At 66.8% G+C, this 56,120-nt stretch carries 57 protein-coding genes and 1 pseudogene (2 of these 58 only partly in view); 39 read left to right on the top strand and 19 right to left on the bottom strand.

Annotation, left to right across the window (positions count from 1 at the left end):
- The 17 genes from DMB37_RS17150 to DMB37_RS17075 all read left to right on the top strand — a co-directional run.
- On the top strand, nt 1–212 hold the 3' portion of the coding sequence (locus tag DMB37_RS17150) for an ABC transporter permease (protein ID WP_107659493.1). 583 nt of this gene lie to the left of the window's left edge; only the last 212 of its 795 coding nucleotides appear in the window; its start codon lies off the left edge, out of view; its stop codon occupies nt 210–212.
- Between the two features lie 105 nt (nt 213–317).
- Nucleotides 318–1,082 carry an ABC transporter permease gene (locus DMB37_RS17145; protein WP_226887528.1) on the top strand — a complete coding sequence of 255 codons (765 nt, stop codon included), beginning with the start codon at nt 318–320 and terminating at the stop codon, nt 1,080–1,082.
- The gene (locus DMB37_RS17140) at nt 1,079–2,434 is read left to right on the top strand and encodes an MCE family protein (RefSeq protein WP_107660975.1); all 1,356 of its coding nucleotides are present in this window, start codon (nt 1,079–1,081) and stop codon (nt 2,432–2,434) included. Before DMB37_RS17145 ends, DMB37_RS17140 begins: the two co-directional genes overlap by 4 nt.
- A complete protein-coding gene (locus DMB37_RS17135) occupies nt 2,431–3,507 on the top strand; it encodes an MCE family protein (protein WP_135233582.1) in 1,077 nt (358 codons plus the stop codon). The genes DMB37_RS17140 and DMB37_RS17135 overlap by 4 nt, the downstream gene beginning before the upstream one ends.
- The gene (locus tag DMB37_RS17130) at nt 3,507–4,517 is read left to right on the top strand and encodes an MCE family protein (RefSeq protein WP_199856890.1); all 1,011 of its coding nucleotides are present in this window, start codon (nt 3,507–3,509) and stop codon (nt 4,515–4,517) included. Before DMB37_RS17135 ends, DMB37_RS17130 begins: the two co-directional genes overlap by 1 nt.
- A gap of 1 nt (nt 4,518) precedes the next feature.
- The gene (locus tag DMB37_RS17125; protein ID WP_135233581.1) at nt 4,519–5,772 is read left to right on the top strand and encodes an MCE family protein; all 1,254 of its coding nucleotides are present in this window, start codon (nt 4,519–4,521) and stop codon (nt 5,770–5,772) included.
- A gap of 41 nt (nt 5,773–5,813) precedes the next feature.
- Entirely contained in the window at nt 5,814–7,007 is a 1,194-nt protein-coding gene (locus DMB37_RS17120) for an MCE family protein (RefSeq protein ID WP_135237626.1), read from the top strand.
- Entirely contained in the window at nt 7,004–8,245 is a 1,242-nt protein-coding gene (locus tag DMB37_RS17115; protein ID WP_135233580.1) for an MCE family protein, read from the top strand. The genes DMB37_RS17120 and DMB37_RS17115 overlap by 4 nt, the downstream gene beginning before the upstream one ends.
- A 29-nt stretch (nt 8,246–8,274) precedes the next feature.
- A complete protein-coding gene (locus DMB37_RS17110; RefSeq protein ID WP_206055267.1) occupies nt 8,275–8,982 on the top strand; it encodes a hypothetical protein in 708 nt (235 codons plus the stop codon).
- An 11-nt stretch (nt 8,983–8,993) separates the two neighbouring features.
- Complete coding sequence (locus DMB37_RS17105) at nt 8,994–9,713, top strand: hypothetical protein (RefSeq protein WP_135233579.1); 720 nt, start codon at nt 8,994–8,996, stop codon at nt 9,711–9,713.
- 388 nt (nt 9,714–10,101) lie between these two features.
- Entirely contained in the window at nt 10,102–13,608 is a 3,507-nt protein-coding gene (locus DMB37_RS17100; protein WP_135233578.1) for a DNA-directed RNA polymerase subunit beta, read from the top strand.
- Nucleotides 13,609–13,713: 105 nt separating this feature from the next.
- Nucleotides 13,714–17,667, top strand: coding sequence for a DNA-directed RNA polymerase subunit beta' (locus tag DMB37_RS17095; RefSeq protein WP_135233577.1), 3,954 nt, complete (start codon nt 13,714–13,716; stop codon nt 17,665–17,667).
- Between the two features lie 226 nt (nt 17,668–17,893).
- Nucleotides 17,894–18,925: an alpha/beta fold hydrolase gene (locus DMB37_RS17090; protein WP_135233576.1), complete on the top strand. Its 1,032-nt coding sequence runs from the start codon at nt 17,894–17,896 to the stop codon at nt 18,923–18,925.
- Nucleotides 18,926–18,933: 8 nt separating this feature from the next.
- Nucleotides 18,934–19,071, top strand: coding sequence for a hypothetical protein (locus DMB37_RS40570; protein ID WP_167768869.1), 138 nt, complete (start codon nt 18,934–18,936; stop codon nt 19,069–19,071).
- A gap of 58 nt (nt 19,072–19,129) precedes the next feature.
- Complete coding sequence (locus tag DMB37_RS17085; RefSeq protein WP_135233575.1) at nt 19,130–20,101, top strand: zinc-binding dehydrogenase; 972 nt, start codon at nt 19,130–19,132, stop codon at nt 20,099–20,101.
- Nucleotides 20,102–20,161: 60 nt separating this feature from the next.
- Nucleotides 20,162–21,226 (top strand): glycerophosphodiester phosphodiesterase family protein, encoded by a 1,065-nt coding sequence (locus DMB37_RS17080; protein WP_135233574.1) that lies wholly within the window; start codon nt 20,162–20,164, stop codon nt 21,224–21,226.
- Between the two features lie 95 nt (nt 21,227–21,321).
- On the top strand, nt 21,322–21,810 hold the full coding sequence (locus DMB37_RS17075; protein WP_240772423.1) for a PaaI family thioesterase: 489 nt from the start codon (nt 21,322–21,324) through the stop codon (nt 21,808–21,810).
- Nucleotides 21,811–21,878: 68 nt separating this feature from the next.
- On the opposite strand, the gene DMB37_RS17070 is transcribed toward DMB37_RS17075, so the two are convergent.
- Complete coding sequence (locus DMB37_RS17070) at nt 21,879–22,889, bottom strand: aldo/keto reductase (protein ID WP_135233573.1); 1,011 nt, start codon at nt 22,887–22,889, stop codon at nt 21,879–21,881.
- Nucleotides 22,890–22,989: 100 nt separating this feature from the next.
- Here DMB37_RS17070 and DMB37_RS17065 point away from each other — a divergent pair, with 100 nt between their 5' ends.
- Entirely contained in the window at nt 22,990–23,859 is an 870-nt protein-coding gene (locus DMB37_RS17065; protein ID WP_135233572.1) for a helix-turn-helix transcriptional regulator, read from the top strand.
- 5 nt (nt 23,860–23,864) lie between these two features.
- On the opposite strand, the gene DMB37_RS17060 is transcribed toward DMB37_RS17065, so the two are convergent.
- Both DMB37_RS17060 and DMB37_RS17055 read right to left on the bottom strand, forming a co-directional pair.
- Complete coding sequence (locus DMB37_RS17060) at nt 23,865–24,491, bottom strand: hypothetical protein (RefSeq protein WP_135233571.1); 627 nt, start codon at nt 24,489–24,491, stop codon at nt 23,865–23,867.
- Between the two features lie 115 nt (nt 24,492–24,606).
- On the bottom strand, nt 24,607–25,077 hold the full coding sequence (locus DMB37_RS17055) for a MarR family winged helix-turn-helix transcriptional regulator (protein ID WP_135233570.1): 471 nt from the start codon (nt 25,075–25,077) through the stop codon (nt 24,607–24,609).
- 84 nt (nt 25,078–25,161) lie between these two features.
- Between DMB37_RS17055 and DMB37_RS17050 the strand changes: the two genes are divergently transcribed.
- A complete protein-coding gene (locus tag DMB37_RS17050; protein WP_135233569.1) occupies nt 25,162–25,533 on the top strand; it encodes a VOC family protein in 372 nt (123 codons plus the stop codon).
- A gap of 45 nt (nt 25,534–25,578) precedes the next feature.
- Here the strand turns inward: DMB37_RS17050 and DMB37_RS17045 are convergent, their stop codons facing one another.
- The 3 genes and pseudogenes from DMB37_RS17045 to DMB37_RS41960 all read right to left on the bottom strand — a co-directional run.
- Nucleotides 25,579–26,565, bottom strand: coding sequence for a pirin family protein (locus DMB37_RS17045; RefSeq protein ID WP_135233568.1), 987 nt, complete (start codon nt 26,563–26,565; stop codon nt 25,579–25,581).
- Nucleotides 26,566–26,605: 40 nt separating this feature from the next.
- On the bottom strand, nt 26,606–26,917 hold the full coding sequence (locus tag DMB37_RS41965; RefSeq protein WP_370465410.1) for a GNAT family N-acetyltransferase: 312 nt from the start codon (nt 26,915–26,917) through the stop codon (nt 26,606–26,608).
- Between the two features lie 21 nt (nt 26,918–26,938).
- Nucleotides 26,939–27,400 (bottom strand): annotated as a pseudogene (locus DMB37_RS41960) (carboxymuconolactone decarboxylase family protein); the annotation flags it as partial.
- A gap of 173 nt (nt 27,401–27,573) precedes the next feature.
- On the opposite strand from DMB37_RS41960, the gene DMB37_RS40565 reads away from it, so the two are divergent.
- The gene (locus DMB37_RS40565; protein WP_167768868.1) at nt 27,574–27,744 is read left to right on the top strand and encodes a hypothetical protein; all 171 of its coding nucleotides are present in this window, start codon (nt 27,574–27,576) and stop codon (nt 27,742–27,744) included.
- A 68-nt stretch (nt 27,745–27,812) separates the two neighbouring features.
- Here DMB37_RS40565 and DMB37_RS17035 read toward each other — a convergent pair whose 3' ends face one another.
- From DMB37_RS17035 to DMB37_RS17025, 3 genes are read right to left on the bottom strand one after another with little or no spacing between them, the layout of a single operon-like run.
- A complete protein-coding gene (locus tag DMB37_RS17035; protein ID WP_240772422.1) occupies nt 27,813–28,103 on the bottom strand; it encodes a putative quinol monooxygenase in 291 nt (96 codons plus the stop codon).
- Between the two features lie 30 nt (nt 28,104–28,133).
- Nucleotides 28,134–29,141 carry an aldo/keto reductase gene (locus DMB37_RS17030; protein WP_135233566.1) on the bottom strand — a complete coding sequence of 336 codons (1,008 nt, stop codon included), beginning with the start codon at nt 29,139–29,141 and terminating at the stop codon, nt 28,134–28,136.
- Entirely contained in the window at nt 29,138–29,629 is a 492-nt protein-coding gene (locus DMB37_RS17025) for a MerR family transcriptional regulator (protein WP_135233565.1), read from the bottom strand. The genes DMB37_RS17030 and DMB37_RS17025 overlap by 4 nt, the downstream gene beginning before the upstream one ends.
- A gap of 155 nt (nt 29,630–29,784) precedes the next feature.
- Here DMB37_RS17025 and DMB37_RS17020 point away from each other — a divergent pair, with 155 nt between their 5' ends.
- Nucleotides 29,785–30,348 (top strand): Uma2 family endonuclease, encoded by a 564-nt coding sequence (locus tag DMB37_RS17020; RefSeq protein ID WP_135233564.1) that lies wholly within the window; start codon nt 29,785–29,787, stop codon nt 30,346–30,348.
- A gap of 169 nt (nt 30,349–30,517) precedes the next feature.
- A complete protein-coding gene (locus DMB37_RS17015) occupies nt 30,518–31,096 on the top strand; it encodes a Uma2 family endonuclease (protein WP_135233563.1) in 579 nt (192 codons plus the stop codon).
- Nucleotides 31,097–31,167: 71 nt separating this feature from the next.
- Here the strand turns inward: DMB37_RS17015 and DMB37_RS17010 are convergent, their stop codons facing one another.
- On the bottom strand, nt 31,168–31,536 hold the full coding sequence (locus DMB37_RS17010) for a glyoxalase superfamily protein (protein WP_135233562.1): 369 nt from the start codon (nt 31,534–31,536) through the stop codon (nt 31,168–31,170).
- Nucleotides 31,537–31,594: 58 nt separating this feature from the next.
- Between DMB37_RS17010 and DMB37_RS17005 the strand changes: the two genes are divergently transcribed.
- On the top strand, nt 31,595–31,798 hold the full coding sequence (locus tag DMB37_RS17005; RefSeq protein ID WP_135233561.1) for a hypothetical protein: 204 nt from the start codon (nt 31,595–31,597) through the stop codon (nt 31,796–31,798).
- Nucleotides 31,799–31,806: 8 nt separating this feature from the next.
- On the opposite strand, the gene DMB37_RS17000 is transcribed toward DMB37_RS17005, so the two are convergent.
- Nucleotides 31,807–32,298, bottom strand: coding sequence for a histidine phosphatase family protein (locus DMB37_RS17000; RefSeq protein WP_135233560.1), 492 nt, complete (start codon nt 32,296–32,298; stop codon nt 31,807–31,809).
- Between the two features lie 158 nt (nt 32,299–32,456).
- On the opposite strand from DMB37_RS17000, the gene DMB37_RS16995 reads away from it, so the two are divergent.
- The gene (locus DMB37_RS16995; protein WP_135233559.1) at nt 32,457–34,127 is read left to right on the top strand and encodes an FAD-dependent oxidoreductase; all 1,671 of its coding nucleotides are present in this window, start codon (nt 32,457–32,459) and stop codon (nt 34,125–34,127) included.
- A 131-nt stretch (nt 34,128–34,258) separates the two neighbouring features.
- On the opposite strand, the gene DMB37_RS16990 is transcribed toward DMB37_RS16995, so the two are convergent.
- Nucleotides 34,259–35,035: an acyl-[acyl-carrier-protein] thioesterase gene (locus tag DMB37_RS16990; RefSeq protein ID WP_186818791.1), complete on the bottom strand. Its 777-nt coding sequence runs from the start codon at nt 35,033–35,035 to the stop codon at nt 34,259–34,261.
- A gap of 152 nt (nt 35,036–35,187) precedes the next feature.
- On the opposite strand from DMB37_RS16990, the gene DMB37_RS16985 reads away from it, so the two are divergent.
- The 4 genes from DMB37_RS16985 (at nt 35,188) to DMB37_RS16970 (ending at nt 40,465) form a co-directional block, all read left to right on the top strand.
- The gene (locus DMB37_RS16985) at nt 35,188–35,379 is read left to right on the top strand and encodes a hypothetical protein (RefSeq protein ID WP_240772421.1); all 192 of its coding nucleotides are present in this window, start codon (nt 35,188–35,190) and stop codon (nt 35,377–35,379) included.
- 78 nt (nt 35,380–35,457) lie between these two features.
- The gene (locus DMB37_RS16980; RefSeq protein WP_135233557.1) at nt 35,458–37,311 is read left to right on the top strand and encodes a serine/threonine-protein kinase; all 1,854 of its coding nucleotides are present in this window, start codon (nt 35,458–35,460) and stop codon (nt 37,309–37,311) included.
- The gene (locus DMB37_RS16975; RefSeq protein ID WP_206055266.1) at nt 37,311–39,251 is read left to right on the top strand and encodes a serine/threonine-protein kinase; all 1,941 of its coding nucleotides are present in this window, start codon (nt 37,311–37,313) and stop codon (nt 39,249–39,251) included. The genes DMB37_RS16980 and DMB37_RS16975 overlap by 1 nt, the downstream gene beginning before the upstream one ends.
- Nucleotides 39,251–40,465: a hypothetical protein gene (locus DMB37_RS16970; RefSeq protein WP_135233556.1), complete on the top strand. Its 1,215-nt coding sequence runs from the start codon at nt 39,251–39,253 to the stop codon at nt 40,463–40,465. Before DMB37_RS16975 ends, DMB37_RS16970 begins: the two co-directional genes overlap by 1 nt.
- 9 nt (nt 40,466–40,474) lie before the next feature.
- Here DMB37_RS16970 and DMB37_RS16965 read toward each other — a convergent pair whose 3' ends face one another.
- Both DMB37_RS16965 and DMB37_RS16960 read right to left on the bottom strand, forming a co-directional pair.
- Entirely contained in the window at nt 40,475–41,596 is a 1,122-nt protein-coding gene (locus DMB37_RS16965) for a transglycosylase SLT domain-containing protein (protein WP_135233555.1), read from the bottom strand.
- Nucleotides 41,593–41,916, bottom strand: coding sequence for a type VII secretion target (locus DMB37_RS16960; RefSeq protein ID WP_107659465.1), 324 nt, complete (start codon nt 41,914–41,916; stop codon nt 41,593–41,595). The genes DMB37_RS16965 and DMB37_RS16960 overlap by 4 nt, the downstream gene beginning before the upstream one ends.
- A 201-nt stretch (nt 41,917–42,117) precedes the next feature.
- On the opposite strand from DMB37_RS16960, the gene DMB37_RS16955 reads away from it, so the two are divergent.
- Both DMB37_RS16955 and DMB37_RS16950 read left to right on the top strand, forming a co-directional pair.
- A complete protein-coding gene (locus tag DMB37_RS16955; protein ID WP_135233554.1) occupies nt 42,118–43,092 on the top strand; it encodes an NADPH:quinone oxidoreductase family protein in 975 nt (324 codons plus the stop codon).
- Between the two features lie 13 nt (nt 43,093–43,105).
- Nucleotides 43,106–44,218: a winged helix DNA-binding domain-containing protein gene (locus DMB37_RS16950; RefSeq protein WP_135233553.1), complete on the top strand. Its 1,113-nt coding sequence runs from the start codon at nt 43,106–43,108 to the stop codon at nt 44,216–44,218.
- Nucleotides 44,219–44,224: 6 nt separating this feature from the next.
- On the opposite strand, the gene DMB37_RS16945 is transcribed toward DMB37_RS16950, so the two are convergent.
- Nucleotides 44,225–44,749, bottom strand: coding sequence for an Lrp/AsnC family transcriptional regulator (locus DMB37_RS16945; RefSeq protein ID WP_107659462.1), 525 nt, complete (start codon nt 44,747–44,749; stop codon nt 44,225–44,227).
- 187 nt (nt 44,750–44,936) lie between these two features.
- On the opposite strand from DMB37_RS16945, the gene hppD reads away from it, so the two are divergent.
- The 8 genes from hppD (at nt 44,937) to tuf (ending at nt 52,305) form a co-directional block, all read left to right on the top strand.
- The gene (hppD, locus tag DMB37_RS16940; RefSeq protein ID WP_135237622.1) at nt 44,937–46,145 is read left to right on the top strand and encodes a 4-hydroxyphenylpyruvate dioxygenase; all 1,209 of its coding nucleotides are present in this window, start codon (nt 44,937–44,939) and stop codon (nt 46,143–46,145) included.
- A 68-nt stretch (nt 46,146–46,213) separates the two neighbouring features.
- On the top strand, nt 46,214–46,420 hold the full coding sequence (locus DMB37_RS16935; protein WP_135233552.1) for a hypothetical protein: 207 nt from the start codon (nt 46,214–46,216) through the stop codon (nt 46,418–46,420).
- 97 nt (nt 46,421–46,517) lie between these two features.
- A complete protein-coding gene (locus DMB37_RS16930; RefSeq protein WP_107659460.1) occupies nt 46,518–47,045 on the top strand; it encodes a DUF3558 domain-containing protein in 528 nt (175 codons plus the stop codon).
- A 14-nt stretch (nt 47,046–47,059) separates the two neighbouring features.
- The gene (locus tag DMB37_RS16925) at nt 47,060–47,611 is read left to right on the top strand and encodes a DUF3558 domain-containing protein (RefSeq protein WP_135233551.1); all 552 of its coding nucleotides are present in this window, start codon (nt 47,060–47,062) and stop codon (nt 47,609–47,611) included.
- A gap of 269 nt (nt 47,612–47,880) precedes the next feature.
- Nucleotides 47,881–48,255: a 30S ribosomal protein S12 gene (gene rpsL / locus DMB37_RS16920; protein ID WP_019049359.1), complete on the top strand. Its 375-nt coding sequence runs from the start codon at nt 47,881–47,883 to the stop codon at nt 48,253–48,255.
- A gap of 1 nt (nt 48,256) precedes the next feature.
- The gene (gene rpsG / locus DMB37_RS16915) at nt 48,257–48,727 is read left to right on the top strand and encodes a 30S ribosomal protein S7 (RefSeq protein WP_040739280.1); all 471 of its coding nucleotides are present in this window, start codon (nt 48,257–48,259) and stop codon (nt 48,725–48,727) included.
- Between the two features lie 138 nt (nt 48,728–48,865).
- On the top strand, nt 48,866–50,968 hold the full coding sequence (gene fusA / locus DMB37_RS16910; protein ID WP_135233550.1) for an elongation factor G: 2,103 nt from the start codon (nt 48,866–48,868) through the stop codon (nt 50,966–50,968).
- 146 nt (nt 50,969–51,114) lie between these two features.
- A complete protein-coding gene (gene tuf / locus DMB37_RS16905) occupies nt 51,115–52,305 on the top strand; it encodes an elongation factor Tu (RefSeq protein WP_135233549.1) in 1,191 nt (396 codons plus the stop codon).
- 107 nt (nt 52,306–52,412) lie between these two features.
- Here the strand turns inward: tuf and DMB37_RS16900 are convergent, their stop codons facing one another.
- On the bottom strand, nt 52,413–53,078 hold the full coding sequence (locus tag DMB37_RS16900) for a hypothetical protein (protein ID WP_135233548.1): 666 nt from the start codon (nt 53,076–53,078) through the stop codon (nt 52,413–52,415).
- A gap of 147 nt (nt 53,079–53,225) precedes the next feature.
- Between DMB37_RS16900 and DMB37_RS16895 the strand changes: the two genes are divergently transcribed.
- Complete coding sequence (locus DMB37_RS16895) at nt 53,226–54,056, top strand: alpha/beta fold hydrolase (RefSeq protein WP_135233547.1); 831 nt, start codon at nt 53,226–53,228, stop codon at nt 54,054–54,056.
- 79 nt (nt 54,057–54,135) lie between these two features.
- On the opposite strand, the gene DMB37_RS16890 is transcribed toward DMB37_RS16895, so the two are convergent.
- From DMB37_RS16890 to DMB37_RS16880, 3 genes are all read right to left on the bottom strand, one after another.
- Nucleotides 54,136–55,092, bottom strand: coding sequence for a type IV toxin-antitoxin system AbiEi family antitoxin domain-containing protein (locus tag DMB37_RS16890; protein ID WP_135233546.1), 957 nt, complete (start codon nt 55,090–55,092; stop codon nt 54,136–54,138).
- A gap of 87 nt (nt 55,093–55,179) precedes the next feature.
- Nucleotides 55,180–55,845: a TetR/AcrR family transcriptional regulator gene (locus DMB37_RS16885; RefSeq protein WP_135233545.1), complete on the bottom strand. Its 666-nt coding sequence runs from the start codon at nt 55,843–55,845 to the stop codon at nt 55,180–55,182.
- Nucleotides 55,845–56,120: the 3' portion of an SPW repeat protein gene (locus DMB37_RS16880; RefSeq protein ID WP_107659451.1), read on the bottom strand. It continues 84 nt past the right edge of the window; the window shows 276 of its 360 coding nt (coding positions 85–360); the start codon falls outside the window, past its right edge — the gene reads right to left on this strand; the stop codon is at nt 55,845–55,847. Before DMB37_RS16880 ends, DMB37_RS16885 begins: the two co-directional genes overlap by 1 nt.

Below are 56,120 nucleotides of genomic sequence, written 5' to 3'. Positions count from 1 at the left end.
CCGACCTGTGGATCGGTGAGATCAAGGCGCTGGTGTTCGGCCTGATCGCCGGTGTGATCGCCGCGTACAAGGGGCTGCATCCCAAAGGGGGTCCGAAAGGAGTCGGTGAAGCGGTGAACCAATCGGTGGTCATCACCTTCCTGGTGTTGTTCTTCGTGAACCTCATCCTCACCCTGGTGTATCTGCAGGTCGTCCCGGCCAAGGGCGCCTGACCGGTGGCCACCCAGTACCGCAACCCCGTTCTCGCCAAGTCGCTTCGCCGGGCCGGCGACGTCGTGCGCGCACCGCTGAAGGTGATCGACCGGGCCGGCGAGCAGATGTCGTTCTACTCGCGCGCCATCGCCTGGATCCCGCGCACCGCGGTGCATTACCGCAAGGAGGTCATGCGGCTGCTCGCCGAGGTGACCTTCGGCAGCGGCGCGCTCGCGGTGATCGGCGGCACCATCGGCGTCATCGTGTTCATGTCCGGCTCGGTCGGCGTGGTCGTCGGCCTGCAGGGCTTCAAGGCGCTGGACGCGCTCGGCAGCTCCGTGCTCACCGGCTTCCTCACCGCCTACATCAACACCCGCGAAATCGCGCCGCTGGTCGCGGCTTTGGCGCTGTCGGCGACGGTGGGCTGTGGTTTCACCGCGCAGCTCGGCGCGATGCGGATCTCCGAGGAGATCGACGCGCTGGAGGTGATGGCGGTGCCCGGCGTGCCGTTCCTGGTCACCACCCGGGTGATCGCGGGCTTCCTCGCGGTGATCCCGCTCTACATCGTCGGCCTGCTCGGCACGTTCCTGGCCTCGCGGATGATCAGCATCTGGTTCAACGGGCAGTCCAGCGGCTCCTACGACCACTACTTCAGCCTGTTCCTACCACCTGAAGACGTGCTCTATTCGTTCCTCAAGGTGCTGGTCTTCGCGTTCGTGATCATCATGGTGCACTGCTACTACGGCTTCCACGCCACCGGCGGACCGGCCGGTGTCGGCGTCGCGGTCGGTCGCGCGGTGCGAGCCGCCATCGTGCTGGTGAATGTGCTCGACTTCTTCCTCAGTTTGGCGATTTGGGGGACCACGACGACCGTGCGGGTGGCCGGATGAGCGCGCGTGGCGTGCAGGCCTGGCGCTCGACGGAGAAGCTGCGCGTGCGGCTGCTGGGCATCGCGTTCTTCGTGGTCGTCGCGCTGTTCCTGGCCACCACCATCGCGATCTACAACAAGCAGTTCGTGAAGACGGTCGACGTCGACCTGGTCACCGACAGCGTCGGCAACGCGCTGACCAAGAACGCGGACGTGAAGGTGCGCGGCATCAGCGTCGGCGAGGTGCGGTCCAGCTACTCCGAGAACGGCAGGGTGACACTGAATCTCGCCATCCAGCCGGACAAGGCGGACCAGATCCCGGCCAATGCGACCGCGCGGCTGCTGCCGAAGACGCTGTTCGGCGAGCGGTATGTGGATCTGGTGATCCCCGCCGACCGCAGCGCGGCGCACCTGACCAACGGCGTGGTGCTGCAGCAGGACAAGAGCGGCAACGCGATCGAACTGAGCAAGCTGCTCGACGACCTGATGCCGCTGCTGCAGGCGATTCCGCCGCAGGACCTCGCCGCCACCCTCGGCGCGCTCTCCCAGGCGCTGTCCGGTCAGGGTCTCGCGCTCGGCGAGAGCGTGGACAAGCTGGACAACATCTTCCGTCAGGTCAACGGCGTGCTGCCGGACCTGCAAGAAGATCTGCGCAGCTTCGCCGAGGTGGCCGCCACCTATTCCGACGCCGCGCCGCAGCTGGTCAACGCGCTGGACAACCTGCGAACCACGAACGCGACCGTGGTGCAGCGCCGCTGGGACATCGACTCGCTGTACGCGGTGCTGACGCCTGCCTCGTCGAACACCGCCGATTTCCTGGTCGCCAACCGCGACAACATCATCGACCTGTCCGCCGACTCGCGCCCGCTGCTGGAAATGCTGGCCACCTACTCGCCGACCTTTCCGTGCGTGATGGCGAACTTCGCGCAGCTCAAGCCGCGCATCGACGAGATCCTCGGCAAGGGCACCGAGCATCCGGGCACCCGGGTGACCATCGAGTTGACCAACCCGCGCGGCAAGTACCTGCCGAACCAGGACGAGCCGCGGTGGCTGGACGACCGTGGGCCGTGGTGTATTCCGGAGAAGCCGCTCGGTGTCGATCCCGGTCAGTACACCGGCGGCGCCAACAACGACGGTTCCTACGCGGTGCCGAGCCGTGATCCCGGCGACCAGGTGACGGGCAAGCTGTCGCCGCCGCAGTTCGGGGTCTACCCGGCGGGCAATGTCGCGACCATCGCGGGCTCGCCGCTGGAGCAGCAGTCGCTCGGCGCGATCTACGGTGCGGCGCACGGTGTCTCGCCTGATCAGGTGCCCAGCTGGGTGACCAGGGCCGGCGCGCCCGCGTTTCGTGGCAGCGAGGTGAGTGTGCGATGAGGCAGACACTCCGTGGCTTGGGCGGGCCGCTGACCAAGTTGATCATCTTCGTCATCGTGACGCTGTTCGCCACCACGATGCTCGGTCTTTCCATCGCCAACTACAGCGGCGGCGGCACCAAGTTCAAGGCCCGCTTCACCGATGTCACCTCGCTGAACGCGGGGGACGAGGTGCGTATCGCCGGGGTGCGGGTCGGCAAGGTCACCGACGTCTCGATCGTGGACAAGCGCCTCGCCGAGGTGAAATTCGAACTCACCGACCGGGATTGGCTGCCGGCCTCGACCACCGCGAGCATCCGCTACCGCAACCTGGTCGGCCAGCGCTACATCGCGCTCGAACAAGGCACCGGCGAGCAGGGCCGCAAGCTCAACGCGGGCGGCACCATCCCGCTGGAGCGCACCAATCCCGCGCTCAACCTGACCACCCTGTTCAACGGCTTCCGTCCGCTGTTCCGCACGCTGACCGCTGACGACGTGAACAAGCTTTCCTTCGAGATCATCCAGGTGTTCCAGGGCGAGCAGGGCACGATCCACGACCTGGTGGCCACCACCGCAAGTCTGACGAACAAGATCGCGGACAAGGACGCGGTGATCGGAGAACTCGTCCGCAACCTGACCGCCGTGCTCGACACGGTCAATCAGCGCGACGACCAGTTCAACCAGCTCATCGTCAATACCGAGGCGCTGGTCAGCGGGCTGTCCGCGGAACGCGACACGATCGGCCGCTCGGTGACCTCGCTCGGCAACCTGGCCTCGGCCACCGCCGATCTGCTCGTCCCGGTGCGCCCGACGCTGCAGGGTTCGATCGCTGGGCTGAGCCAGCTCACCGGCACCATGAACGAGCGCAGCGACGACGTGAACGCCGTGCTGGCCAACCTGCCGGTCAAGATGGAGAAGCTCGGCCGGGTAGGCAGTTACGGCTCCTGGTTCCAGTTCTATCTGTGCGGTATCGACATCGTCGTCGGCCCCGGCGCGGTGGACGCGCCGCAGCTGAACCTGCCCGCCGGACTGCCCACGATCAACCAGCCGCTCTACACCAACGCCGCGCCGCGCTGCTCCGGGAAGGCCCGCTGATGGACGACCGGATTCTGCTCGGACGCCGCAGCCCCGTCTTCATGGGGGTGCTCGGCCTCGCGATGGTGCTGCTGGTGACGGTGTCGGCGTTCTTCCTGGACCGGCTGCCGATCATCGGGGCAGGCACCAAGTACACCGCCGAATTCTCCGAGGCCGCAGGCCTGAAGAAGGGTAACGAGGTCCGCATCGCGGGTGTGAAGGTCGGTTCGGTGTCCGACGTGCGCCTCGACGGCGCCAAGGTGCTGGTCGACTTCCGCACTCAGGATGCCTGGATCGGCAGCGAGACCACCGCCTCGATCCAGATCAAGACCGTACTCGGCCAGAAGTACCTGGCGCTGGACCCGAAGGGCTCCCGCGCGGCCGACCCGGCGACCCGGATTCCGTTGTCACGCACCGTTTCCCCGTATGACGTGGTGGACGCCTTCTCCGACGCGGCGAAGAACATCGACCAGATCGACACCGCGCAGCTGGCCACCAGCATGCGGGTGCTCTCCGACGCGTTCGCCACCACGCCGCCGGAGCTGCGCGGCTCCATCGACGGTGTCGCGCGCCTGTCGGAGACGCTCGCTAAACGCGACGAGGAACTGAAGAAGCTGTTCGCCGCGACCAGACAGACCACCAAGGTGCTCGCCGACCGCAACGCGGAGTTCGAGCGTTTGCTCGCCAATGGCGGACAGCTGCTGGCCGAGCTCAACATCCGGCAGCAGTCGATCGCGCAGCTGCTCTCCGGCGCCAAGACAGTGTCGGCGGAGCTCACCGCGCTGGTGCACGACAACGAGGAGCAGATCGGTCCCGCGCTGAAGAACCTGCGCGGCTCGATCGATCTGCTGAACGCCAACCAGCAGAACATCTCCAAGACCCTGGAACTCGCGGCGCCGTTCTACGGGCTCTACGCCAATGTGCTCGGCACCGGCCGCTGGTTCGACGCGGTGATCGTCAACCTGATCCCACCCGCGCTGCCGGAGATCCCCGGTGCCCGTCCGCCGATCCGCAACATGGGAGGTAACTGACATGGCGGATCGGCTGCAGGCGCTGCGTGATTCGGGGCGCGGTACCAAGATCACCATCGCGCTCGTCCTGGTGGTGGCGGTGGTCGCCGCCGGCGTGCTGTGGTGGACGTTCGACCGGTTGACCACCACCAAGATCACCGCGTACTTCGATCGTTCGGTCGGCATCTACGAGGGCTCGGACGTGCGGGTGCTCGGCGTGCCGGTCGGCCGGGTGGATTCGGTCGAGCCGCAGGGCGATCAGGTCAAGGTCGTCATGAGCGTCGATCGCTCCTACGACATCCCGGCCGAGGCGCGGGCCGCGCAGATCACGCCTTCCATCGTGTCCGATCGCTACATCCAGCTGACCCCGGTCTATACCAGCGGGCCGAAAATGCCACGCACCGCGACCATTCCGCGCGATCGCACGGTCACCCCGGTCGAGGTGGACCAGCTGTACAAGAGCATCACCGAACTCTCGGATGCGCTGGGCCCCAACGGCGCCAACAAAGAAGGCGCGGTCAACGAGCTGGTGCGCACGGGCGCCGCGAACCTGGACGGCAACGGCGAGGCGCTGGCCAACAGCCTCACCCAGCTGTCCAAGGCCGCCAAGTACCTGTCCGACGCGCGCGGCGACATCTTCGACACCGTCAAGAATCTGCAGAGCTTCGTCGCCATGCTCGCCCAGAACGACGCGCAGGTGCGCCAGTTCAATGTGCAGCTGGCCGACCTGTCCAGCTTCCTGGCGAGCGAACGCGACGATCTCGGCGCCGCACTGAATCTGCTGTCCGTCGCGCTCGGTGACGTCGCCCGGTTCATCGACAACAACCGCGACCTGATCGCCAGCAATGCCGAGGGCCTGGTCACGCTCACCAAGACGCTGTCGGATCAGCGTGACGACCTGGCCGCGGCGCTGCCGGTGCTGCCGCTGGCGCTCAGCAACCTGATCAATATCCACAACGCCGAGTCCGGCACCCTCGACATGCGCGCCAACTTCACCGACCTGCAGGACCCGTTCGGGGTCATGTGCAAGCTGATCGACGTGTCCAAGCTGCGGCCGGGCGATCCGCAGTTCGAGGCCCTCGGCAGGCAGATGCGCCCGATCCTGGACCACTGCAAGGAGATCTCCGACCAGATCACCGCCGGCGTGCAGACGCCGACGCTGATCCTGCCGTTCGGCATCCTCAGCGGCGAGAACCAGCAGCGGGCACCGGTGCCCGGCACCGTGCCCGGCGTCCCGTCGGATCGGCTTCCGCCGTCGCAGGGAGGTGAGCGGTGAGACACCGAATCCGTTCCGTCACAAGAGGTCTCGGCGCCGCCATGGCCCTCGGGCTGGCCGCTGCGCTGGTCACCTCGTGCTCCTCCGACGGCATCTACAGCGTGCCGCTGCCCGGTGGCGCCGACGTCGGCGAGCACCCGATGCGCATCGATATCCAGTTCGACGACGTGCTCGATCTGGTGCCGCAGTCCGCGGTGAAGGTCGAGGGCGTGCCGGTGGGCCGGGTCGAGGACATCAAGATCGGCAAGGATCAGTGGACCGCCACCGTGCGCGCCGTGGTGAACTCCTCGGTCGACCTGCCCGCGAACGCGCGGGCCGAGGTGCGCCAGTCGAATCTGCTCGGCGAGAAGTTCATCGAGCTGTCCAAGCCCGCGGCCGAGCCGGAGGCGAAGAAGCTGACCGATGGTTCGACCATCCTGGTCGCCAACACTCGGCACGCCACCGAGATCGAGCAGGTGCTCGGCGCGATGTCGTTGCTGCTCAACGGTGGTGGCGTCGCACAGCTGCAGCCGATCGTCACCGAGCTGAACAAGACCATCGGCGGCCGCGAGGATCGGGTGCGTTCGCTACTCGAGCAGGCGAACATCCTGATCAAGGGCCTCGATGATCAGGTCAACGACATCACCAGGGCCCTGGACGGTCTCGATGTGCTGAGCAGCCGGGTGAGCAGCCAGACCGAGCAGATCGGCAAGATCCTCGACGAGCTGCCGCAGGGGGTCAAGATCCTGGAGGAGCAGCGCCCGCAGCTGGTCGGGTTGCTCAGCCAGCTGGATCGGGTCGGCGAGGCAGGCTTCGACGTGCTGAACCACTCCAAAGACGACCTCATCCGTGATCTGACCTCGCTGCGCCCCACCCTGCAGGAGCTGGGCAAGGCCGCGCCGGATCTGATCACCGCGTTGCCGCTGATCCCGACCTATCCGTTCCCCGACTCCACGCTGGAGTCCACCTTCGGCGGCTCGGTGAACACCTGGCTGTCGGTGGATCAGCAGATCGGCGTCACGCTGAGCAATCTCGGTGTCGGCAAACCGGATCCGGTGTACACGCCGCCGCTCGGCCCGCCGGTGCCGGTGAACCCGACCAACCCGTACTACAACGGCAACGGCCCGCGGCCGGGGTGGCCGACGGTGTCGATCCTGCCGCTGCCGCCGAACATGGCGCAGCCGCCCGCGCCGGGCGTGCCGCCGAATCCGGTGGGCGCGATTCTGGAGCAGCTGGGAGTGGGTGGTCCGCGATGACGAAGTTGGTCCGCTGGCAGTTGATCGCGTTCGCCGTCGTCGCGGTGGTCGGCGTGGTGTACGTCGGCGCCAAATACATTCGGCTCGACCACATGCTCGGCTTCGGTCAATACGACGTGCGGGTGCAGGCGGCGCAGACCGGCGGCATCTACAAGGGCGCCGAGGTGACCTACCGCGGCGTGCCGGTCGGCCGGGTCGGGCAGCTGGAACTCACCGGTGACGGCGTGCTGATGCACCTCATCATCGACTCGGGCTCGCCGAAGATTCCCGCGACCGCGAAAGCCGTGGTGGCCAACCGTTCCGCGATCGGTGAGCAGTACGTCGATCTGCAGCCCGACACCGACACCGGGCCTTATCTGCACGACAACTCGCTGATCACCTCGGCGACCACGCCGGTGCCGGTGGAGCAGCTGGTCGCCAGCGTGGACTCCTTCACCCGTTCGGTCGATCTGGCGGCGTTGAACACCACCGTGCGCGAGCTCGGCAAGGCGTTCGACGGCAAGGGCGACGACCTGCAGATCTTCGTCGATTCGCTGAACAAGTTCACCAGCACCTTCAACGAGACGCTGCCGCAGACCATCCAGCTGATCCGTGACAGCAGGGTCGTGCTCGGCACCCAGGCCGAGCAGTCCGGCGCCATCCGCGAGTTCAGCGACGGCCTGGACAAGCTCACCGCGCAGCTGCGCTCCAGCGATCCGGACATTCGCCGGTTGATCGGCACCGGCACCGACGCGGGCCAGCAGATCGACGCGCTGCTGCACGAGAGCGGCGGCGCGCTCACCCAGGACCTGGCGAACCTGCGGCTGCTGCTGCAGGCCATCTCGCCCAAGTTCTATGCGATCCGGCCGCTGCTGCAGTTCCTGCCGCAGCTGTCGATCGGCGGCTCGGCCACCGCGCCCGGCGACGGGACCACGCACTTCGGTCTGGTGCTCGAGGCCAACAATCCGCCCGCCTGTACCGTCGGGTACGAGGGAACGCAGCGGATCCTCGAACAGATGAAGGCGCAGAACCCGAACTTCGACGACACGCGCGACGAGTTCCCCTTCAACAAGGACGCCAAGTGCCTTGTGCCGCAAGGTAACCCGACCGCCGTGCGCGGCGGTGAACGGGCCGACCTCGCCGATCCGCGGGTCGAGCAGCCGTGGGATTCGACCCCCAAGACCGATCCGGAACGGCTGAACCTGACTCCGATCGCCGTGCAGCTTGCCACCCTGATGGGAGTCACGCCGAAGCGGTGACCAGCAACGATGACGTTAGGGTGTCTCGCGTGAGCTCAGATCTGAAAAAGCAGCTCGATTCGAACGAGCCGCAGGAATCACCGGACCCCGCCGACGGCGTGGTGGAGTCCGACGTGGTTGCTGAGGCTCCCGCTGAGACGTCCGGCCGCACGGGCATCCTCCGCACCTGTGCGCTGGTCGGCTCCGCCGCTGCGCTGGTCGTCGCCCTCGTCGCCGCCGTCTGGTTCGGCACCGGCTGGGTGCGCGCCGCGATCAGCGACGCTCCACGCGCCGACGCCCGCGACACCGCGCTCGACGCCGCCCGCCAGGCCGCGCTCAACATGACCTCGATGAACCTCGACGACGTCCCCGGCTCGCTGGCACTGGCCCGCTCCTCGATGACCGGCGCGCTGCTCGACTCGGCCGACAAGAACAAGGACCAGGCCGAGACGCTGGCCAAGCAGACCGGCGTCGGCATGACGTCCAAGGTGCTCGGCTCCGCGCTGACCACACTGAACAGCGAGAACGACAAGGCCTCGGCCTTGGTCGTGCTGCAGGTGACCGAGCACGGCAAGGACAAACCGCCCGCCGACTACCGCTACACCTGGAATGTCGACGTGACCAAGACCGGTGGCGTCTGGAAGGCCGAGCAGATCTCCTCGCTCAGCCAGCCGGTGCTGCTGAGCGGTGGCCAGGGCCAGTCCCCGCAGGCGCCGCCCGCCGACCAGCCGCCCGCCGCGCCCAAGCCGGGATCGTAGGAGAACCAGTCATGACCTCTCGCAAACCGATCAACCGGGTCACCTCCAAGCGCCGCCCGGCCGGCGAACAGCAGTCCCGTGCCGCCGCGCCGCGCAGCACGCCGAGCCGCAAGCCGCGGGTGACGGGCACCACCCGTCCCACCCCGGCGCGCCAGGCGCCCGCAGCGCAGCAGCCTGAGCGGGACAAGCGTGCGAGCGTCCGAAAGAAGCTTTCCCGCGGCGCCGACTCCAGGAAGTCGGGGCGCTCGTTCTGGTCCCTCGTCGCCGGCTGCCTGATCGCCGCGGTGTTGCTCGGCGGATTCGCGGCGGTCGCCGCCTCGCGTCCCGGCGTCGACGACTCGAACAAGGCGTTCGTCGACAACAAGGCCACCGAGGAGGTGCGCGCGGCCGCCGAACACGCGCTGAAGACGGTTTACGCCTACGACGTGCAGAACATCGACGGTTACCGCGACACGGCTCGCCAGGTGCTCACCGGCAAGATGCTTGCCGATCTGGACAAGTACGCCGACACCACCATCTCGGCGGTAAAACAGGCCCAGACCAGCGCCGATGCCAAGGCGGAACCGATCGGTGTGACTTTGCTCACCGACGATCGTGCCGAGTTGCTGGTCAACCTGGTCGTCAGCGCCACGAAGAACGGCGCGGCGCAGCAGAGTGTGGCGGGTCCGGTCGTGCTGCACATGCAGAAGGTGGGCGATCGCTGGCTGGCCAGCGACATCGTCGACCAGTGATCGTGTAGCGGCCCAGGCGATCTCACTTCGCCCTGGTCGGCGCTGCCTACTTGACGAGTTTCGCCGGAGCCGTCACGCTATTCACAACAGCGGCAGCTGTCACAGTGGCTCCATTACGCCCCGTCGTCCTCGACGCAGCCAGCGATTCGGACACGGCGCGCCAGCCACGTGAATGTGCGCACGGGTGGTAGGTTGACACCCCCGTGACGGTTGGTGTACGGTTGGACGTTGCGCTGGCTGCCTCCTGTCCATACCTCGATTTGCACACGAAAGTTCCACCTTCCGGTGTTACTTCCGTTGTTGCCTGTTCGGGTTTCGTTCGGGTTGTAACCAGCGGAATTCGTAGCAGACAAGCGACGGTCGCGGACCACCACGCGACGCGCGTGAGGTGCTGGAAGGACGCATCTTGGCAGTCTCCACCCAGACCAAGGCAGTTGCCGGAATCCCCGGAGCCCCGTTGCGGGTGTCTTTCGCGAAGATCCGTGAACCCTTGGAGGTGCCCGGACTTCTCGATCTACAGACGGACTCATTTGCATGGTTGATCGGTTCGCCGTCATGGCGTGAAAAGGTCGCCCTCCGCGGCGATGTCGGGCTAGTCGGGGGACTCGAGGAGGTGCTCGAGGAGCTTTCGCCGATCGAGGACTTCTCCGGCTCGATGTCCCTGTCTTTCTCTGACCCTCGGTTCGAAGAGGTCAAGGCCTCCATCGACGAGTGCAAAGACAAGGACATGACCTACGCGGCGCCGTTGTTCGTCACCGCGGAGTTCATCAACAACAACACCGGTGAGATCAAGAGCCAGACGGTCTTCATGGGAGATTTCCCGATGATGACCGACAAGGGCACGTTCATCATCAACGGCACCGAGCGCGTCGTCGTTTCGCAGTTGGTTCGTTCGCCGGGCGTCTACTTCGACCACTCGGTCGACAAGACCACCGAGAAGGACCTGCACAGCGTGCGCGTCATTCCGTCGCGTGGCGCGTGGCTGGAGTTCGACATCGATAAGCGCGACACCGTTGGTGTGCGCATCGACCGCAAGCGTCGTCAGCCGGTCACCGTGCTGCTCAAGGCGCTCGGTTGGACGAACGAGGAGATCGTCGAGCGTTTCGGCTTCTCCGAGATCATGATGTCGACGCTGGAGAAGGACAACACCGCCGGTCAGGACGAGGCGCTGCTGGACATCTACCGCAAGCTGCGTCCGGGCGAGCCGCCGACCAAGGAGTCCGCGCAGACCCTGCTGGAGAACCTGTTCTTCAAGGAGAAGCGCTACGACCTGGCGCGCGTCGGTCGCTACAAGATCAACAAGAAGCTGGGTATCCACCTCGGCGAGCAGGTCACCGGATCGGTGCTCACCAAGGAAGACATCGTCAGCACGATCGAGTACCTGGTCCGCCTGCACGCAGGTGACCGCGTCATGACCGCCCCCGGCGGTCAGGAGGTCCCGGTCGACGTCGACGACATCGACCACTTCGGTAACCGTCGCCTGCGCACGGTCGGCGAGCTGATCCAGAACCAGATCCGGGTCGGCCTGTCCCGGATGGAGCGCGTGGTCCGCGAGCGGATGACGACTCAGGACGTCGAGGCGATCACGCCGCAGACCCTGATCAACATCCGCCCGGTCGTCGCCGCGATCAAGGAGTTCTTCGGAACTTCGCAGCTGTCGCAGTTCATGGACCAGAACAACCCGCTGTCGGGCCTCACCCACAAGCGCCGCCTATCGGCCCTTGGCCCGGGTGGTCTGTCTCGTGAGCGGGCCGGCCTGGAAGTCCGTGACGTGCACACCTCGCACTACGGCCGCATGTGCCCGATCGAGACCCCGGAAGGCCCGAACATCGGCCTGATCGGTTCGCTGTCGGTGTACGCACGGGTCAACCCGTTCGGCTTCATCGAGACGCCGTACCGCAAGGTGGTCGACGGCCGGGTGACCGACGAGGTCAAGTACCTCACCGCCGACGAAGAGGACCGGCACGTCCGAGCACAGGCCAACTCGCCGGTCGACGCCGAAGGTCGCTTCCTCGAGGACCGGGTGCTCTGCCGCCGCGGCAACGAGGAGAACGAGCTCGTCGCCGCCGATGAGGTCGACTACATGGATGTCTCGCCGCGCCAGATGGTGTCGGTCGCGACGGCCATGATCCCGTTCCTCGAGCACGACGACGCCAACCGCGCCCTGATGGGTGCGAACATGCAGCGTCAGGCGGTTCCGCTGATCCGTTCCGAGGCCCCCGTGGTGGGCACCGGCATGGAGCTGCGCGCCGCTGTCGACGCAGGCGATGTCGTGGTGAACGAGAAGGGCGGTGTGGTCGAGGAGGTTTCCGCCGACTACGTCACCGTGATGGCCGACGACGGGACTCGCAAGAGCTACCGGATGCGCAAGTTCGCCCGCTCCAACCAGGGCACCTGCGCGAACCAGCGGCCGATCGTGGACGAGGGCCAGCGGGTCGAGGTCGGCCAGGTGCTGGCCGACGGTCCGTGCACCGAGAACGGTGAGATGGCGCTGGGCAAGAACCTGCTCGTCGCGATCATGCCGTGGGAAGGCCACAACTACGAGGACGCGATCATCCTGTCGCAGCGCCTCGTGGAAGAGGACGTTCTCACCTCGATCCACATCGAAGAGCACGAGATCGACGCCCGCGACACCAAGCTCGGTGCCGAGGAGATCACCCGGGACATCCCGAACGTCTCCGACGAGGTCCTCGCCGACCTCGACGAGCGCGGCATCGTGCGCATCGGCGCCGAGGTGCGTGACGGCGACATCCTCGTCGGCAAGGTCACCCCGAAGGGTGAGACCGAGCTGACCCCCGAGGAGCGGTTGCTGCGCGCGATCTTCGGTGAGAAGGCGCGCGAGGTGCGCGACACCTCGCTGAAGGTGCCGCACGGTGAGTCCGGCAAGGTCATCGGCATCCGCGTGTTCTCGCGCGAGGACGACGACGATCTGCCTCCCGGTGTCAACGAGCTGGTGCGCGTGTACGTGGCGCAGAAGCGCAAGATCCAGGACGGCGACAAGCTCGCCGGCCGCCACGGCAACAAGGGCGTTATCGGCAAGATCCTGCCGACCGAGGACATGCCGTTCATGCCGGACGGCACCCCGGTCGACATCATCCTGAACACCCACGGTGTGCCGCGTCGTATGAACATCGGCCAGATCTTGGAGACCCACCTCGGGTGGATCGGCAAGGCGGGCTGGGATGTCGGCGTCGGTGCGGACGGGACTCGTCCCGACTGGGCCAAGGCGCTGCCGGAGGAGATGCTGGCGGCCCCGGCCGACTCGAACATCGCCACCCCGGTGTTCGACGGTGCCCGCGAGGAGGAGCTGACCGGTCTGCTCGCCTCGACCCTGCCGAACCGCGATGGTGAGCGCATGGTCGACGACAACGGCAAGGCCACCCTGCTCGACGGCCGTTCCGGTGAGCCGTTCCCGTACCCGGTGGCGGTCGGCTACATGTACATCCTGAAGCTGCACCACCTGGTCGACGACAAGATTCACGCCCGTTCGACCGGCCCGTACTCGATGATCACCCAGCAGCCGCTCGGTGGTAAGGCGCAGTTCGGTGGTCAGCGCTTCGGCGAAATGGAGTGCTGGGCCATGCAGGCCTACGGCGCGGCCTACACGCTGCAGGAACTGCTGACGATCAAGTCCGACGACGTGGTCGGTCGCGTCAAGGTGTACGAGGCGATCGTCAAGGGCGAGAACATCCCGGAGCCGGGCATTCCGGAGTCCTTCAAGGTGCTCCTCAAGGAACTCCAGTCGCTGTGCCTCAACGTCGAGGTGCTGTCTTCCGACGGCGCCGCGATCGAGATGCGCGACGGTGACGACGAGGATCTGGAGCGCGCCGCGGCGAACCTGGGCATCAATTTGTCCAGGAACGAAGCGGCCACCGTCGACGATCTGGCGAACTAGGCGGTCGGCCGGGTGTCGTTGCAACACAACGACATCCGGCCCCGCGTTCCACCAACTAGTGAACTTTTTGCTCGAATTCGACCCTTATAGGGGAAAGGAAGTTACGTGCTAGACGTCAACTTCTTCGATGAACTCCGGATCGGCCTGGCCACCGCGGACGACATCCGCCAGTGGTCTTTCGGCGAGGTGAAAAAGCCGGAGACCATCAACTACCGCACCCTCAAGCCGGAGAAGGACGGGCTCTTCTGCGAGAAGATCTTCGGTCCTACCCGGGACTGGGAGTGCTACTGCGGCAAGTACAAGCGTGTCCGCTTCAAGGGCATCATCTGTGAGCGCTGTGGCGTCGAGGTCACTCGCGCCAAGGTGCGTCGTGAGCGGATGGGCCACATCGAGCTGGCCGCACCGGTCACCCACATCTGGTACTTCAAGGGCGTGCCCTCGCGCCTCGGGTACCTGCTCGACCTGGCGCCGAAGGATCTGGAAAAGATCATCTACTTCGCCGCCTACGTCATCGTCGCGGTCGACGACGAGCTGCGCCACAACGAGCTCAGCACGCTCGAAGCCGAGATGGAGGTCGAGAAGAAGGCGGTCGCCGACCAGCGCGACGCCGACCTCGAGGCCCGTGCCCAGAAGCTCGAGGCCGATCTGGCCGAGCTCGAAGCCGAGGGTGCCAAGTCCGACGTCCGCCGCAAGGTCAAGGACGGCGGCGAGCGCGAGATGCGTCAGCTGCGCGACCGCGCCCAGCGTGAGCTGGATCGGCTCGACGAGATCTGGACCACCTTCACCAAGCTGGCGCCCAAGCAGCTCATCGTCGATGAGGTGCTCTACCGCGAGCTGATCGACCGCTACGGCGAGTACTTCACCGGCGCCATGGGTGCGGAGTCCATCCAGAAGCTGATGGAGAACTTCGACATCGACGCCGAGGCCGAGAGCCTGCGGGAGACCATCCGCAGCGGTAAGGGCCAGAAGAAGCTGCGCGCGCTCAAGCGGCTCAAGGTCGTCGCGGCGTTCCAGACCAACGGCAACTCGCCGATGGGCATGGTGCTCGACGCCGTTCCGGTGATTCCGCCGGAGCTGCGCCCGATGGTTCAGCTCGACGGTGGCCGGTTCGCCACCTCCGACCTGAACGACCTGTACCGCCGCGTGATCAACCGCAACAACCGCCTCAAGCGACTGATCGACCTCGGCGCGCCCGAGATCATCGTCAACAACGAGAAGCGGATGCTGCAGGAGTCCGTGGACGCGCTGTTCGACAACGGCCGTCGCGGCCGCCCGGTCACCGGACCGGGTAACCGCCCGCTGAAGTCGCTGAGCGATCTGCTCAAGGGCAAGCAGGGTCGTTTCCGGCAGAACCTGCTGGGCAAGCGCGTCGACTACTCGGGCCGTTCGGTCATCGTGGTCGGCCCGCAGCTGAAGCTGCACCAGTGTGGTCTGCCCAAGCTGATGGCACTGGAGCTGTTCAAGCCGTTCGTGATGAAGCGTCTGGTCGACCTGAACCACGCGCAGAACATCAAGTCCGCCAAGCGGATGGTCGAGCGTCAGCGTCCCCAGGTGTGGGATGTCCTCGAAGAGGTCATCGCCGAGCACCCGGTGCTGCTGAACCGCGCGCCCACCCTGCACCGCCTCGGCATCCAGGCATTCGAGCCGCAGCTCGTCGAGGGTAAGGCGATCCAGCTGCACCCGCTCGTCTGTGAAGCGTTCAACGCCGACTTCGACGGTGACCAGATGGCCGTGCACCTTCCGCTGTCCGCGGAGGCGCAGGCCGAGGCCCGCATCCTGATGCTGTCCTCGAACAACATCCTGTCGCCTGCCTCCGGCCGGCCGCTCGCCATGCCGCGTCTGGACATGGTGACCGGCCTGTACTACCTGACCCGCCTCGAAGAGGGCGCGAAGGGCGAGTACAAGGCCGCGGGCAAGGACAAGGCCGAGTTCGGCGTCTACTCCTCGCCCGCCGAGGCACAGATGGCGGTGGACCGCGGTGAGCTCACCGTGCGTTCGCTGATCAAGGTGCGCCTCACCCACCAGCGCCCGCCGAAGGACATCGAGGCGAAGCTGTTCCCGGAGGGCTGGACCCGCGGCGACGCGTGGATTGCCGAGACCACCCTCGGTCGCGTGCTGTTCAACGAGCTGCTCCCGGCGGACTACGCGTTCATCAACGAGCAGATGCCGAAGAAGCGTCAGGCGACGATCATCAACGATCTGGCCGAGCGCTACCCGATGATCGTGGTCGCGCAGACCGTCGACAAGCTGAAGGACGCGGGCTTCTACTGGGCCACCCGATCCGGCGTGACGGTCTCCATGTCCGACGTGCTGGTGCCGCCGGAGAAGACCGAGATCATGGAGCGCTACGAGGCGCTTGCCGATCAGATCGAGAAGAAGTACCAGCGTGGTGCGCTCGATCACCAGGAGCGCAACAACGCCCTGGTCAAGATCTGGCAGGAAGCGACCGAAGAGGTCGGTACGGCACTGCGGGCGCACTACCCGCCGGACAACCCGATCATCACGATCGTCGAGTCGGGCGCCACGGGTAACTTCACCCAGACTCGTACCCTCGCCGGTATGAAGGGTCTGGTGACGAACCCGAAGGGTGAGTTCATCCCGCGCCCGATCAAGTCCTCGTTCCGTGAGGGCCTGACCGTGCTCGAGTACTTCATCAACACCCACGGTGCTCGTAAGGGTCTGGCCGATACCGCGCTGCGTACCGCCGACTCGGGTTACCTGACCCGTCGTCTGGTGGACGTCTCGCAGGACGTGATCGTGCGCGAGCACGATTGCGCCACCGAGCGCGGCATCATCGTGCACATCGCCGACAAGCAGGCGGATGGCTCGCTCATCCGCGACGCGCACGTGGAGACCTCCGCGTACGCTCGCACGCTCGCTTCGGACGCGGTGGACGCCAAGGGCAACCTCGTCATCGCCAAGGGCGCCGACCTCGGCGACCCGGCGATCGACGCGCTGCTCGGGGCAGGCATCACCGAGGTCCGGGTCCGCTCCGTGCTGACCTGCACCACCGGTACCGGTGTCTGTGCCACCTGCTACGGCCGCTCGATGGCCACCGGCAAGCTGGTCGACATCGGTGAGGCCGTCGGCATCGTCGCCGCGCAGTCCATCGGTGAGCCCGGTACCCAGCTGACCATGCGTACCTTCCACCAGGGTGGTGTCGCGGGCGATGACATCACCGGCGGTCTGCCCCGGGTGCAGGAGCTGTTCGAGGCCCGTGTGCCGAAGGGCAAGGCTCCGATCGCCGAGGTCAGTGGCCGGGTCCGGATGGAGGACGACGACCGCTTCTACAAGATCACCATCATCCCCGATGACGGTGGCGAAGAGGTTGTCTACGACAAGCTCTCGAAGCGTCAGCGTCTGCGTGTCTTCAAGCACGACGACGGCACCGAGCGTCTGCTCTCCGACGGTGACCACGTCGAGGTCGGCCAGCAGCTGCTGGAAGGCGCGGCGGATCCGCACGAGGTGCTGCGCATCATGGGTCCCCGTCAGGTGCAGATCCACCTGGTCCACGAGGTCCAGGAGGTCTACCGCTCGCAGGGTGTGTCGATCCACGACAAGCACATCGAGGTCATCGTGCGCCAGATGCTGCGTCGCGTGACGATCATCGACTCGGGCGCCACGGAGTTCCTGCCCGGTTCGCTCACCGAGCGTTCCGAGTTCGAGGCCTCCAACCGTCGCGTCGTCGCCGAGGGCAACGAGCCCGCGGCGGGTCGCCCGGTGCTGATGGGTATCACGAAGGCGTCGCTCGCGACGGATTCGTGGCTGTCGGCGGCGTCCTTCCAGGAGACCACTCGAGTGCTGACGGACGCGGCCATCAACTGCCGCTCCGACAAGCTCATCGGTCTCAAGGAGAACGTGATCATCGGCAAGCTGATCCCGGCCGGTACCGGTATCAACCGCTACCGCAACATCACGGTGCAGCCGACCGAAGAAGCCCGTGCCGCCGCGTACGCGGTGCCGTCCTACGACGACACCTACTACAGCCCGGACAGCTTCGGCCAAACCACCGGCGCCGCAGTCCCGCTCGACGACTACGGTTTCAGCGACTACCGCTAACCCCGGTACCGCAACACATCCGGCCCCCGCTCCCACCAAGGAGCGGGGGCCGTTTGCGTTGGTAGGCAGTCTTCACGGTGTCCGAAGAGTGATGCGAAATTTACTTCGCGGGGAATATTTTCTGTAAGAATATTTTCAATTGAAGGGGTTTGGTTGGTGGATGGTGCGCTCGGGCGGCTGGGACCTGCTGAATCCTGTTCCGCCCGTTGCGAAAGCGAGTCGCTTCATGACCGACCACCAGATCTTCGATCTCGGTGATTTCACCACCCAGCACGGTGCCACGCTGCGTGGAGCCTTCTTGACCTACGCCACCTATGGTGAGCTCAACGCGGACAAGAGCAACGCCGTCGTCTATCCGACGTGGTACTCGGGGCGACATTGGGACAACGAGTGGCTGATCGGTCCGGGGATGGCGCTGGATCCGGCGGAGTACTTCATCATCGTGCCGAACATGATCGGCAACGGCCTGTCCAGCTCGCCTAGCAACACGCTGCAACCCTATGACCGCGCCCGCTTTCCCGAGATCACGGTGTACGACCAGGTGGCCGCGCAATACCGTTTGGTGACAGAGCGTTTCGGCATCGAGCGACTGGCCTTGGTGACCGGCTGGTCCATGGGCGCGGGCCAGACCTACCAGTGGGCGGTGAGCTATCCGGACATGGTGGAGCGGATCGCCCCGTTCTGCGGCTCCGCCCGCACCAGTGACCACAACAAGGTGTTCCTGGAGGGTGTCAAGGCGGCGCTGACCGCAGACTCGGCTTTCGCGGGCGGCTGGTACGGCGAACACTGGCCGACCACCGGATTGCGTGCCCTGGCAAGGGTTTACGCGGGCTGGGGTTTCTCGCAGGCCTTCTACTGGGAAAAGGAGTACGAGAAGCTCGGCTACACCTCGCTCGAGGACTTCCTCATCGGCTTCTGGGAGGGCTTCTTCCTGGACGGCCGCGACCCGAACAACCTGCTCACCATGCTGTGGACCTGGCAGCACGGCGACGTCGGCCGCACACCCGGCTTCGACGGCGACACCGAGGCCGCCCTCGCCTCGATCAAGGCCGTCGCCCTGGTCATGCCCGCCGAGAAGGACCTCTACTTCCCGCCGGAGGACGAGGCCTGGGCCGTCGGCCACATGTGCAACGCCGAACTCCGCGTGATCCCCGGCATCTGGGGCCACTTCGCCGGCCACGGCAGCAATCCCGAAGACACCCGGTTCATCGACGCCGGCCTAGCCGAACTACTCGGAAAACCCGGTGGCCTGGCCTGATCCGGCCAGTGAACTATCCACTGGTGGTAGCGCTCGGCGCCATGCTGCTGTTCGGCATCGTCGCGCTGGCGGTCTGGGACGACGTGCGAGACCTGGAGGAGGACGGCATCCGGCAGACCGACGAGGAGCGGATTGACATCAACTAACGTTTAGGTTGCACGCTGGTCATCGAAGCTCGAACGAGTTCTGACCAGAGGAGATGCTGTGCGCGCCGTAGTCCTGCATTCATTCGGCCCCCCGGAAAACCTGCGCTACGAGGAGGTTCCGGATCTGAAACCAGGTCCGGGCGAGGTGCGCATCGCCGTCCGGGCGGCCGGTGTGCACCTGATCGAAACGGCGATGCGGGCGGGCCTGCCGATCGGCCCGCCCCTACCGGAGTTGGCCGCGATCTTCGGCGGCGAGGTCGCGGGTGTCGTCGACGCGATCGGGCCGGATGTGGACTTGTCCTGGCTCGACGCCGCCGTGGTGACGCCGCGCAGCACCTCCGGCGGCTACGCGGAGTGGGCGGTCGCGGAGTTGGCTGCACTGCACCGGATTCCGGACGCGCTGGACTATTCGACCGCCGTCGCCATGATCGTCACCGGCACCACCACCGTCGAGGTCCTCGATATCGCCGCGCTGACGTCCGACGACCTGGTCCTGGTGAATTCGGCGGCGGGCGGGGTCGGCCGTTTGATCGTCCAGCACGCCCGCAATATCGGCGCCAGGGTCATCGGCGCGGCCGGCGGACCGGCCAAAGTCGCGGCGGTGGACGCACTCGGCGCCGACCTCGCCGTCGACTACAACGAGCCCGGCTGGACCGACCAAGTCCGGCAGGCGTTCTGCGACCGTGCGGTGACGGTGGTGCTCGACGGTGTGATGGGTGAGAAGGGCCGGGCGGCAGTGTCCTTGCTCGCCGAGGGCGGGCGGTACGTCACCTACGGAAACGCCTCCAGGGAGCCCTTCGAACCGGACCCGCAGAAGCTGCGGGAACAAGGCATCACGGTGATCGACGCGCTGTCGATCATGCTGAGCAAGCCCCGCGAGGTGCGCGGCGAGGAGTCCCGCGCGCTGGCCGTGGCCGCCGACGGCTCCATGGTGCCGACGGTCCAGACCTTCCCGCTCGACCAGGCGGCGAAAGCGCATGCCGCGTTGGAGAATCGGGCGACGACCGGCAAGGTGGTGCTGATTCCGTAATCCGCTCGGGATTCATGCGGACGTCACCGCCGCGTCGGCGAAGGCGGCCACAATGGGTGTATGCGTCGAACGTCGGTACTCGGAGTCGCGGCGATCCTGCTGGCCGGTCTGTTGCACGCGGGTGCGGCGTCGGCGGACGTGCCGCCGAGGCAATTCGATCTGCAGGCGCACCGCGGTGGCCTCGCCCTGGTGGTGGAGAACACCGTGGCCGCGTTCGCGAACGCGTTGGAGCTCGGCGTGCGCACGCTGGAGCTGGACGTGCAGATCACCGAGGACGGCTACGCGGTGGTCACCCACGATCGGGATCCCAATCCGAACAAGTGCGTCGACACCGCGCCTGCCTTCCTCGGCGATCCCGAGTTCCCGTACGTGCCGGGTACCAGATTCATTCGGGACTTGACGTTTGCGCAGGTGCGCACCATCGATTGTGGCTCACTGCGATTGGCGGCCTTTCCCGAGCAACGCACCGTGCCGGGCGCCCGAATGCCGCTGCTGTCCGAGGTTTTCGATCTCGTGCATGCCTATCGCGCAGGTGAGGTCATGCTGAACATCGAGACCAAGGTGGAGGCGGGTGCGCCGGAACAAACCGCGCCGCGGGAGCAGTTCGTGCAGGTGGTTGCGGCGGAGGTCCGGCGCGCGCACCTCGAAAACCAGGTCACCATCCAGAGTTTCGACTGGGGCGCCCTGATGCGGATGCGGGAGGTGGCGCCGGAACTGCCGATCGTCGCGTTGACCAACGGGCAGCAGTTCTTGCAGGCCGACCAGCCCGGCGCGTCACCGTGGTTGGGCGGCCTCGACATCGATGACTTCCCCGGCTCGCTGCAGCGCAAGTTCGTCAGCGCCGCAGCGTCTTTCGGGGCCGATGCGGTCTCGCCGGTGCACGGCGACCCGCAGGACGGCGGCGTCGAGGATCCGGGCTATCGGCCGTTCACGACGCGTGAGCTGGTGCGGGCCGCACATCGGCAGCAGATGCGAGTGGTGCCGTGGACGGTCGACGACCGCGCCACCATGACCGCGCTGATCGACCTCGACGTGGACGGCCTCATCACCAACCGCCCGGACCTGTTGCGCACCGTCCTCGCCGAACGCGGCTACCAGCTACCGAAGGCTTATCCACGCCCCTGACGGCACGGGGAGTAAAACGCATCCAGGATCCCGTTCGCCGCTTCGCGTGGACAACGCCCGCCCACCACGGTATTAAATTGGAACACGTTTCAGTTATGTCAGTGGGAGATGCGATGGACAGCGCGGCCATGGGCGAGTTGGTGATGGCGGGGTTCCAGAAGCTGGGGTTCATCCAATTCACCGGGATCGAAGGGGTGGAGTTCGATGCCGGACGGAACGTGGTGCGGATGGCACCGCGGGCCGAGCATCTCAACCACAACGGTGATCTGCACGCGGCGGTGCTGTTCGGCCTGGTCGAGACCGCGGCGATGGGTGCGTCGGTCTCGGGAATCGTGGACCTGATGGGCGAGACCTTCATCGTGGCCAGGGACGGGCGGATCGAATACCGGGCACGCGCGAAAGGCGACGCCGGACCGTACCTTGCGACATCCGAGGTGTCCGGGGAGATCTTGCAGCAGGTGCGGGCCGACATCGCGGCGCGGACGCCGATCGAACTGGAAGTGCCGGTGAACATCACCGACAGCACCGGAAAGTCGGTCGCCGCAGCCGCATTCACCGCCGTGATCCGGCCGCGGCGAAAATGATCCGGCCACGCGGGAGGTGATCCGGCGGGCGCGCGTCCGACTGCATGAGCGCGCCCGCCGTTTTGGGCTCAGCGCTCGCTGTCGAGCATCGCCATCTGCTCGGCGGCGTAGCGTGCACCGGCGATCTGCTCGGCGGGCACCGAGGCCTCGATGGTCGCCAACTCGTCCTCGGTCAGCGAAACATCCAGTGCGCCTGCCGCTTCCGTCCAACGCTCGCGCCGACGCGCGCCGATGACCGGCACGATATCGTCGCCGCGGGTCAGCACCCACGCGATCGCCAGCTGGGCGACCGAAACATCCTTGGCTGCGGCGATTTCGGCGAGCGCATCGACCAGCTTCAGGTTCCGGCTGAGGTTCTCGCCCTGGAAGCGCGGGCTGTGCGCCCGGAAGTCGTTGGCGGCGAACGTGGTCCCTGTCTGCACCGAGCTGCTGAGCAGCCCGCGCGACAGCACACCGTAGGCGGTGACGCCGATGCCGAGCTCGCGGCACAGCGGCAGGATCTCGGCCTCGATACCGCGCGAGATCAGTGAGTACTCGATTTGCAGGTCCGCGATCGGATGCACGGCCGCGGCCCGCCGGATGGTGTCGGCGCCGACCTCGGACAGCCCGATGTGCCGGACATACCCCGCCTCGACGAGTTCGCCGATCGCGCCGACCGTGTCCTCGATCGGAACGTTCGGATCGAGTCTGGCCGGACGGTAGACGTCGACGTACTCGACGCCGAGCCGCTGCAGACTGTAAGCGAGGAAGTTGCGCAAGGCCTCGGGCCGATTGTCCACGCCGCCCCAGGTGCCGCCGGGACCGCGCAGCGCGCCGAACTTCACGCTGAGCACCACGTCCTCGCGCGGCCGCTCCGCGATCGCCTTGCCGATCAGTAGCTCGTTGTGTCCTGCGCCGTAGAAGTCGCCGGTGTCGATGAGGTTCGCGCCCGCGTCGAGCGCGGCGTGGATGGTCGCGGTGGATTCGGCGTCGTCCGCGGCGCCGTACATGCCGGACATGCCCATCGCGCCGAGTCCGAGACGGCTGACGGACGGCCCGGTCTTACCGAGCTGAACTGCGGGAATCTTCGATGTCGTCATGCGACAAGCCTGCGCCTCCCGCAGCGATCGCGGCAGAGATTGCTGATCGGGGGATCGCCGATCCCTGGCTGAGCGGCCCGGCTCGAGGGACAGTGGTGCTATGGACCGCACCGAGCTCGCCGACTTCTTGCGCCGCCGCCGGGAGCAGCTGACACCCGCCGACGTGGGTTTGCCACCGGGTGTCCGGCGTCGCACTCCTGGCCTGCGCCGGGACGAGGTGGCGCTGCTTGTGGGCATGTCCACGGACTACTACACCCGATTGGAGCAGTCGCGTGGGCCGCGGCCGTCCACCCAGGTGCTCGCCTCGCTGGCCCGCGCGCTCCGCTTCACCAGCGACGAACGCGACTACCTCTATCACCTGTGCGACCAGTCGCCGCCGGGGCGCGAACTCACCGACAAACACGTCGGCCCAGGGCTGATGCACCTGCTCGCCAAGCTGGACGACACCGCCGCCACCGTGGTCACCGACCTCGGCGAGGTGCTGGTGCAGAACCGCATGCACAGCCTGCTCGTCGGCGATCACGGCACCCGCCGCGGGTGGGACCGCTTCTACGCCTATCGCTGGTTCACCGACATCGAGTCGCGCGCCACCTTCCCCGAGGAGGACTGGGATCGCTTGGGCCGCAAGCATGTCGCCGACCTGCGGGCCACGGCCGCGCGCAGAGCAGGCGACGCCGACGTTGCCGAGTTCATCGGCGTATTACGCTCCGCGAGCACGGAATTCGACCGACTCTGGGATGAACACGAAGTAGCGGTGCGGCTTTCGGACACCAAGCGCATCCAGCACCCGCAGGTCGGTTTGATCGACACGATCTGCGAAACACTGCTCACCCCGAACTCCGCTCAGCGCCTACTGGTCTACCTACCCCGCCCCGGCACGGACGCCGCGGAGAAGCTGGATCTGCTGCGGGTCATCGGAACGCAGACCCTGGGCGCCGCGAGCGAGATCGAGGATCCCGCGCAAAGCTGATCGGGTCAGGGCGCGCCGGTGGCGTAGTCGAGCGCCGCGTCGATCGCGGGCTGGCCGCCGCCCATGGCGAGCCCGGCCGCGGCGCCGATCGCGGCGCCGAGCACCGTGGTGATCGGCACCGTGATGAAGTCGAGCACGAAGAGCCCGAGCGGGAAGCCGAGCACGAAGCCGATCGCCGCGCCGATTCCCGCGCCCGCCAACACGATCGGCATGGCCTTCTCGACCTCGGCGAAGAACCGTTCCTGGCTGCTGACATCACGCAGTGGAGTCTGCGACATGTTGTCCGGAACGAGGGTGAGCCGGTGGCCCGACTCCTCGATGACCGGATGCAGCGCCACTCGCTTGTCGCCGACGCGCAGCGCCATCGGGAGGGCGGCGACGACGTTGCCGTCGTGGCCGGTCAGTGTGACGACCCGGCCGTCGTGGATCAGTTCGAAGCGACCGTCCTGGATGGTCGTCACCGCGGCGCGCCGATCCTCGGATGCCGCAACCTGATAGGCGATGTCGGCGAAGGTTCCGCGCACATCGAGTGCGGTGTCGGGGGTGGTGGAATCCGCGTGCGTGACGCCGGTGCTGATGACCATGGCCACCAGGGCCAGCAGTGCCGTCGCGGCGATTCTGGAGACTCTCATCGTGCTCTTTCGGTAGCGCTGCCCCTGCGCAGTGTTTTTCGTCGGCGACAGTATCAGGCGCGGCCGCGACGGCGGCTCGAACCGGCAGAACGGCTCGGTTGCAGCGCAACTCGGCTCAACGCTCGAGTTCGCCGCTCAACCTGCGCAGGTAGCCGGCGAACCGCTGCCGGTCGAGATCGTCCCAGTCGGCGGTGAGTTCGGTGAAGACCTGGCGCTGCCAGTCGCGCGCGTCGGCGAGTAGGCGCTCACCGCTCGTGGTCAGCGCCAAGGACGTTCGGCGTCGGTCGTGCTCGGACTCGGCGCGGGAGAGGTGGCCCGCCGCGGTAGCGTCGCGCACCATCCGGCTGGCGCCCGAATGATCAAGTCCGAGTTGATGTGCCACCGAGGTTATGGTGGCCTCGGCACCCTGCTCGACGGTGGCGGCGACCGCCTCGACCACCTGGACGTGCTGGGCGTGCCGTAATTCCTCAGGCAGGTCCGCGGACGTCCGGTTGATCCAGCGTCGGGACCAGAATCGAACCAGTCGAAACAACGCAGGCCCGCCGTCGGCGGCGGTCCCAGGCTTGGTGGTCGCCCGTCTGCTCATGCTGCCAGCCTAGCTGGCCCTTGCCAATAGCATGCGTATCGCATATATACTTATATGCAGATCGCACGCTTATCGGAGGTAGCCGTGACCATTGTCTTGAATCACACGATCGTCCCCGCAGCGGACCGGCACGCCGCCGCAACGTTTTTCGCCGAGTTGTTCGGCCTGGCCGTCGGCCCGCCGAGCGGGCCGTTCGTGCCGGTCGCGGTCAACGCCGAACTCACCCTCGATTTCGACGACCGAGGACAGGTCCAGCCGGGCCACTATGGATTCCTCGTCGACGACGAGACCTTCGACGCGGTGCTCGGACGGCTGGCGCAGTGGCCCGCCGTCGACTACGGCTCAGCCCCGCAGCACGGATGGGACCGGGCGATCAATCACCTCGACGGCGGGCGGGGCGTCTACGTGCATGCACCCGATGGGCACAGCTACGAGTTGTTCACTGCGCTTCCATGAGCGTTTCGGCCGAACCCCCTGCTGGACAGCTCGGCCGAACGCGAATCAGGTTCTGGCCGGACCGATCCGGCGCTTGCGCGGCTTCAGATGCAGTCCCGGCAGTGGCGGCGCCGGGATGCGCTGCTCGGGCGGGTGGCCCGCGATATCCGCGAAGCGGCTGAGATCGCGGTTCTCCCAAGCGTTTCGGGCCGCCACGATCTCCGCATGGCTGCGGCCGACGAAGTTCCACCACATCACCAGTTCCTCGCCGAACGGCGCGCCACCGATCAGCGCGAAATGCGCACCAGCCGTGCTGGTCAGCGAGATCTCCGCCCGGTCGGTGCCGAGGTACAGCAGCGGGCCCGCGGCCAGCGGGGTGCCCTCCACCGTCACCTCGCCCTCGATCACCATCAACGCGTGCTCGAAGCCGCGCTCCAGCGGGAGCGTGGCCGCGCCCGGTGCCAGCCGCACATCCGCGCCGACGATCGGCGTGTAGGCGGTGGCGGGGGAGGTGACGCCGGCCAGCGTGCCGATCAGCACGATGGCTTGCAGTCCCGGCGCCTGATAAACGGGCAGGTCGCGATGCTGCTCGAAATTCGGGTCGATGCCGGTTTTGTTGCCGGGCAAGGCGATCCAAAGCTGCAGCCCGTGCCCGGCGTGCGCGCCCGCGACACCGTATTCGGAGTGCGCGATGCCGCGCCCCGAGGTCATCAGGTTCAGTTGCCCCGGCTGGATCTGCACATCGGAGCCGACCGAATCGCGGTGGCGGATGCGGCCGTCGAACGGCCAGGTCACCGTCTGCAGGCCGATGTGCGGATGCGGATCGATGTCCGGCGACGCGCCGGTATCGGTGACCGTGGGCGAGCCGAAGTGATCGAGGAAGCACCAGGCCCCGACGGTCGGCAGGTCCCGTTGCGGCAGTACCCGTTCCACGAAGACGCCGCGCACACCGCCGAGCGGTACCTCACGCGTCGGGTAGAGCTCGGCCACCGGGCCCGGGCCGGGAGCGGGCTCGCAGAGCGTCTCCGCCGGATGCGGATCGAGGTCGCTCACGACCGCGCCGTTCCGGGCGCTGTGCCGACGGTGCGCACCCTCACCGGGTGATGCCCTTGCCGATCACCTGCGCGTCGTACTGCGGGTGCTTGTCCAGGTAAGCCTTGATGAACGGGCACAGCGGGCGGATCACCCGGCCCCGCTCGATCACGTCCTCGATGGCGTGCTTGGCCAGCGTGCTGCCCAGACCCTTGCCGGAGAACGCGCCATCGATCTCAGTGTGCGTGAACACCGTCTCGTCGTCGCGCTCCTCGTACTCGGCGAACCCGGCGAGCTCGCCGCCGTAGGTCACCTCGTACCGGTTCTTCTCGTCGTTGCGGACAACCTTGGATTCCGAGGCAGCTGCGGTCATGGTCGACTTCTCCTTCGATGCGCGTACCGGATGCTTGCTGAGGATCGACACGCGATTGAACGCGCCGATCGTGGTGGCCGCCCAGACGACGACGGACAACTGATCGTCGGTCAGGTGCTTGCGGGCGAAAGCGTAGTCACGCTCCATTGTCGCCTCGTCCGGCAGCGTGGCGGTGATCTCGGCCAGCGCGAGCGCGGCCTGTTCCTGCGGCGTGTACAGCTCGGTGCGCCGCCACGCGGGCAGCACGGCGAGTTCCTGCTCGGTGTTTCCCGCGGCGAGCGCGGCCCGTTGGTGCGTGTCCAGGCAGAAGGCACAGCCGTTGAGCTGGGAAACGCGCAGGTTGATCAGTTCGATGAGCTTGCGGTCCAGGCCGACTGCGGCGCCTGCGGCGCGTACTTCGCTCGCCACCTTGCTGAGGGCGCGGAACGCGGCGGGCGTCTGCTTGTCGATCCAGACGCGGTCGTGCGGTACATCGGGCTTCACTCCATTGGATGGTAGTGACCCGTGTACCCGGTCGTACGGCGGGGGCCGGTTCAAACGGACCGGGGTCCGCGTTTATTTACACCGGCATACAGAACTCGTAGAGATCGTTCGGCACTGCTCGCGCGGGCCGGGTGCGCGGGACAAACATGGAGGTCCGTAGAAGGAGAACTGTCATGAGGTTCCGCAACCGCACCGCCCCCACCTTGGTCGCCGCCTGCCGTCGCAGCGCGCACCGCCTCTGGGCCAGGCAGGATCTCACCCCGCAGGAGCGCGCGAATCTGATGGCCGGTTGGACGCCGCCCGCCATCATCAGCGCCTCGCTGGGCGGTCGAACGTTCCACTGAGACAGCACGGCCCGGCGATCCGCGTTCGGATCGCCGGGCCGGCGCTCAGTTCTCAGCTCTCGCTGTCGCTAGATCTCGGTGAATCGCCGCAGCTGGAACGGCTCGACCAGGATCTCGTCCAGCGCTGCCGCACACCGCTTCAAATGCGGGGTCTCGAAATGCGCGGCCAAGGCGTCGGCGTCGACCCACTCCTCGAGCAGGACGACCCGGCTCGGATCGGTGGGGTGCAGGTACAGCTCGTAGCCGAGGCAGCCGTGTTCGGCGACGGTCGGCTCGATCATTTCCTGCAACACCTCGCGCAGCTCGGCCTCGCGCCCCGGCTTGGCGGCGAAGCGGACATTGAGCGTCAGCGTGGACACGGTTGAACTCCTGATCTGTTGTGGTGCTTGTTATTCCCGGCCTGCGGACGTGAAAGACAAGTCCGCGTAGCGGTCTCCGGCCACCTGGCCCGCGATCGGTGCGAGCGTCGCCAATTCGTCGGCGGTCAGCTCGATGGTCGCGGCCGCAACATTATCGGCAAGCCGAGTCCTACTGCGGGTACCGGGAATCGGGGCCACCGAGAGATCGTGCACCCTGGCCTGAGCGTGCAGCCAGGCCAGCGCGACCTGTGCCATGGTGATCCCGCGGGCCTCGGCGATGGTGCGCAGCGGTGCGAGCAGTTCGGTGTTGCGGGCCGCGTTGTCCTCGGCAAAGCGCGGAAACACCCGCCGCACATCATCTTTCCCGAGTTCTTGGACCGCACCGGTCAAAAAGCCGCGGCCCAGCGGCGAGTACGGCACGAACGTCACGCCGAGCTCGGTGGCGGCGGGCACCACCGTCCGCTCGACATCCCGGGAGAAGATCGACCATTCGGACTGCACGGCCGCGATCGGGTGCACCGTCTGCGCCGCGCGCAGCTCCGGACCGGTCACCTCGGACAGGCCGATCGTGCGAATCTTGCCCTGCCGCACCAGGTCCGCCAGCGCGCCGACGGTGTCCTCGATCGGCACCGCCGGGTCACGCCGGTGCATGTAGTACAGGTCGATGACGTCGATGCCGAGCCGGCGCAGGCTGGCCTCCACCGCGTTGCGGATGTACGCCGGTGAATTGTCGATGCCGCGGTAGGCCGGATCGTCGGCCTTGCGGACGATGCCGAACTTGGTGGCCAGCACTACTCGATCGCGGTTGGCTCGCACGAAGTCGCTGAGGAACTCCTCGTTGTGCCCCAGGCCGTAGACGTCGGCGGTGTCGAACAGCGTGACGCCCAGTTCCAGCGCCCGGTCCAGCGTCGCCCGCGATTCGGCCAGGTCACTGGTGCCGTAGAACTCGCTGATCCCCATGCAGCCCAGCCCCTGCACGCTGATCTCGATACCGCTGGTGCCCAGCGTGGTTTTCGGAAGCGTTTCGGTGGTGGTCATACCTTGATCCCTTCACTGTCTTGGAGCGCTTGCGAGTCGCGAATGCGCGAGGCCGCGTGCACGGTGATCGCGGCAGGCCGGGCAAGCTGTGCCTTGCCCTCGTAGATATCGATCTTGTAATCCAGCACGGCCACGGTCTGACGAAGTTCCTCGATCTTGGCGAGAACCTCGGCGCGCGTGTTGCGGAACATCTCCAGCCGCTCGGGGAACGTCGAGTCCCCGGCCCGCACCAGCTCGGCGTAGCGAACCATGTCCGCCACCGACATCCCGGTGGTGCGCAGCCTGCCGATCAGCGCGAGCCACTCCAGGTCGCGATTGCTGAAGCGCCGCTTGCCGGCATGATCACGGCCCACGTAATCCATCAGCCCGATCCGCTCGTACCAGCGCAGCGTGTCCCGGCTCAGCCCCGACCGTTCGGCGACCTCGCCGATCGAATACCTCGGCTGTTCCCAATCGCTACCCCGCTCGTCCCGTGCGCCTTCACTCACGACCCTCGCCCTTCCCGTTGAACACCGACGACGCTAGTCACTTGGAGTGCACTCCAAGCAAGTCCAATCTACGGAAAGCCGCGTTCGGGTTCCGGCCGCCTGGGTACCTTGCGTGGGACACTGGAGCCGACCAGGGGGCGAGCTGAGGAGCGAGCGTGACCGCACTTCCGGAGCCAGGACAGCTGTTGACCATCACCGACTATGTGGCGCTCGGTGAGGACGATCGGTATCGCTTGGAGCTGGAGGAGGGGAAGCTGTTGATGGTGCCGTCGCCGGAACCGGAGCACAATCTCGTCGGCGTCGAACTCTGGTCCCAGCTACGCACTCAACTGCCCCCGGAATTGGTCGCGGTGCCCGACATCGATATCGACCTGGAGTTGGCTCCTGCGGAGGGGCCTGCGACGGTACGCAGGCCGGACATGGTGATTGTGCGGCGATCCGAGGTCGACCGACGCAAAGCCGAAGGCGGGATTCTGCGCTCTTCGGGCGTAGTCGTCGTCATCGAGATCGTCTCTCCCGGCTCCCGCCGCACCAAGCGCGGTGACTACGAGGACGCGGGCATCCCCCAGTACTGGATCGTCGACCCGAACCCGCCGGTGAGCCTGCTCGCACTTCGACTCACCGACGAACTCGGCTACGTAGACAACGGCGAAGCAACCGAAACCTTCACCACCACCTCACCCTGCCCACTGAAGATCGCGCTGGATCAGTTGGACTGAAGTCGTCAGCTCGCGACATGGCGCTCCCCTTGACCACCAAAACAGTGGTCCCTTCAGCGCACCCCAAGTAAGCAGATCTACGGAAAACCCTGGTCGGGGTTCCGGCCGACTGTGTACCTTGCGTGGGACACTGGAGCCGACCAGGGGCGGGACGAGCTGAGGAGCGAGGGTGACGGCACTTCCGGAACCGTGGCGGCTGCTGACGATTGCCGACTACATGGCGCTCGGAGAAGACGACGAGCGGTGTCGTAGGGAGCTGCAAGAGGGGGTACTCACTATTTCGCCGTCGCCGACACCGCGACATAACGTTGTGGGTGGAGAGCTTTATGCTCAGGTGAGAACACAGCTTCCGCCGAATCTGAAGGCGGTGCTTGATGTCGACCTCGACCTGCAACTGGTTCCGGAGGACGGGCCTGCCACCGTCCGCCAGCCCGATCTGGCAGTCGTCGAGCGGGCCGAGTACGAGCGAGTTGACGCGGAGCAGGGGATCCTGCGCGCCTCTGCTGCTCGGCTTGTCGTCGAAATCGTGTCGCCGGGCTCCCGGCGCACGGATTACGTCATGAAGCGCAGCGAGTATGCAGATGCAGGCATACCGCACTACTGGATCATCGACATGAGTCCGCCGCTGAGCTTGGTGGCGTTCCGGCTCACCGAGGAACTCGGGTACGTCGATGACGGCGAGGTGACCGATGTCTTCACGACCACCTCGCCGTGCCCGCTGACGATCCGATTGGACCAGCTGGACTGACACGCGGGCGGGGCGCGCTGGCGTCAGCTTCGGGTTTTGTGGTCAACCGTGCCGCGCCGAAAAGCCTTCGCTCAGTTGTACTGCGGCAATTCTTGTACAGCCCACTGGTTCCCATCGGGATCAGCGAAGTAGGTGAACTTCCCCCAGGCCAGTTCTTCCACCGGTGACGCGTCCACCCCGGCCGCCACCAAGTGCTTGTACGCGTCCTCCGCGCTGGCGACCACGATCTGCATGCCGCGGACGCTGCCGGGGGCCGCGTCGGTGACTCCCTCGCCGATACAGATCGAGCAGCCGGAGCCGGGCGGCGTGAGCTGTACGAAGCGCGTGTTCTCGTCGACCCGGTGATCGTGGTCGGCGTTGAATCCGATCTTGGTGTAGAAGTCTTTGGCGCGATCCACGTCGGTCACCGGAATCGCGATGAGCTCGATTTTCCAATCCATCGACCGAGCATCCCACCGGTGACCGACAAAGTCCTGGCTTCCGGCCTACCCTGGGGACATGCCTGGTAAGGACGTCAACCGGATCAGGGCCCGCTCGGCTCTGGCAACGGTCAAGGAAAGCCCGGTGATCGCCGCTATCGCGGTGGCGCCGGTGGTGCTCGCGCTCGCCGTCGTGTGGTGGCTGCTCGGCGGGTTCGCCGCGTTCGTGCTGCTGGTCGTGCTCGGCGCGGTCGTGGTGGTCGGCGGCAAGCTGCTGCGCTGACTACCCGTTCAGCGGGGGATGTGGAAACGCACGAGTTCACCGGTCCCCGGGTCGATCTGCGTCCATGGCCGGTCGAATTCGAGCACGGCCAGCGCGGAGGTGGGGAACTTGCGGCTGAGCTCGATGGCGGGCGTCGAACTGCGGTTGCTCGCCAACTCCCATGCCGTCCACGGCATTCCGGGCGCGTGCCCGATCACCAGCAGCGTCGACACGTCGTCGTCGCTGAGCTGGACCAGCTCGATGAGGCTCTGCGGGGAGGCCTCGTAGATGCCCGCTTCGTAGACCACCGGCGCGGTGACGCCGGTGGCGGCGAGGGTTTCCCTGGTGCGGGTCGCGGTGGAGCACCGCACCGCGTCGATCGGCGGCTGCGTCTTGCGCAACCACTCACCGGCCAAGCCTGCCTCGCGCTGTCCGCGCGGCGCCAGCGGGCGCTCGTGGTCGCCGACACCGTCGGGATAGGCCGACTTGCCGTGCCGCATGAGGATCAGAGTCCGCACCATGGGGATACCGTAAGGCCTCCGGTCGCATGGCCTCGACCACACTCGAGGCAAACTGAAAGCGGCGTCACATCGCGGTGGTTCCGCGCCGTGCCGTTTCTGTCCACCTCTGCCCACCGGGTGGCCTACAGCCCACGTACATCTTCGAGGATCTGCACAATATGGCCTACGTAATCACGCAGCGTTGTTGCAACGACGCCAGCTGCGTTTCCGAGTGCCCTGTCGATTGCATCCGTCCGACCCCGGACCAACCGGAGTTCGCGACGACCGAGATGCTCTACATCGACCCCGACACCTGTATCGACTGCGGTGCGTGCGTCGATGCGTGCCCGGTCGAGGCGATCTTCTCCGAGGACGACCTGACCGCATCGCTGGCCAGATACCGCGAGATCAATGCGGCCTATTTCGAACGGCATCCGCTGGAATCGAACTTCGACCCGATCGTGACGCCGCCGCGGCCGCCGAAGGAACTCGGCACCCTGCGGGTCGCGATCGTCGGCGCGGGCCCGGCGGCCTGCTACGCGGCCGACGAGCTACTGCGCAGGGCGGATGTGGAGATCGAGATGTTCGACCGGGTGCCGACCCCGTGGGGTCTGGTCCGGGCCGGCGTCGCCCCCGATCACCCGGGCACCAAGACGGTGTCGAGCCTGTTCGAGTCCGCGTTCCGGCGCGAAACCCTGCAGTACTACCTCAATGTCGAGGTCGGCACGCACATCTCGCACGAGGAGCTGCTGCGGCACCATCACGCCGTCATCTACGCGGTCGGCGCGTCGACCGACCGCAAGCTCGGCGTTCCCGGTGAGGATCTGCCGGGCAGTCACTCGGCCACCGAGTTCGTCGCCTGGTACAACGGCCACCCCGACTTCGCGGACCGGGAGTTCGACCTGTCCGGCGAGCGCGCGGTGATCGTCGGCAACGGCAATGTCGCACTCGACGTCGCCCGCGTGCTGACCGTCGACCCGGACGAGCTGGCCAAGACCGACATCGCCGACCACGCGCTGGACGCCCTGCGGCGCAGCAATATTCGCGAGGTCGTCGTGCTCGGCAGGCGCGGCCCGCTGCAGGCGGCATACACCTCCTCGGAGTTCCTGGCGCTGGCCCACCTGCAGGGCATCGACGTCATCGTCGACGAATCCGACCTGGCGCTCGATCACGCCAGCCAGGCGCTGCTGGACGACCCGCAGGTCGAGCCGTCGCTGAAGCTCAAGTACACCCTCGCCGAGGAGTACGCGGGCGGGCGGCGCGACCCGTCCCACAAGCGGATCGTCTTCCGCTACCTGGCCTCGCCGACCGCGCTGGTCGGCACCGAGCACGTCGAGGCGATCGAGTTCGCGCACAACGAATTGTTCGAGGAGAACGGTCAATTGCTGGCGCGGCAGACCGAACGCACCGAGCGGATGGACGCCTCGCTGGTGCTGCGTTCCATCGGCTACCGTGGCGCGGCGGTCGCCGACGTGCCGTTCGACGAGCGGCGCGGAGTGATGCCGAACGAGCACGGCCGGGTGCTGGGCGCGGACGGCACACCGCTGGCCGGGGTGTACGCGAGCGGCTGGATCAAGCGCGGCGCCCGCGGCGTCATCGGCTCGAACCGGATCGACGCCGAGGAGACGGTCGAGAACCTGATCTCCGACTTCACCAGTGGCAAACTCGCTGCGCCCGAGGCGGATCGGGCGGCGCTGAAGGCGTTGCTCGGCCAGCGGCAGAGCGATCTGGTGGACCGGGAAGGGTGGCGGGCGATCGATCAGGCCGAGCGGGCCGCGGGCAAGTCCGCCGGACGGCCTCGGGTCAAGTTCACCACCCGGGAGGACCTGCTCAAGGCCGCACGCGGCTGAGCTGAACGGGCACGCCGACCGGATCGCGAGTTTCCGGTCGGCGGGCTCGGATCTCGAGATGGCGGACGCGAGCTGTGGGTCGGTGAGCTCGAATGTTCGGGCGGTGTGTTCCTCAGCGCGGCGAAGTCGGTCTATTCCGGCGGCAGCGGCATGATGCGGACGACGGTCGTGGTCGTGCCACCGACCACGAACCACAGCCGCAGCACCGGCCGCCCGGTGCGATCACCCGGCTCGTAGCGACTGCGGACGGTCACATGCTGGCGCGCCAGCACCGGCGCGACGTACTCGATGACCGCGCGATGCGGACCGGCGAGCAGCTTCGGATACTCGACCATGAACTGCTCCACCGCCTGCCAGTAGCAGGCGTTGTTGACGTGGTTGTACTGGTCGATGTCGGTCGCGCGCACCGGAAACGGCATATCGGTGTCGGATTCCGACGGGGTGGCGTCGGTCAGATAGGGCCGCCAGCGCAGGCGGTGTTCCTGGGTCGTCCGCGAGAGATAGGCCAGGCCCTCGTCGCTGATCCGCGCGGGCATTCCGGTCGCCTCGCTGATATTGATCCAGAAGCCCTCGGTCTCGATCAGGCCGCCGTTCGTGCTGGTCACCCGCACGCGCATGTTGGTCCAGCGGGTGGACAGCGCCGAGCACCAGCGCAACAGCTGCACCTCGTCCGGCCACAGGATCGGCCGGATCACGTCGATCACCGTGCGACGCACGATCCAGTTCGGATCGGTGCGGTGAAAAAACGTCTTGTGCAGATTTTCCCAGGCGATGTCTTGCAGGTAGCGGGCGACGGCGTCGAACCGCAGCCGGTCGTAGGGGTCCACATCGCCCGCCCGGATGGGCCACGCCGAAGCAAAGCCCATGCCCTCCTGGGGAAGCGGGGCGAGTGGCTGATCGAGTGACACTGGTGCTCCTCGCGCTGCACGGTGTGCCGCGTTCTTCGTGTGGTGCTGTTGTGAGACGACTTTACGGGGCGTACGTCACACCATCGCGTCGAGTGCGTCCGTTACCAACGGTATCCCCATCGGCAACGCTTCTACCAGGCATCATGGGGGACATGAGCGTTTCGGATCTCCCTGCGAAACTGGGCAAACCGGCCGAACGTGCCCTCGCCGCGGCCGGAATCCGCCAGCTGGCCGACCTGACCGCGTGGACCGAACGCGATCTCGCCGCCCTGCACGGCGTCGGCCCGACCTCGATCGACAAGTTCCGCGCCGCCCTCGCCGCCGCCGGCCGAACATTCGCCTGACCCCGCACCCGGCGACATCAGGACGTGACCGACCCGCGCCGGTACGATCCCGAACAGGCACTACAGGGGAGGAACACGGTGAAGCCGCTCGGGCGACACGATCCGCGCACGGCAGGCCGCCACCGGCTGATCGCGGTTATCGGCCAGGGCGCCATGGGGCGGGTGTTGCTCGGGCGCGCACCTGACGGCCGGCTGGTCGCGGTCAAGATGATCCACCGGCATCTCGCCAAGAATCCCGAGTTCCGTGCCCGCTTCCGGCTCGAAGTGCAAGCCTCCCAACGGGTCACCGGGGCGTACACCGCCGCTGTGATGGACGCGGACCCGGAAGCCGAAGCGCCGTGGCTGGCCTCGGTTTTCGTGCCCGGCCCTTCGTTGCGGGACGCCGTCGATCAACATGGCCCGATGTCCCTCGGCGGTTTACGCCTGCTGACGGCGGGCCTCGGCTCCGCCCTGCTGGAGATTCACCGGGCGGGCATGATTCATCGCGACCTCAAACCGTCGAATGTTCTTCTCGCACAGGATGGCCCGCGCGTTATCGATTTCGGCATCGCCCGCGCCCTGGCAGCCGACCTTCAGCTCACCAGCACCGGCACCCTCGTCGGCTCCCCGGCTTTCATGTCGCCGGAACAGGCGTCGGGCAACGAACTCAGCACTGCCAGTGACGTTTTCTCGGTCGGCGCGATGCTGGTCATGGCGGCGACGGGGGAGAGCCCGTTTCTCGGTGCCTCGGCACCGCAGACTTTGTACAACGTGGTGCACCACCACCCCGACATCAGTCGCGTGCCTGCGCCTTTGCGCCCCATCGTGGCTGCCTGCCTGGACAAGAACCCCGCGCTTCGCCCGGTTCCGCGGCAACTGATCGACTCGGTAGCCGACATCGCCGCCCGATCCGGCTGGCCTGCCGGGATGCGGCGGCAGATCACCCAGGATCGGGCGGAAGCCGAGCGTTGGGTCGACACCGGTGGCGAAGTGCCGGAGCGGTCGCCGCGCCGGACCGCGCGATGGGTTGCCGCAGCGGCTGTGCCGGTCCTGTTGGCGGCCGGGGCCGTCACAACCTTTCTCATCACCCGCGGCACTACGCCCGCGCCCCCTGACCCGCTGGCGAATCGCACCTTGGAACTGACCGATGAGCAACTGCGGCTCACCGACACCTGCGCGCTGCTCGGCAACGACGTGGTCGGACATCTGGGACAGCCGGTCAAGCCGGAGCTGACGAATTCGTCGGTCTGTGGCACGAAATTCGTCGAGTCCGGCGGGCGTCGGACGCAGCTGACCGTTGGGGTCGGTGCCGCTGTGCCGGGCGGGAAACCGCTGACCGAACAGATCGCGGGCCGCCCCGTGCTGGACACGTCGGCGGGAGCGGATTCGTGCGGGCGTGCCATCGCGGTGCGCGACCGGCCGCTGCTCGGCGTCGAGGTGAAAATGAGTGCGGCAGAAGGTGATTCCTGTGTGTTGGCAGTCGATGCCTTGAAAGCCGTTGCAGGCCGGCTGGCGACGAGTCCCCCGAGTGTGCGTGCACCGAAACAGTCTGTCGTGCGGATGGTTCCGTGCGACTCGGTGGCGCAGGACGTGATCTCCGCACAAGCAGGCACCGCGGCGGCACCGGTACCGGTCGACGCGCACACCTGCACTTGGGCGGGCAGTCGCTTCACGATCACCGTGCACACTGCCGAGGGCAAGCGCGTTGATGTGGACCCGAAGTACACCGGGCTGCTGGTGAACGGCGGCACCCTCGGCGACTTCCCGTCGGCACGCCGCATCGACCCCGACGGCACGTGCGCGACCTACCATCTGGTCCGGCCGACCATCGAAGACCGAGGAGAACTGATCGCCGTGACCGCGCAACCGACCGGGCCCGGCGCCGCCGAAACCGCCTGTGCCGCCACCGAGTCAGTGCTCGGTGGCGTCGTGGCCCGACTGAGGAGCTTGTGATGGTGACACCGCTCGAGCGCGATGAACCCCAGCAGATCGGCCGATACCGGCTGCTCGGCCAGCTCGGCTCCGGCGGCATGGGGCGGGTGCTGCTCGGCGTCGGCCCGGATGGTCGCCTGGTCGCGATCAAACAGGTACACCAGCACCTGGTGACCGAGGAAGACTTTTTGCCACGGTTCCGCCGCGAGGTGCAGACCTCCATGCAGGTCTCCGGCGCCTTCACCGCCGCGGTGATCGACTTCGACGTCGAGTCGGAAGAACCCTGGCTTGCCTCGGTTTTCGTGCCGGGGGTGCCGTTGGACAAGGCCGTCCAGGACTACGGCCCGCTGACCCCGGAGGAAGTGCACAAGCTGGCGATCGGGCTCGCCTCGGCGCTGCAGGCCATCCATGGCGTCGGCCTGATTCATCGGGATCTGAAGCCCGCCAACGTGATTCTCGCCGAGGACGGCCCGAGGGTCATCGATTTCGGTATCGCCCGAGCGGTCGAGGGCCGATCCGAGCTCACCCACACCGGTTCGATCATCGGTTCGCCCGCGTTCATGTCCCCGGAGCAGTCGCAGTCGCTGCCGCTGACTCCGGCGAGCGACATCTTCTCCCTCGGCGCGGTGCTCGCGATGGCGGCGGGCGGCGCGAGTCCCTTCGCAGGCGCCTCCCTGCCGCACACGCTCTACAACATCGTGCACACCGACCCCGACCTGAGCGGATTGCCGCCCGAGGTCAGGGAGTTGGTGGCACCGTGCCTGCGCAAGGACCCGCAGGAACGCCCAACGCCTGCCCAGCTGCTCGACTTCCTCGGCCCGCTGCCACCGCAGCATCGTCCCTGGTCGGCGCAGGTGCACAAGGCGATCAGCGCGCAGGAAGCGGAGATGTCGGCGCTGCTGGCCGACCCGGAGGCCACTCAGTTCGTCGGTGCCGCGCCGGCGCCCGCCCCGGCGTCGCACAGCGCCGACTTCGAACAGCGCCTGCAAGCGCTCGTCGAGATCCAACGCGCCGGGGTGTTGCACCGGCGTCGCAAGCGGGTACTGATCGCGGCCGCGGCCGTGGTGGTCTTGGTTGTCGGTGTCCTGGCCGGCACGGCGCTGTTCGGTGGTGATGACGAGCGACCGGCCGATCCGGTGGCGAATCCACTTGCCGCGCTGAATCTTACGAAGCTCCGGTCGCTGGATGTCTGCGTCGCGGTCCACGAGCCACTGGTCTCCGGGCTGGGTAATTGGACGAAGGAGCCGAGCTCGGCCCAATGGGGAACGTGCTCGGGCGAGGCGGGCGGGTACCAGTTCGACGTCGACATCAAGCGCATCGAGGGCTATCGCGACAACGGCAAACGTGTTGCGGGAGTGCCGATCCTGGAGGACGTCACCAGCGGAACCGACAGTTGCGGGCGGGCACTGTTCCCCGCGACGACGGATCCGCAGTTCGGGATCGCGGTCCGGGTGCAGGGCGCGCAACCCGAGGAAAGGTGCGGCGTCGCCGACGACGCGGCCGCGGAGCTGGCCCGCCGACTGACCGAACGTGCGCCACAACTTCCGGGCTTGCGCAGCTCGCTCGCCCCGCACGATCCCTGCGCCCTGGTCGATTCGAGCGTCGTCAAGTTGAATATCGGCGAGCAGGTCCGCGGCGCCCCGGATCAGCTGCACACCTGCAAGTGGATCTCGACCGGCACGGTCACCGTCGCGCTGGAACGCTCGAAGGTGCTGGTGCCGACCGAAAAGCCGATCCCGTTCGATCTCGGTGGCGGCAATATCGTCTTCACGGACGAGGCGGACCTGCGATCGCCCACCTGTGAACGGCGCGGCCAGTATCGCGGCATCAACAGTACCGACGCGGAGGTGGTGACCGTGCAGGTGGCGAACCCGACGCTCAATGAACGTCCCGAATTCAGATGTCTGACAGCGCAATTGGTGCTGCAGAATGTCCTCGACAACCTTCCCCGGGTGAACTGATGAACTGGAATCCACGCGCGGTCACGGCAATCCTCGCTGTTCTCGCCGCCGTAGTCGGGGCCGGCGGCTGCGCATCGACGGTGCACGGCACCGGCGTTTCGGCCGAGATCGACGTGCGTTCGCTGGATACGGGCAAGTTCCCGACCACGCCGCCCAAGCTCTCGGCCCGCCTGGACGATGTCGGGTACGCCCGGCTGGAGGCCGCGCGCATGGCGGATGCGGTACTGAGTCCGCACGAGGTGGACCCGACATACTCTGCGGGCGCGTCGGCGCTCATGCATACCGATGTCCAGACGGTGACGCGGTATCTGGCCGAGCCCACGATTCCGGTTTTGCTGAATCATGGCTTCGTCCTCGGTTTCTCGACCGGTTCGGCCGAGGACGTGCTGCCGCTCACCACGGCGGCGGCCGGTAGCCGCCAGCGCGAGGGCCTCACCGTGACGGTGTTGCGTTTCCGGGATGCGACGGCGGCGAAGGCTGCGGCCGCCGAACTCGACGCGGTGGATTTCGCCCTCAATCCGGAAAATGTCGCGGTCAGCCTGCCCAAGTACCCGGACTCGCGGGCCCATTGGCGTCCCTCGGTTCCGACGCTGGGTAGCACGACCGCGCACGGGATCTATGTGATCAGTGTGCTCGCGGATTCGCGGACCGCGGATGTCAATCGGCTGGTCGAGGCGACCCAGAAGTATCTCGATGCCGAGGTGGCCGAACTCGACAAGTTCACGCCGACACCGGTCGGAAGTTTCAGCACGCTGCACCAGGATCCGGACGGGTTGCTGGCCCGGGTCATCCACGACCAAGGCGTTGTTGCCGGGCCCGATGGGCAGGGCGAGGTGGTGTTGACGCTGCGCGGCTACCTGAACTACGTGCTGGACCAATCGGGCCGGCTGCCGGTGCTGCGCCGCGCGGGGGTAGATCGGGTTGCGGTGGCACCCAGCGCTTTCGGCTTCCGCACCGCGGACGACGACGCCGCGGCGCGCTTCGTCGCGGAGTCCGCCGAACTCGGCAACCCGGTGGACCGGCGTGCGGTGGATCCCCCGGCGGATGTGTCCGGTGCGCGGTGCGTCCAGGACTATGTCGCGCCGAAGGAAGCGCAGTTCCGCTGCTTTGTGGCATACCGCAGATACGCGGCACTGGTGCTCGGCGCCCGACTATGGGAAACGCAGCAACGGGCGGCCGCGCAGTACGCGGTGCTCGCCAACGCCCAGCGATGAGCGGGACCGTCAGTAGCCGCGGTAGGCGCCACCCGATTCGACGGCCACCACGCCGGGCACATTCTTGACCGAACCGTACGTATCGATCGAATAGCGGACGCCGGCGATGATGTTGTCCACCGGATTCCAGATATCGTCGTGCCCCGGTGCCTTATAGGCGTTGAAGGTGCTGTCGATGGTCTGCATCAGCCCCTTCGACGGGTGCCCGGCCAGCCAGTTACTGTCCCAACGGTTTTCCGCATAGGGGTTACCCGCTGATTCGTGCTGGATGATCATCGCGATGGCACGCTCATCGATATCCTTGGGGTCGTAACCCATTTCGATGAGTTTCTGTTTCGCCTCCGCGATCCATTTCGCCATATCGCCGCTCGGCAGCGGCCCGGTCGGCGCGCTCGAGCTCCCCGAATAGCTTCCGGTGTACGGACTGCCGGCGGACGACCCGGAATTGCTGTTGTTCCCCATCGCGTAACTCGGCTTGCTGGACGAAGGGCTACTGCTGACCGGAGTCGGCGCCGCGACGCTTGCGGGTGCCGTATTCACCGGTGGCGCCACATTCGTGGCGGGCTCGCCGAGCCCGCTGAACGCCTGCTCCAACTTGCGTACCGCCGCATCGACCTGTGTCTTCGCCTGGTTGGCAACAGTTTCCGCGGTCTGCAGCGCATTGGTCAGTTCCCAGGTCCGAGTCGCCGCCTGCAGCGACTCCTGAAAAATCAGTCCCTCGACGTTCGCCTTGTCCGAATGCTCGCGCAGCGCCGCGATCCGGGTCGTCGCATTGACGGTTCCGTTCGGCTCCACATCGAATGGGGGTGCCTGATTGACGGCGTCGTCGCGGAGTTGCAGCACCTTGGTTTTCGCTTCGACCAGGTTCTGCGTCTGGGAGGTGAAGGCTGTTTTCAATTCCAGCAGCGCGGCACTGACCGGTGAGGCCTTGGTCTTCTCGGTGTCCATTCGCGCGTTCGCGGCGGCCCCGGCCGTTCCGGACCATTTCTTGCCGTCTTCCAGCGATTTCGTCTGACTGGCGCCCTTGCCGACAGCGGCATCCAGGCCCTGCGAGACGGTCCCCGCGTGTTCGCCTGCGGCGGTGAGCTGTTCGGGTTTCCAGTTCTCCACATCGGGGATGGTGAGGGTCATGGCAGTCCGATCGCGCGCAGCTTCGCGGTGAAGTCGTCCTCGGCCAGTTCGTATTTCCCCGCGGCATTGTGCATATTGTCGGCGATGGTGGTCAGTCGATTGCCGATCCGTTGCAGGCACCGGTTGACCACATCGTTCGCCTGCTGTGCCGCGGTACCGAATTCGGTGCCGGGTAGCGCCGTGGCCGCGGCGGTGAACGCGCCCCCCGCGTTGAGCCCGGTCACCTCGCCCGCCTCGGTGCCGAGGGTTTGCGCGAAGGACCGCAGTGCGTCCGGATCGACCTGCACGCTCGTCGACGATGGTTGATTGCGCTCGACCATGAGTCCCCCTTCACGCCCGACCATAGGTCGCGGTCAGCATAGCAAAACGGGGTCTGCGGAACAGGGGCGTCGAGCAGGTCGCGGCGGTCGCGCACGGCGGGACAACGCAGGCAGGGTGCGCACGGCGCGGCGACGCGGGTTACGTTGATCACGGCGGCGCCGGCGCGGACGAGGCCGGTGCCACGACAGAGAGGTCGGCAGATGCGCGCAGCCCAGGTCAGCAAGCTGGAGGGACCGGAGTCGGTCGAGATCGTGGACATCCCGGAGCCCAAGTCGTATCCGGGTGGCGTGGTGATCGACGTGCACGCCGCCGGTGTCGCGTTTCCGGACGTGCTGATGTCGCGCGGGCTGTATCAGATGAAGCCGGAACTGCCGTTCGTCGTCGGCGGCGAGGTCGCGGGCATCGTGCGCGATGCGCCGGCCGACGCGCACGTCAAGGCCGGCGACCGGGTGGTCGCGCTGACGTTGCTCGGCAATGCCATGGCCGAGACGGCCGTCGCGCCCGCGCAGATGGTGTTCCCGTTGCCCGACAACGTCTCCCTGGAGTCCGGGGCCGGCATCCTGTTCAACGATCTGACGGTGCACTTCTGCCTGCGCAACCGCGGCAGGCTCGCCGCGGGCGAGACGGTGCTCGTGCACGGCGCCGCGGGCGGCATCGGCACCTCGACGCTGCGGATGGCCACCGCGCTCGGCGCGGGCCGGGTGATCGCGGTGGTCAGCACCGAGGCGAAGGCGGAGGTGGCCCGTGCGAACGGCGCCACCGATGTGGTGCTGGCCGACGGCTGGCTCGCCGCGGTCAAGGAACTGACCGGCGGTCGCGGCGTGGACATCGTGCTCGATCCGGTCGGTGGCGACCGCTTCACCGACAGCATCCGCTCGCTCGCGTCGGCGGGCCGCCTGCTGGTGGTCGGCTTCACCGCGGGTGAGATCCCCACGGTGAAGGTGAACCGGCTGCTGCTGAAGAACGTCGAGGTGATCGGCGCGGCCTGGGGCGAATGGGTGATGACGCACCCCGGCTACCTGGCCGAGCAGTGGGCCGAGGTGGCGCCGCTGCTGGCCGCGGGCAAGATCGCCGCGCCGGAGCCGGTGCTCTACCCGCTGGACCGCGCGGCGGAGGCGATCGCCTCGCTGGAGAACCGGACGGCGACCGGCAAGGTCGTGGTCACGCTGCGCTGAGGCGGCGCGAATCATGTTGCTCTCCGACCGGATACTGAACCGCACGCTGCTCGCCCGCCAACATCTGCTGGAACGCTCGCAGCGCACCGTGCACGAGATGTGCGACCACCTTGTCGGCCTGCAAGCGCAGGACTCGCCGCCGCCATTCGTCGCATTGTGGAGTCGCATAACGGATTTCGATCCCGCGGCGATCTCGAACGCGCTGGAGGATCGGACACTCGCCCGAATCACCTTGATGCGCGGCACTATTCACATGGTGACTCCGCCGGATGCGTTACGGATCGCGCCGCTGATGCAGCCGGAGCTCGAAAAGATCCCCTTCCGAAAGGGTTTCAACTACGGCGCGCTGGTCGGCCTTGACCCCGACGAGGTGCGCGCGCACGGCGAACGGGTACTCGGCGATGAACCGATGTCGGCCGCCGACCTGCGACTGCATGCCGCCGAGTGCTACCCGGATCGCAACCCGGGCATGGTCGTGCAGGCCTGGCTCATCCTGCTGCCGGTGCTGCAGACCCCGCCGCGCGGCAAGTGGAAGGACAGCAGCAGGCCGGTCTGGTCCCGGGTCGAGCCGTGGCTCGGCGCACCGCTCGACCCGTCCTATCCGTTGGCGGAGTTGCTGCTTCGGTACCTGCGCGCCTTCGGTCCGGCGTCCACCATGGACATGCAGACCTGGTCGAAGCTGCTCGGCATGAAGCAGGCGATCGCCCAGCTCGGCGACCGGGTGCGCACCTACACCGACGAGCGCGGCCGCACCCTCTACGACGCCGCCGACGGCGAGCTCGCCGATCCGGAACTCCCGGCGCCGGTGCGCCTGCTCGGCTGGTACGACAATGCACTGCTCTCGCACCAGGATCGGAGCAGGATCGTGCCGGACGGCGCGGCGCCACCGCTGCGCGCCTTCGCCGCCGCGGTCGCCCCGGTGCTGGTCGACGGCTACCTTGCCGGTCTCTACAAGGTCTTCCCGGAGTCCGGCACGGCGCGCCTGCGGATCAGCCCCACCCGAAAGTGGACCAAGGCCGAGCGCGCGGCGGTGGAAGCGGAATCGCATGCCCTGCTCGCCTTTCTGGAGGCGGACAAGGAACCGCGGGTGGAGATCCTGGAGGTGGGCGCCGACGTGCGGCCCTGAGCACGGTTACCGTTCGTGCGCCGCGCGGTAGGCCGGAGCCTTCGTGCCGCCCGCCGGATCGAGGGTGCGCAAGAGCGGCAGGGTGCGAAACGGCACCACGGTCGACAACACGATGACGCTGTGCGACCGCACCACCGACGAGGTGCGGTCGATGCTCAGCAGCACCGCTTGCAGCCCGGCGTGTGAGTCGGCGCCGATGCGGCACCACACATCGCCCGAGCCGGTGGTCGCGTAGGCCTCCAAAACCCCTGGGATCATGTCGAGTTCGGCGGCGACCGAGTCCAGCGCGCCCTGCGCGATCTCCAGCGTGACGAACGCCTGCACGTCGAAACCCGCTGCGGTAACGTCGATCTGCGGGTCGTAGGAGGCGATGACGCCGGATTCCTCCATCCGCCCGATCCTGGACTGCACCGTGGCCCTGGCCACCCGGGTCCGGCGGGACAGCTCGAGGATGCCCGCCTTCTGGTATTCATGCATCGCGGTCAGGATCGCGAGATCGAGTTCGTCCAGTTTCGCCGGCGTGCGTGACATTGGCGGCCTCCGTTCCGAGCACAGGCTGGGCTTCCAGCCTTGGATAGCACCAGCCAGCTGATGCTATTCAAATTGTCCAGCATTTCGGGGCACTTCCTAGCCGGATTCGCCAGAGTGTCTAACGAAAATCGCCGCTGTTGCCTAACCGGCGACCCTGACGATTACTTGGTGCATGACCATCGAGCAGATGCCGAATGCCCGGTCCAGCACGGCACAGAGCCAGTCCGGCACCGCCCCCACCGACGGTGAGCTGCGCAAGCTCGTCGGACTCGTGGACCACGACACCAGTGTCGACAACTTTCCCGTAATCGGCTGGGATGCCCTCGTCTGGGTCGTCGGTAACGCGACCCAGACCGCGCATTACCTGGAATCCGCCTTCGGTATGCGACTGGAGGCCTACTCGGGTCCCGAGACCGGTAACCGCGACCACAAGGCCTTCGTGTTGCGCAGCGGCGGCGCCCGCTTCGTGGTCAAGGGCGCGGTCGACCCGGACAGCCCGCTCGTCGCCCATCACGACCGGCACGGCGACGGTGTCGTCGACATCGCGCTCGAGGTGCCGGACGTGGACCGCTGCGTCGAGTGGGCGCGCAACCACGGCGCCACCGTCCTCGTCGAACCACACGATGAGACAGACGAATTCGGCACCGTCCGGTCCGCCGCCCTGGCCACCTACGGCGAAACCAGGCACACCCTGGTGGACCGTTCCGGCTACCACGGGCCGTACCTGCCCGGCTACGTCGCGCGCCGGGCCGGCTACCAGCCGCGCGAGGGCGCGCCGAACCGGCTGTTCCAGGCGATCGACCACGTCGTCGGGAACGTGGAGCTCGGCCAGATGGACGAGTGGGTCGAGTTCTACCGCCGCGTCATGGGTTTCACGAACATGGCCGAGTTCGTCGGTGACGATATCGCCACCGAGTACTCGGCGCTGATGAGCAAGGTCGTCGCCAACGGCAACCACCGGGTGAAGTTCCCGCTCAACGAGCCCGCGGTCAGCAAGAAGAAGTCGCAGATCGACGAGTACCTCGAGTTCTACCGGGGCCCCGGCGTCCAGCACATCGCGCTCGCCACCGGCGACATTCTGGCCTGCGTCGACGCACTGCGCCGTGAGGGTGTCGAGTTTCTCGACGCGCCCGACTCCTATTACGAGGACCCGGAACTGCGCGCCCGGATCGGTCGCGTCCGCGTCCCGGTCGAGGAGCTGCAGCGCCGCGGCATCCTGGTCGACCGCGACGAGGACGGCTATCTGCTGCAGATCTTCACCAAGCCGATCACCGACCGCCCCACCGTGTTCTTCGAGCTGATCGAGCGGCACGGCTCGCTCGGCTTCGGCAAGGGCAACTTCAAGGCGCTCTTCCAGGCGATCGAACGTGAACAGGAGGCCCGCGGCAATCTGTGATCGGTTGTGGCCCTGAGCATCCGGCAGTACGCTCCGTTGACTCGCCGGATGCTTAAGGGGCCGCCGCAGTGCTCGACAGATCCGCCGCCGCCTTCTCGCTCGCCGTTGCCCTCACCCTCGGCACCGACGCCACCTCCCGCGCCGAACCCGCGCCCACCTATTACCCCTCCCTCGACGCCTGCCTCGGCGCCATGTCGAAATACAAGACCGGCCCGGCGCAGTGCACCTACATCGACTCGATGGGCGCTTACGAACTGCGCGTCCCGCACGAGTAGCGGGTAGGGGCAGGTGCCGACTCGCCGACACCCGAGGTGATTCGGGCCGATCGGCCGAGCAGGTCGCCGACACCGTCGCGCCGGTAGAGTCTCAGGCATGCGGATCAAGTCGGCGATCGTCACGGGCACGGTCTTCGCGCTGTTGCTGTCCGCGTGCGGATCGCGCGGCGACTCGGACACCTCGAACACGCCGTTGCGGCCGCCGCCGAAGGTCGCCACGCTCGGCCCGTTCGTCGGCGAGTGCGGGCACGCCACCGACGACGAGGTGCGTGATCTCGCGGGGCTCGGTCAGATCTCCCAGGCGCTGAAGAATTCGGTCGGCTGCAATTGGCAGTCCGCCGGATTGGGTTCGCCCAGTGTCACTTTCGCGTCGTACCGGGGCAGCCCGATCGACCGTGAGAAGGCGTGGGTGACCACCCAGGGGCGGACCACCCAGGCGATCGAAGTCGGCGGCCGCACCGGCTGGCAGGCGCTCGAGCCGGACAGCAAGGTCTGCGACCTCGCCGTGCAGCTCGACGACGACTTCTTCGAATGGTCGATGTCCTACGGGATGTTCGCGCCCGACGGCAACCCGTGCGACCGGATGCACAAGCTGGCGGAGCTGACCGTGCGGCGGCTGAAGTGAGGGGGAGGACGGCAATGCGGCTTCGTCGCGCTCGCGCCATACTCACGGCGGCCGCTGTCTCGGCCCTCGCGGTGACCGCCGCGGGTTGCGGTCAGACGGTGAGCGGTTCGGCACATCCCGCCGGTTCGGGCACCGGGGAGTCGGTGAACACCAACTTCGACAAGCTGTTGCGCGAATGCGACATCGTCTCGCTGAACCAGGTCGGCGACGCGGTGAGCCAGGGCGCCATGGCGATGCAGTCCTTCTACGGCGCGGTCTGCATGTGGGACGTGCAGGGTTCGAGCAGCGCCATGGTCACCCTGAACTGGTACGAGATCGGCTCGCTGAACAACGAGAAGACCACCAACGACAAGTTGGGTTACCTGACCAACAACATCACCGTGCAGGGGCGGCGCGGGCTGGAGACGCGGCGGCCGAACGATCCGGACTCCTGCGGCGTCAGCGCGGGGGCCGCGGATCAGGGTGTGATCGGGTTCTGGATCAACTATCGGCCCGGCTCGGCGCACCCGGACCCGTGCGCGGGCGCCAAGAAACTCGTAGAGTTGACGCTGAACCTGGCCAGGTAGCGGGGTCTCCAGCCACCCCGCTTTGACCCTGTGTCGCGACCACGAGTATCGTGGATCGCTGTGCCCGGAAGCATACGGGCAAGTTCGTGCGTGACCGTAGGCCAGCGAAAGCGGCTGACACCTCCAGCGTGCCCGCATTTCGGGCCCTACACCGCGCGCGACACGCCCGACCTCGGGGCACGTGAAACGTGGCCGGACGTGCGAGTGAAAGCTCGATGACAAAGACATGAAGTTCCAGACACCGCGTAACTAATAAGGAAAGCCGGTCTATGCCAACCATCAACCAGCTGGTCCGCAAGGGTCGCCGCGACAAGGTCTCCAAGACGAAGACCGCGGCGCTCAAGGGCAGCCCGCAGCGTCGTGGCGTGTGCACTCGCGTGTACACCACGACCCCGAAGAAGCCGAACTCCGCGCTGCGTAAGGTCGCGCGCGTTCGCCTGACCAGCGCGGTCGAGGTCACGGCCTACATCCCGGGCGAGGGCCACAACCTGCAGGAGCACTCGATGGTGCTCGTTCGTGGCGGCCGTGTGAAGGACCTTCCCGGTGTGCGTTACAAGATCATCCGTGGCTCGCTCGACACCCAGGGTGTGAAGAACCGCAAGCAGGCCCGCAGCCGTTACGGCGCCAAGAAGGAGAAGAGCTGATATGCCACGCAAGGGCCCCGCACCCAAGCGTCCGCTGATCAACGACCCGGTCTACGGGTCCCCGCTGGTCACTCAGCTGGTCAACAAGATCCTGCTGGACGGCAAGAAGTCCACGGCCGAGCGCATCGTCTACGGCGCGCTGGAGCAGGCGCGCGAGAAGACCGGCACCGATCCGGTCGTCACCCTCAAGCGCGCGCTGGACAACGTCAAGCCTGCCCTCGAGGTCAAGCCCCGCCGCGTCGGTGGTGCCACCTACCAGGTGCCCGTCGAGGTCCGTCCGGGCCGCTCCAACACGCTGGCCCTGCGCTGGCTGGTCAACTACTCCCGCGCTCGCCGCGAGAAGACCATGGTCGAGCGTCTGGCCAATGAGCTCCTCGATGCCAGCAACGGCCTCGGTGCTTCGGTGAAGCGCCGTGAGGACACCCACAAGATGGCCGAGTCGAACCGGGCCTTCGCGCACTACCGCTGGTGACGTCTGCCCGGCCCATCGTCTGGGGTCGGGAGGCACACTGTCGGCGCGGCACCAACCTGCCGCTTCCGGCGTTGACATAGAGACGACCACAGGGTCGTCCCCGAAAATCCCATCTAGCTACGAGCGGGGAAGATTTCCGTGGCACAGGACGTGCTCACCGACCTGAACAAGGTCCGCAACATCGGCATCATGGCCCACATTGATGCGGGCAAGACGACCACAACCGAACGCATCCTCTTCTACACCGGCATCACCTACAAGATCGGTGAGGTCCATGATGGCGCGGCCACCATGGACTGGATGGAGCAGGAGCAGGAGCGTGGTATCACCATCACCTCCGCGGCTACCACGTGCTTCTGGAACGACAACCAGATCAACATCATCGACACCCCCGGGCACGTCGACTTCACCGTCGAGGTGGAGCGGTCGCTGCGCGTGCTCGACGGCGCCGTTGCGGTGTTCGACGGCAAGGAAGGTGTCGAGCCGCAGTCCGAGCAGGTGTGGCGTCAGGCCGACAAGTACGACGTGCCGCGAATCTGCTTCGTCAACAAGATGGACAAGCTCGGCGCGGACTTCTACTTCACCGTGCAGACCATCAAGGACCGCCTCGGTGCCAAGCCGTTGGTCATCCAGCTGCCGATCGGCGCTGAGGACACCTTCGAGGGCATCGTCGACCTGGTCGAGAACAACGCCAAGGTCTGGCGGGGCGAGACCAAGCTCGGCGAAGAGTACGAGGTCGTCGAGATCCCCGAGGATCTGAAAGAGCGGGCCGAGCAGTACCGTCAGGAACTGCTGGAGACCGTCGCGGAGTCCGACGAGGCGCTGCTGGAGAAGTTCTTCGGTGGCGAGGAGCTCTCGCTCGCCGAGATCAAGGGCGCGATCCGCAAGCTCACGGTCAACTCCGAGATCTACCCGGTGCTCTGTGGCTCGGCGTTCAAGAACAAGGGCGTTCAGCCCATGCTCGACGCGGTCATCGACTACCTGCCCTCGCCGCTGGACGTGGAGGCCACCACCGGCCACGTGCCCGGCAAGGAAGAGGAGCTGCTGACCCGCAAGCCGAGCGCCGACGAGCCGTTCGCGGCCCTGGCGTTCAAGATCGCGGTGCACCCCTTCTTCGGCAAGCTGACCTACGTCCGGGTGTACTCCGGCAAGGTCGACTCCGGCGCCCAGGTCATCAACTCGACCAAGGGCAAGAAGGAGCGTCTGGGCAAGCTGTTCCAGATGCACTCCAACAAGGAGAACCCGGTTCCGGCTGCCTCGGCAGGTCACATCTACGCGGTGATCGGCCTCAAGGACACCACCACCGGTGACACCCTGTGCGATCCGCAGAACCAGATCGTGCTCGAGTCCATGACCTTCCCGGACCCGGTCATCGAGGTCTCCATCGAGCCGAAGACCAAGTCCGACCAGGAGAAGCTGGGCACCGCGATCCAGCGTCTCTCGGAAGAGGACCCGACCTTCTCGGTCAAGCTCGACCAGGAGACCGGCCAGACCGTCATCGGCGGCATGGGCGAGCTCCACCTCGACATCCTCGTCGACCGCATGCGTCGCGAGTTCAAGGTCGAGGCGAACGTCGGCAAGCCGCAGGTGGCCTACCGCGAGACGATCACCAAGAAGGTCGAGAAGCTCGAGTTCACCCACAAGAAGCAGACCGGTGGCTCCGGCCAGTTCGCGAAGGTCATCATCGCCCTCGAGCCGTTCATCGGCGAGGACGGCGCGACCTACGAGTTCGAGAACAAGGTCTCCGGTGGCCGCGTGCCGCGCGAGTACATCCCTTCGGTGGACGCCGGTGCGCAGGATGCCATGCAGTACGGTGTGCTCGCGGGCTACCCGCTGGTGAACCTGAAGGTCGTTCTGCTCGACGGCGCGTACCACGACGTCGACTCGTCGGAAATGGCCTTCAAGATCGCCGGCTCGCAGGCCCTGAAGGAAGCGGCCCGTAAGGCCGGTCCGGTGATCCTCGAGCCGCTCATGGCGGTCGAGGTCATCACGCCCGAGGAGTACATGGGCGATGTGATCGGCGACCTGAATTCCCGCCGTGGCCAGATCCAGGCCATGGAGGAACGCAGTGGTGCCCGTGTCGTCAAGGCGCTGGTTCCGCTCTCGGAGATGTTCGGTTACATCGGTGACCTGCGGTCGAAGACCCAGGGCCGAGCGAACTACTCCATGGTGTTCGACTCGTACGCGGAGGTTCCGGCCAACGTGTCGAAGGAGATCATCGCCAAGGCGACCGGCGAGTAACACCGGCGGAGCAAGTGCAAGACTGGCAGCAAGCCCCATGGGGACAAGCTGCATGCACTTGCCCCGCCAGCCGGGAGTCAGTACGACCCCAGTAATAACCGCACTGCTGCAACTGCACGCACCAACAAGTCCAGGAGGACACCACAGTGGCGAAGGCGAAGTTCGAGCGGACGAAGCCGCACGTCAACATCGGCACCATCGGTCACGTCGACCACGGCAAGACCACGCTGACCGCAGCGATCACCAAGGTGCTGGCTGACAAGTACCCGGATCTGAACGCCGCGTTCGCGTTCGATCAGATCGACAAGGCGCCGGAGGAGAAGGCTCGTGGTATCACGATCAACATCTCCCACGTCGAGTACCAGACGGAGAAGCGCCACTACGCGCACGTCGACGCTCCGGGTCACGCTGACTACATCAAGAACATGATCACCGGTGCGGCGCAGATGGACGGTGCCATCCTCGTGGTCGCCGCGACCGACGGCCCGATGCCGCAGACCCGCGAGCACGTGCTGCTCGCCCGTCAGGTCGGCGTGCCCTACATCCTGGTCGCGCTGAACAAGTCGGACATGGTCGACGACGAGGAAATCCTCGAGCTCGTCGAGATGGAGGTCCGCGAACTGCTGGCCGCCCAGGAGTTCGACGAGGACGCGCCGGTCGTGCGCGTCTCCGGTCTGAAGGCGCTCGAGGGCGACGAGAAGTGGACCGAGTCCATCGTTGAGCTGATGAACGCTGTCGACGAGTCGATCCCGGACCCGGTCCGCGACACCGAGAAGCCGTTCCTGATGCCGGTCGAGGACGTGTTCACGATCACCGGTCGTGGCACCGTCGTCACCGGTCGCGTCGAGCGCGGCATCGTCAACGTGAACGAGGAAGTCGAGATCGTCGGCATCAAGCCGACCTCGACCAAGACCACGGTCACCGGTATCGAGATGTTCCGCAAGCTGCTCGACCAGGGCCAGGCCGGCGACAACGTCGGTCTGCTGGTTCGTGGCATCAAGCGCGAAGATGTCGAGCGCGGCCAGGTCATCGTGAAGCCGGGCACCACCACCCCGCACACCGAGTTCGAGGGCCAGGCCTACATCCTGTCCAAGGACGAGGGCGGCCGGCACACGCCGTTCTTCAACAACTACCGTCCCCAGTTCTACTTCCGTACGACTGACGTGACGGGCGTTGTGACCCTCCCCGAGGGCACCGAGATGGTTATGCCGGGCGACAACACCGAAATGTCGGTCGTGCTGATCCAGCCGATCGCCATGGAAGAGGGCCTGCGTTTCGCGATCCGTGAAGGTGGCCGCACCGTCGGCGCCGGTCGCGTCACGAAGATCATCAAGTGATTTCCTGAATCACTGAACTGAACGGCGCCGCTCCGAAAGGAGCGGCGCCGTTCGGCGTTTCGGGGGACTGAGTCAGCTGGTCTCGAATGTGGCTGCGGGCGGCCCGATCAGCAGGTGTAGGTTCGGCCGACTGTGGAGTCGGGGGGTGATTGGGCTTCGCGGAGGCAGCCGAAGGGGACTATGGCGTCGTCGCTCATGTGGACGCCGGTGCGGGTGGTGGGGTTGACGCAGGTGAGGCCGTCGGTGGCGATGCGGCAGGTGTAGTCGCCGAAGGTGAGTTTGCTGTCGTAGGGGAGGGTTTGGCCGTCGCCGTGGATGAAAAGGCCGGGGTCGCCGCGGAATTGGCCTACGGTGAGGGTTTTCGCGGAGTAGTTGACGTAGCCGCCGTCCCAGTTTCCGAAACCCTCGTGCGGTTTCGGGACGGGGTTCTTCAGTTTCACTACACAGTTGAATCCGTCGAGCTGGTAGGCGGTTCCGGTGATACAGCTGATTTTTCCGGAGGGGCTGATGAAGGCGATATCGCTCTTCAGGTCGGCGGCCGCGCCGGTGCCGGTGCTCGCGGAGTGGTAGCGGCTCGGATCGACCTCGGTGCCCGCCTGTACCCAGGCGATCCGGTCCTTCAAGCGACTTTCCGGGCTGGCCGGTGTCGAGGGCGGCGCGGCCGTGGTCGAGGTCGCCGGTGGTGGGCCGGGGGCGGGCTGTGGTTGGCCCGAGGTGGATTGGGAACAGGCGCTCAGCGCCAAGATCAAGGCAGCGAGTGCCGCGATTCGCATGGCTCCCAGCCTAGCCATTGTGGCGCAACATGTTCCGGCCACGGTCGGGCGGGGAGGTGATTCGATGACCTCGGAGGTTATCGCGGAACGTCGGTCGGGTCCGTTAGCGTCGAAATGCGAACAACACCGGATCATCGGAGGAACGTGATGAGCAAGAACCTCGCCGCTGAGCTCGACCTCGCCGAAGGGGCGCTGCGGCATGGGCTGCCCTACTTGGCGCTGGGTGCCGGGCGGCCGTTGGCGTTCCTGCGCTGGTTCACGCCGGACCACGCGAATCCGAGCGGCTGGATGCGGAATTCGGAGATCAAGATGCTGGCGCCGTTGGCCCGGCACTTCCGCGTCTACGCGGTGAATCGGGCGCCGGGGATGGCCGAGGGCACCACGATGGGCGAGATCGCGGCCCAGCACGCGGACGCGCTACAGGCCGAGTTCGGCGAACCGGTGGATGTGCTGGGTGTGTCGTCCGGCGGGTCGTTGGCGCTGCAGCTGGCGGCGGATCATCCGGGCGCCGTCCGCCGCTTGGTCATCGCCTCGTCCGGCTACCGCTTGGATCCGCTCGCCAAACAGGCCCAGATCCGCTACGGCGAAGCGGCGTTCGCGGGTCGGCGCGCACTGCATCACCTGGCGCCGATCACCGCGTCGTCGCGGTTGCTCGCCCGGCTGGCCGGTGCGGGCATGTGGCTGATCGACCCGCTGGGCCGCCCGAAGAACCCGGCGGACACCCTCGCCTTCGTCCGCGCCGAAGACGAGTTCGACCTGTCCGACCGGCTCGCCGAGATCACCGCGCCGACCCTGGTCCTCGGCGGTGAACGCGACGCGGCCTACAGCACCGAGAACTTCCGCCACACCGCCGACGGCATCCCCAACTCCCGCCTGGTCATCTACCCCGGTACCAGCCACATGGGTGTCGTCAAGCACGCCCACTTCGCCCGCGACGTCACCGAATTCCTCACCTCCGCAACCCCACTCAATCCCTGACCGCATTGCCGGCGGGCATGCGGCAACTCCCGCTTACGCTAACCGCCCGTCGGCAGGCACTCGGCAAGCACACATCAGCTCAACTCCGCGGCGTCGGAATCCAATGCCCGGTGCGGTGAGCGCGTCCCGCGACCTCGGCGGCGGCGCGGATGCGTTCGGCAAGCTGCGCAGGGTCATCCAGATCACTCCAGCTCCAGCGGACCACCTCCCACCCGAGTGCGCGTAATCGGTCGTCCCGGTCCGGTGCCGCAACCGTCCATTCCGCGGGCAAGCGTGTACCGCTCAATTCGCCGCGCTGGTCGCTCGGCCCCTCGAATTCGCCGATCACACTCAATCCGTCGAACAGAAAGTCGACCCGCCCGACGCACACCTCATCCTCGGTGAAGACCCGCGCGTGCAATTCCGGTGCGGGCAACCCGCTTTCATGAAAAGCCACCCGGCTACGCGACTCACCAATGCTTTGGCTGCGTTCGTCCAGGAACTCGATGGCCCGAGCGGCCTGCCGAGATCCGCGGCGGTGAGCCGCCCGCCGGAGATGTTCGCCCAGTGCGTCGGCGGTGGTGAGGCCTTGGCGCAGCGCGCTGTCGCCGCAGACGACCGCGTGTTCGAAACCTGCCGAGCGCGCGATATCGAAGATCGTCCGCGGCGCGGTGGTCACCCGAACCCCGTTGATCAGGGTGATCTCGTCCGGCGCCAGCTGTGCCGAATGCAGGACCAGCTGTTTCCGGATCCGCCCACCGGCGATTCGGTCGCGCGTGACGTGCGCCCGCTCGAGCGGGATCGACCAGGTCGGTAAGCCGTGCAGCACCAGCGCCGAACAATGGCTCGCCACAGCGTCCTCGGACATCGCCTCGCACATCGCGAGCACCAGCATCAGATGGCGGCCCGCCGGGGTGAGCGCCGGCTGCGGCGCGTTCACATAGTGCCCGGCGCGGATCCGCTGCCATTTTCCGGAGCGGCAGAGGCGCTGCAATTGGCTGTCGGACATCCCGGCGGCCAAGGCCTGCGTGCGCGAGATCAGTTGCGGTGCGTCCATACCGCGATCCTGGCCGACACAGGCGCTCCGCAATACCCACCATCCGCCGAATGTGGATAACACGCACGCTGTGGATAACTTCGGAGGTCAGCCGAGCTGGGTCATGCCCGCGGCGACCACCCGAGCGACATTCAGTACGTCGTCGGCGGACGGGATGGGCACACCGTCCAGGGCGTGCAACCGGTCGGTGCTCGCGATGGCGAACATGGCCGAGACCCAGGCGGCGGCGCAGGCGCGCAGCGTGCCGGGGCGGACCGGGGCCGGCGCGCTGGCCTGCAATACCCGCGCGGTGACATCCAGCAATTGGTCACGCAGACGGCGCAATTGGCGCCGGACATCGGGATGGGTGTCGGCCTCGCGCCACATGATCACCCGCAGCACCGAGGAATGGTGGTCGCGCAGGTTGAGTGCGGCATCGAGAGCGACCAGGCTGGCGGCCGGATCGCCGGGCGCGACCACGGTGTCGATGTCGTCGATCGGGTGCATCGGCACCCGTTCGTCCATCAGCGCCGACAGGATCGAGTCCTTGGTCGGGAAGTAGTAGAAGACAAGGCCTTTGGGGACCTCGGCGGCGCCGGCGATGGCGGCCGTCGCGGTGGCGTCGAATCCCTGTGCCGCGAAAAGCTTTTCGGCGGCGTCCAGAATGAGTTGCCGGGCGTCGCCGTCCACCTTCGCGCTGCGCCGCCGCCCGGCCCTCGGTTCCTTGCCCGGTCGCTGAGCCGCGGCTCGGCGACCGGGCTTCGGCATCTGCATCAGTGGTGGGTCGCCGCGCCGTGCAGCCGTCCCGACACCGTCGGCAGCGCCGCTACCGCGACCACCGCCGTCACTACCCCGACTACCCATGCGGTCCAGGATGCGCCGCGGTAATCCGTGAAGTCCATGGCCCATGGGGAAATGAACAGCAACACGCCGAAAAGACCCATCGCGTAGTCGGCGTTGGCGCCGAGCGCGGGCCGGTACATCTGCGTGAGGCCGGTGAGGGCGATCAGCACGCCCAGCACGATCAGCGACCACATCGCTTTGTCGGT

The sequence above is a fragment of the Nocardia sp. CS682 genome, assembly GCF_004634405.1.
GTDB classification, from domain to species: domain Bacteria; phylum Actinomycetota; class Actinomycetes; order Mycobacteriales; family Mycobacteriaceae; genus Nocardia; species Nocardia ninae.
Note: the sequence above shows the minus strand (reverse complement) of the source record. Positions and strands in the feature narration are given on the sequence as shown.

What these genes read in the sequence shown, in the direction of transcription:
- DMB37_RS41965 (WP_370465410.1), bottom strand. Translation starts at nt 26,917, where the DNA reads ATGACCGCAGCTGCCTCGGAATCCAAGGTTGTCCGCAACGACGAGAAG.
- rpsG (WP_040739280.1), top strand. Translation starts at nt 48,257, where the DNA reads ATGCCACGCAAGGGCCCCGCACCCAAGCGTCCGCTGATCAACGACCCG.
- DMB37_RS17060 (WP_135233571.1), bottom strand. Translation starts at nt 24,491, where the DNA reads ATGAGAGTCTCCAGAATCGCCGCGACGGCACTGCTGGCCCTGGTGGCC.
- DMB37_RS17080 (WP_135233574.1), top strand. Translation starts at nt 20,162, where the DNA reads ATGCGTCGAACGTCGGTACTCGGAGTCGCGGCGATCCTGCTGGCCGGT.
- rpsL (WP_019049359.1), top strand. Translation starts at nt 47,881, where the DNA reads ATGCCAACCATCAACCAGCTGGTCCGCAAGGGTCGCCGCGACAAGGTC.
- DMB37_RS16945 (WP_107659462.1), bottom strand. Translation starts at nt 44,749, where the DNA reads ATGTCACGCACGCCGGCGAAACTGGACGAACTCGATCTCGCGATCCTG.
- DMB37_RS16970 (WP_135233556.1), top strand. Translation starts at nt 39,251, where the DNA reads ATGAACTGGAATCCACGCGCGGTCACGGCAATCCTCGCTGTTCTCGCC.
- DMB37_RS17135 (WP_135233582.1), top strand. Translation starts at nt 2,431, where the DNA reads ATGAGGCAGACACTCCGTGGCTTGGGCGGGCCGCTGACCAAGTTGATC.
- DMB37_RS17070 (WP_135233573.1), bottom strand. Translation starts at nt 22,889, where the DNA reads ATGACGACATCGAAGATTCCCGCAGTTCAGCTCGGTAAGACCGGGCCG.
- hppD (WP_135237622.1), top strand. Translation starts at nt 44,937, where the DNA reads ATGCCGAATGCCCGGTCCAGCACGGCACAGAGCCAGTCCGGCACCGCC.
- DMB37_RS16885 (WP_135233545.1), bottom strand. Translation starts at nt 55,845, where the DNA reads ATGCAGATGCCGAAGCCCGGTCGCCGAGCCGCGGCTCAGCGACCGGGC.
- DMB37_RS40565 (WP_167768868.1), top strand. Translation starts at nt 27,574, where the DNA reads ATGAGGTTCCGCAACCGCACCGCCCCCACCTTGGTCGCCGCCTGCCGT.
- DMB37_RS17030 (WP_135233566.1), bottom strand. Translation starts at nt 29,141, where the DNA reads ATGACCACCACCGAAACGCTTCCGAAAACCACGCTGGGCACCAGCGGT.
- DMB37_RS16895 (WP_135233547.1), top strand. Translation starts at nt 53,226, where the DNA reads ATGAGCAAGAACCTCGCCGCTGAGCTCGACCTCGCCGAAGGGGCGCTG.
- DMB37_RS17005 (WP_135233561.1), top strand. Translation starts at nt 31,595, where the DNA reads ATGCCTGGTAAGGACGTCAACCGGATCAGGGCCCGCTCGGCTCTGGCA.
- DMB37_RS16890 (WP_135233546.1), bottom strand. Translation starts at nt 55,092, where the DNA reads ATGGACGCACCGCAACTGATCTCGCGCACGCAGGCCTTGGCCGCCGGG.
- DMB37_RS16960 (WP_107659465.1), bottom strand. Translation starts at nt 41,916, where the DNA reads ATGGTCGAGCGCAATCAACCATCGTCGACGAGCGTGCAGGTCGATCCG.
- DMB37_RS16950 (WP_135233553.1), top strand. Translation starts at nt 43,106, where the DNA reads ATGTTGCTCTCCGACCGGATACTGAACCGCACGCTGCTCGCCCGCCAA.
- DMB37_RS17105 (WP_135233579.1), top strand. Translation starts at nt 8,994, where the DNA reads ATGACCTCTCGCAAACCGATCAACCGGGTCACCTCCAAGCGCCGCCCG.
- DMB37_RS17120 (WP_135237626.1), top strand. Translation starts at nt 5,814, where the DNA reads ATGGCCCTCGGGCTGGCCGCTGCGCTGGTCACCTCGTGCTCCTCCGAC.
- DMB37_RS17130 (WP_199856890.1), top strand. Translation starts at nt 3,507, where the DNA reads ATGGACGACCGGATTCTGCTCGGACGCCGCAGCCCCGTCTTCATGGGG.
- DMB37_RS17055 (WP_135233570.1), bottom strand. Translation starts at nt 25,077, where the DNA reads ATGAGCAGACGGGCGACCACCAAGCCTGGGACCGCCGCCGACGGCGGG.
- DMB37_RS17140 (WP_107660975.1), top strand. Translation starts at nt 1,079, where the DNA reads ATGAGCGCGCGTGGCGTGCAGGCCTGGCGCTCGACGGAGAAGCTGCGC.
- DMB37_RS17125 (WP_135233581.1), top strand. Translation starts at nt 4,519, where the DNA reads ATGGCGGATCGGCTGCAGGCGCTGCGTGATTCGGGGCGCGGTACCAAG.
- DMB37_RS16900 (WP_135233548.1), bottom strand. Translation starts at nt 53,078, where the DNA reads ATGCGAATCGCGGCACTCGCTGCCTTGATCTTGGCGCTGAGCGCCTGT.
- DMB37_RS17010 (WP_135233562.1), bottom strand. Translation starts at nt 31,536, where the DNA reads ATGGATTGGAAAATCGAGCTCATCGCGATTCCGGTGACCGACGTGGAT.
- DMB37_RS16975 (WP_206055266.1), top strand. Translation starts at nt 37,311, where the DNA reads ATGGTGACACCGCTCGAGCGCGATGAACCCCAGCAGATCGGCCGATAC.
- DMB37_RS16955 (WP_135233554.1), top strand. Translation starts at nt 42,118, where the DNA reads ATGCGCGCAGCCCAGGTCAGCAAGCTGGAGGGACCGGAGTCGGTCGAG.
- DMB37_RS16925 (WP_135233551.1), top strand. Translation starts at nt 47,060, where the DNA reads ATGCGGCTTCGTCGCGCTCGCGCCATACTCACGGCGGCCGCTGTCTCG.
- DMB37_RS17090 (WP_135233576.1), top strand. Translation starts at nt 17,894, where the DNA reads ATGACCGACCACCAGATCTTCGATCTCGGTGATTTCACCACCCAGCAC.
- DMB37_RS16995 (WP_135233559.1), top strand. Translation starts at nt 32,457, where the DNA reads ATGGCCTACGTAATCACGCAGCGTTGTTGCAACGACGCCAGCTGCGTT.
- DMB37_RS17065 (WP_135233572.1), top strand. Translation starts at nt 22,990, where the DNA reads ATGGACCGCACCGAGCTCGCCGACTTCTTGCGCCGCCGCCGGGAGCAG.
- DMB37_RS16930 (WP_107659460.1), top strand. Translation starts at nt 46,518, where the DNA reads ATGCGGATCAAGTCGGCGATCGTCACGGGCACGGTCTTCGCGCTGTTG.
- DMB37_RS17075 (WP_240772423.1), top strand. Translation starts at nt 21,322, where the DNA reads ATGTCAGTGGGAGATGCGATGGACAGCGCGGCCATGGGCGAGTTGGTG.
- DMB37_RS16965 (WP_135233555.1), bottom strand. Translation starts at nt 41,596, where the DNA reads ATGACCCTCACCATCCCCGATGTGGAGAACTGGAAACCCGAACAGCTC.
- DMB37_RS17115 (WP_135233580.1), top strand. Translation starts at nt 7,004, where the DNA reads ATGACGAAGTTGGTCCGCTGGCAGTTGATCGCGTTCGCCGTCGTCGCG.
- DMB37_RS16985 (WP_240772421.1), top strand. Translation starts at nt 35,188, where the DNA reads ATGAGCGTTTCGGATCTCCCTGCGAAACTGGGCAAACCGGCCGAACGT.
- DMB37_RS17145 (WP_226887528.1), top strand. Translation starts at nt 318, where the DNA reads ATGTCGTTCTACTCGCGCGCCATCGCCTGGATCCCGCGCACCGCGGTG.
- DMB37_RS17000 (WP_135233560.1), bottom strand. Translation starts at nt 32,298, where the DNA reads ATGGTGCGGACTCTGATCCTCATGCGGCACGGCAAGTCGGCCTATCCC.